General features: G+C 28.4%; 71 protein-coding genes and 2 tRNA genes (1 of these 73 running past the window's edge). 31 read left to right on the forward strand and 42 right to left on the reverse strand.

The window, feature by feature from the left end; all coding sequences use genetic code 11:
• Positions 1 to 49: 49 nt before the first annotated feature.
• The 11 genes from L8X38_RS05745 to L8X38_RS05795 all read right to left on the reverse strand — a co-directional run bounded on the left by L8X38_RS05745 (position 50) and on the right by L8X38_RS05795 (position 8351).
• A complete protein-coding gene (locus L8X38_RS05745; RefSeq protein ID WP_263661529.1) occupies positions 50 to 517 on the reverse strand; it encodes a DUF5675 family protein in 468 nt (155 codons plus the stop codon).
• Complete coding sequence (locus tag L8X38_RS05750; protein WP_263661530.1) at positions 518 to 1801, reverse strand: hypothetical protein; 1284 nt, start codon at positions 1799 to 1801, stop codon at positions 518 to 520.
• Positions 1798 to 2172: a DUF1353 domain-containing protein gene (locus L8X38_RS05755; protein WP_047208162.1), complete on the reverse strand. Its 375-nt coding sequence runs from the start codon at positions 2170 to 2172 to the stop codon at positions 1798 to 1800. Before L8X38_RS05755 ends, L8X38_RS05750 begins: the two co-directional genes overlap by 4 nt.
• Positions 2153 to 2650, reverse strand: coding sequence for a hypothetical protein (locus L8X38_RS05760; protein WP_047208161.1), 498 nt, complete (start codon positions 2648 to 2650; stop codon positions 2153 to 2155). Before L8X38_RS05760 ends, L8X38_RS05755 begins: the two co-directional genes overlap by 20 nt.
• 1 nt (position 2651) lies before the next feature.
• Positions 2652 to 3287, reverse strand: coding sequence for a DUF4376 domain-containing protein (locus tag L8X38_RS05765; RefSeq protein WP_263661531.1), 636 nt, complete (start codon positions 3285 to 3287; stop codon positions 2652 to 2654).
• A gap of 9 nt (positions 3288 to 3296) precedes the next feature.
• Positions 3297 to 3746 carry a hypothetical protein gene (locus L8X38_RS05770; protein ID WP_263661532.1) on the reverse strand — a complete coding sequence of 150 codons (450 nt, stop codon included), beginning with the start codon at positions 3744 to 3746 and terminating at the stop codon, positions 3297 to 3299.
• Between the two features lies 1 nt (position 3747).
• Positions 3748 to 5952, reverse strand: a complete 2205-nt coding sequence (locus tag L8X38_RS05775) for a hypothetical protein (protein ID WP_263661533.1) — start codon at positions 5950 to 5952, stop codon at positions 3748 to 3750.
• Position 5953: 1 nt separating this feature from the next.
• On the reverse strand, positions 5954 to 6139 hold the full coding sequence (locus tag L8X38_RS05780) for a hypothetical protein (protein WP_087685567.1): 186 nt from the start codon (positions 6137 to 6139) through the stop codon (positions 5954 to 5956).
• Complete coding sequence (locus L8X38_RS05785; RefSeq protein WP_039625773.1) at positions 6126 to 6524, reverse strand: hypothetical protein; 399 nt, start codon at positions 6522 to 6524, stop codon at positions 6126 to 6128. Before L8X38_RS05785 ends, L8X38_RS05780 begins: the two co-directional genes overlap by 14 nt.
• A complete protein-coding gene (locus L8X38_RS05790; protein WP_039625771.1) occupies positions 6521 to 7537 on the reverse strand; it encodes a DUF5309 family protein in 1017 nt (338 codons plus the stop codon). The genes L8X38_RS05785 and L8X38_RS05790 overlap by 4 nt, the downstream gene beginning before the upstream one ends.
• Before the next feature lie 88 nt (positions 7538 to 7625).
• Positions 7626 to 8351, reverse strand: coding sequence for a Rha family transcriptional regulator (locus L8X38_RS05795; RefSeq protein ID WP_263661534.1), 726 nt, complete (start codon positions 8349 to 8351; stop codon positions 7626 to 7628).
• 182 nt (positions 8352 to 8533) lie between these two features.
• Between L8X38_RS05795 and L8X38_RS05800 the strand changes: the two genes are divergently transcribed.
• From L8X38_RS05800 to L8X38_RS05810, 3 genes are all read left to right on the forward strand, one after another.
• Entirely contained in the window at positions 8534 to 8743 is a 210-nt protein-coding gene (locus tag L8X38_RS05800; RefSeq protein ID WP_066008437.1) for a hypothetical protein, read from the forward strand.
• Positions 8744 to 8889: 146 nt separating this feature from the next.
• On the forward strand, positions 8890 to 9099 hold the full coding sequence (locus L8X38_RS05805) for a hypothetical protein (RefSeq protein ID WP_257929680.1): 210 nt from the start codon (positions 8890 to 8892) through the stop codon (positions 9097 to 9099).
• A gap of 8 nt (positions 9100 to 9107) precedes the next feature.
• Positions 9108 to 9965, forward strand: a complete 858-nt coding sequence (locus tag L8X38_RS05810) for a hypothetical protein (RefSeq protein WP_257929679.1) — start codon at positions 9108 to 9110, stop codon at positions 9963 to 9965.
• Positions 9966 to 10239: 274 nt separating this feature from the next.
• Here the strand turns inward: L8X38_RS05810 and L8X38_RS05815 are convergent, their stop codons facing one another.
• The 12 genes from L8X38_RS05815 to L8X38_RS05870 all read right to left on the reverse strand — a co-directional run bounded on the left by L8X38_RS05815 (position 10240) and on the right by L8X38_RS05870 (position 21801).
• Positions 10240 to 13848: a hypothetical protein gene (locus tag L8X38_RS05815; protein WP_263661535.1), complete on the reverse strand. Its 3609-nt coding sequence runs from the start codon at positions 13846 to 13848 to the stop codon at positions 10240 to 10242.
• Positions 13845 to 14870, reverse strand: coding sequence for a hypothetical protein (locus L8X38_RS05820; RefSeq protein WP_263661536.1), 1026 nt, complete (start codon positions 14868 to 14870; stop codon positions 13845 to 13847). Before L8X38_RS05820 ends, L8X38_RS05815 begins: the two co-directional genes overlap by 4 nt.
• Before the next feature lie 273 nt (positions 14871 to 15143).
• Complete coding sequence (locus L8X38_RS05825) at positions 15144 to 15503, reverse strand: hypothetical protein (protein WP_263661537.1); 360 nt, start codon at positions 15501 to 15503, stop codon at positions 15144 to 15146.
• Positions 15504 to 15516: 13 nt separating this feature from the next.
• Positions 15517 to 16158: a hypothetical protein gene (locus tag L8X38_RS05830; RefSeq protein ID WP_257943600.1), complete on the reverse strand. Its 642-nt coding sequence runs from the start codon at positions 16156 to 16158 to the stop codon at positions 15517 to 15519.
• A complete protein-coding gene (locus tag L8X38_RS05835) occupies positions 16148 to 16354 on the reverse strand; it encodes a hypothetical protein (protein ID WP_039625755.1) in 207 nt (68 codons plus the stop codon). Before L8X38_RS05835 ends, L8X38_RS05830 begins: the two co-directional genes overlap by 11 nt.
• Positions 16351 to 17847, reverse strand: a complete 1497-nt coding sequence (locus L8X38_RS05840; RefSeq protein ID WP_039625753.1) for a hypothetical protein — start codon at positions 17845 to 17847, stop codon at positions 16351 to 16353. The genes L8X38_RS05835 and L8X38_RS05840 overlap by 4 nt, the downstream gene beginning before the upstream one ends.
• Positions 17837 to 18100 carry a hypothetical protein gene (locus tag L8X38_RS05845; RefSeq protein WP_039625751.1) on the reverse strand — a complete coding sequence of 88 codons (264 nt, stop codon included), beginning with the start codon at positions 18098 to 18100 and terminating at the stop codon, positions 17837 to 17839. The genes L8X38_RS05840 and L8X38_RS05845 overlap by 11 nt, the downstream gene beginning before the upstream one ends.
• Entirely contained in the window at positions 18090 to 19382 is a 1293-nt protein-coding gene (locus L8X38_RS05850) for a terminase large subunit domain-containing protein (RefSeq protein ID WP_263661538.1), read from the reverse strand. The genes L8X38_RS05845 and L8X38_RS05850 overlap by 11 nt, the downstream gene beginning before the upstream one ends.
• Positions 19373 to 19765, reverse strand: a complete 393-nt coding sequence (locus L8X38_RS05855; protein WP_263661539.1) for a DNA-packaging protein — start codon at positions 19763 to 19765, stop codon at positions 19373 to 19375. The genes L8X38_RS05850 and L8X38_RS05855 overlap by 10 nt, the downstream gene beginning before the upstream one ends.
• Positions 19765 to 20145 (reverse strand): hypothetical protein, encoded by a 381-nt coding sequence (locus L8X38_RS05860; protein WP_263661540.1) that lies wholly within the window; start codon positions 20143 to 20145, stop codon positions 19765 to 19767. The genes L8X38_RS05855 and L8X38_RS05860 overlap by 1 nt, the downstream gene beginning before the upstream one ends.
• Positions 20146 to 20162: 17 nt before the next feature.
• Complete coding sequence (locus L8X38_RS05865) at positions 20163 to 20813, reverse strand: hypothetical protein (RefSeq protein WP_263661541.1); 651 nt, start codon at positions 20811 to 20813, stop codon at positions 20163 to 20165.
• A gap of 10 nt (positions 20814 to 20823) precedes the next feature.
• On the reverse strand, positions 20824 to 21801 hold the full coding sequence (locus tag L8X38_RS05870) for a hypothetical protein (protein ID WP_263661542.1): 978 nt from the start codon (positions 21799 to 21801) through the stop codon (positions 20824 to 20826).
• A 209-nt stretch (positions 21802 to 22010) separates the two neighbouring features.
• On the opposite strand from L8X38_RS05870, the gene L8X38_RS05875 reads away from it, so the two are divergent.
• Positions 22011 to 22178 (forward strand): hypothetical protein, encoded by a 168-nt coding sequence (locus L8X38_RS05875; RefSeq protein WP_158005131.1) that lies wholly within the window; start codon positions 22011 to 22013, stop codon positions 22176 to 22178.
• Here the strand turns inward: L8X38_RS05875 and L8X38_RS05880 are convergent.
• Complete coding sequence (locus L8X38_RS05880) at positions 22175 to 22345, reverse strand: hypothetical protein (protein ID WP_158005132.1); 171 nt, start codon at positions 22343 to 22345, stop codon at positions 22175 to 22177. The two genes, L8X38_RS05875 and L8X38_RS05880, sit on opposite strands and share 4 nt — an antisense overlap.
• Complete coding sequence (locus tag L8X38_RS05885; protein WP_263661543.1) at positions 22320 to 22550, reverse strand: hypothetical protein; 231 nt, start codon at positions 22548 to 22550, stop codon at positions 22320 to 22322. Before L8X38_RS05885 ends, L8X38_RS05880 begins: the two co-directional genes overlap by 26 nt.
• Positions 22551 to 22683: 133 nt before the next feature.
• Between L8X38_RS05885 and L8X38_RS05890 the strand changes: the two genes are divergently transcribed.
• The 5 genes from L8X38_RS05890 to L8X38_RS05910 all read left to right on the forward strand — a co-directional run bounded on the left by L8X38_RS05890 (position 22684) and on the right by L8X38_RS05910 (position 25734).
• Positions 22684 to 23406, forward strand: coding sequence for a S24 family peptidase (locus L8X38_RS05890; protein ID WP_263661544.1), 723 nt, complete (start codon positions 22684 to 22686; stop codon positions 23404 to 23406).
• Entirely contained in the window at positions 23403 to 23906 is a 504-nt protein-coding gene (locus L8X38_RS05895) for a DUF6978 family protein (RefSeq protein ID WP_263661545.1), read from the forward strand. Before L8X38_RS05890 ends, L8X38_RS05895 begins: the two co-directional genes overlap by 4 nt.
• Positions 23900 to 24664: a DUF1828 domain-containing protein gene (locus tag L8X38_RS05900; protein ID WP_263661546.1), complete on the forward strand. Its 765-nt coding sequence runs from the start codon at positions 23900 to 23902 to the stop codon at positions 24662 to 24664. Before L8X38_RS05895 ends, L8X38_RS05900 begins: the two co-directional genes overlap by 7 nt.
• A gap of 276 nt (positions 24665 to 24940) precedes the next feature.
• On the forward strand, positions 24941 to 25456 hold the full coding sequence (locus L8X38_RS05905) for a Panacea domain-containing protein (RefSeq protein WP_047208140.1): 516 nt from the start codon (positions 24941 to 24943) through the stop codon (positions 25454 to 25456).
• The gene (locus L8X38_RS05910) at positions 25447 to 25734 is read left to right on the forward strand and encodes a hypothetical protein (protein WP_039625734.1); all 288 of its coding nucleotides are present in this window, start codon (positions 25447 to 25449) and stop codon (positions 25732 to 25734) included. The genes L8X38_RS05905 and L8X38_RS05910 overlap by 10 nt, the downstream gene beginning before the upstream one ends.
• A 120-nt stretch (positions 25735 to 25854) precedes the next feature.
• Here L8X38_RS05910 and L8X38_RS05915 read toward each other — a convergent pair whose 3' ends face one another.
• Entirely contained in the window at positions 25855 to 26778 is a 924-nt protein-coding gene (locus L8X38_RS05915; RefSeq protein ID WP_263661547.1) for a hypothetical protein, read from the reverse strand.
• Positions 26779 to 26990: 212 nt separating this feature from the next.
• Here L8X38_RS05915 and L8X38_RS05920 point away from each other — a divergent pair, with 212 nt between their 5' ends.
• The 13 genes from L8X38_RS05920 (at position 26991) to L8X38_RS05980 (ending at position 34369) form a co-directional block, all read left to right on the forward strand.
• Positions 26991 to 27266: a hypothetical protein gene (locus L8X38_RS05920; protein WP_263661548.1), complete on the forward strand. Its 276-nt coding sequence runs from the start codon at positions 26991 to 26993 to the stop codon at positions 27264 to 27266.
• 602 nt (positions 27267 to 27868) lie between these two features.
• A complete protein-coding gene (locus L8X38_RS05925) occupies positions 27869 to 28072 on the forward strand; it encodes a hypothetical protein (RefSeq protein ID WP_039625728.1) in 204 nt (67 codons plus the stop codon).
• Positions 28072 to 28323, forward strand: a complete 252-nt coding sequence (locus tag L8X38_RS05930; RefSeq protein ID WP_214115094.1) for a hypothetical protein — start codon at positions 28072 to 28074, stop codon at positions 28321 to 28323. The genes L8X38_RS05925 and L8X38_RS05930 overlap by 1 nt, the downstream gene beginning before the upstream one ends.
• Positions 28313 to 29173 carry a lambda-exonuclease family protein gene (locus L8X38_RS05935; protein ID WP_263661549.1) on the forward strand — a complete coding sequence of 287 codons (861 nt, stop codon included), beginning with the start codon at positions 28313 to 28315 and terminating at the stop codon, positions 29171 to 29173. Before L8X38_RS05930 ends, L8X38_RS05935 begins: the two co-directional genes overlap by 11 nt.
• Position 29174: 1 nt before the next feature.
• On the forward strand, positions 29175 to 29891 hold the full coding sequence (locus L8X38_RS05940) for a hypothetical protein (protein ID WP_039625725.1): 717 nt from the start codon (positions 29175 to 29177) through the stop codon (positions 29889 to 29891).
• Positions 29875 to 30570 carry a hypothetical protein gene (locus L8X38_RS05945; protein WP_074692787.1) on the forward strand — a complete coding sequence of 232 codons (696 nt, stop codon included), beginning with the start codon at positions 29875 to 29877 and terminating at the stop codon, positions 30568 to 30570. The genes L8X38_RS05940 and L8X38_RS05945 overlap by 17 nt, the downstream gene beginning before the upstream one ends.
• 11 nt (positions 30571 to 30581) lie before the next feature.
• On the forward strand, positions 30582 to 30764 hold the full coding sequence (locus tag L8X38_RS05950; protein ID WP_263661550.1) for a hypothetical protein: 183 nt from the start codon (positions 30582 to 30584) through the stop codon (positions 30762 to 30764).
• Positions 30761 to 31432 (forward strand): hypothetical protein, encoded by a 672-nt coding sequence (locus tag L8X38_RS05955; protein ID WP_263661551.1) that lies wholly within the window; start codon positions 30761 to 30763, stop codon positions 31430 to 31432. The genes L8X38_RS05950 and L8X38_RS05955 overlap by 4 nt, the downstream gene beginning before the upstream one ends.
• A 670-nt stretch (positions 31433 to 32102) precedes the next feature.
• Positions 32103 to 32543 carry a hypothetical protein gene (locus tag L8X38_RS05960; RefSeq protein ID WP_263661552.1) on the forward strand — a complete coding sequence of 147 codons (441 nt, stop codon included), beginning with the start codon at positions 32103 to 32105 and terminating at the stop codon, positions 32541 to 32543.
• Between the two features lie 54 nt (positions 32544 to 32597).
• Positions 32598 to 33077: a hypothetical protein gene (locus L8X38_RS05965; RefSeq protein WP_263661553.1), complete on the forward strand. Its 480-nt coding sequence runs from the start codon at positions 32598 to 32600 to the stop codon at positions 33075 to 33077.
• Positions 33074 to 33475, forward strand: coding sequence for a YopX family protein (locus L8X38_RS05970; RefSeq protein ID WP_263661554.1), 402 nt, complete (start codon positions 33074 to 33076; stop codon positions 33473 to 33475). Before L8X38_RS05965 ends, L8X38_RS05970 begins: the two co-directional genes overlap by 4 nt.
• Positions 33476 to 33519: 44 nt before the next feature.
• A complete protein-coding gene (locus tag L8X38_RS05975) occupies positions 33520 to 34179 on the forward strand; it encodes a pentapeptide repeat-containing protein (protein ID WP_263661555.1) in 660 nt (219 codons plus the stop codon).
• A 10-nt stretch (positions 34180 to 34189) separates the two neighbouring features.
• Positions 34190 to 34369 carry a DNA-binding protein gene (locus L8X38_RS05980; RefSeq protein WP_039625719.1) on the forward strand — a complete coding sequence of 60 codons (180 nt, stop codon included), beginning with the start codon at positions 34190 to 34192 and terminating at the stop codon, positions 34367 to 34369.
• Here the strand turns inward: L8X38_RS05980 and L8X38_RS05985 are convergent.
• The 4 genes from L8X38_RS05985 to L8X38_RS06000 form a co-directional block, all read right to left on the reverse strand.
• Positions 34362 to 35573, reverse strand: a complete 1212-nt coding sequence (locus L8X38_RS05985) for a tyrosine-type recombinase/integrase (RefSeq protein WP_263661556.1) — start codon at positions 35571 to 35573, stop codon at positions 34362 to 34364. The genes L8X38_RS05980 and L8X38_RS05985 overlap by 8 nt on opposite strands.
• A gap of 181 nt (positions 35574 to 35754) precedes the next feature.
• Positions 35755 to 35831, reverse strand: a tRNA-Arg gene (locus L8X38_RS05990).
• Between the two features lie 42 nt (positions 35832 to 35873).
• Positions 35874 to 36890, reverse strand: coding sequence for a sensor histidine kinase (locus tag L8X38_RS05995; protein ID WP_263659366.1), 1017 nt, complete (start codon positions 36888 to 36890; stop codon positions 35874 to 35876).
• A gap of 2 nt (positions 36891 to 36892) precedes the next feature.
• Positions 36893 to 37744: a DUF234 domain-containing protein gene (locus L8X38_RS06000; protein ID WP_133319274.1), complete on the reverse strand. Its 852-nt coding sequence runs from the start codon at positions 37742 to 37744 to the stop codon at positions 36893 to 36895.
• A gap of 58 nt (positions 37745 to 37802) precedes the next feature.
• Between L8X38_RS06000 and L8X38_RS06005 the strand changes: the two genes are divergently transcribed.
• Positions 37803 to 39068: an aminotransferase class V-fold PLP-dependent enzyme gene (locus L8X38_RS06005; protein WP_133319275.1), complete on the forward strand. Its 1266-nt coding sequence runs from the start codon at positions 37803 to 37805 to the stop codon at positions 39066 to 39068.
• On the opposite strand, the gene L8X38_RS06010 is transcribed toward L8X38_RS06005, so the two are convergent.
• From L8X38_RS06010 to L8X38_RS06035, 6 genes are all read right to left on the reverse strand, one after another.
• Entirely contained in the window at positions 39069 to 39827 is a 759-nt protein-coding gene (locus L8X38_RS06010) for a basic amino acid ABC transporter substrate-binding protein (RefSeq protein WP_263660600.1), read from the reverse strand. It abuts the gene before it with no gap.
• A 190-nt stretch (positions 39828 to 40017) separates the two neighbouring features.
• Entirely contained in the window at positions 40018 to 41181 is a 1164-nt protein-coding gene (gene ftsW, locus L8X38_RS06015) for a putative lipid II flippase FtsW (protein WP_220566762.1), read from the reverse strand.
• A 69-nt stretch (positions 41182 to 41250) separates the two neighbouring features.
• Entirely contained in the window at positions 41251 to 42057 is an 807-nt protein-coding gene (locus tag L8X38_RS06020) for an adenylosuccinate lyase (protein ID WP_133319278.1), read from the reverse strand.
• 18 nt (positions 42058 to 42075) lie between these two features.
• Positions 42076 to 42795: an arginyltransferase gene (locus L8X38_RS06025; protein ID WP_133319279.1), complete on the reverse strand. Its 720-nt coding sequence runs from the start codon at positions 42793 to 42795 to the stop codon at positions 42076 to 42078.
• The gene (locus tag L8X38_RS06030) at positions 42795 to 43055 is read right to left on the reverse strand and encodes a hypothetical protein (protein WP_263661557.1); all 261 of its coding nucleotides are present in this window, start codon (positions 43053 to 43055) and stop codon (positions 42795 to 42797) included. The genes L8X38_RS06025 and L8X38_RS06030 overlap by 1 nt, the downstream gene beginning before the upstream one ends.
• Positions 43052 to 44494, reverse strand: coding sequence for an acetyl-CoA carboxylase subunit A (locus L8X38_RS06035; protein WP_220566761.1), 1443 nt, complete (start codon positions 44492 to 44494; stop codon positions 43052 to 43054). Before L8X38_RS06035 ends, L8X38_RS06030 begins: the two co-directional genes overlap by 4 nt.
• Positions 44495 to 44612: 118 nt before the next feature.
• Between L8X38_RS06035 and L8X38_RS06040 the strand changes: the two genes are divergently transcribed.
• A tRNA-Arg gene (locus L8X38_RS06040) sits at positions 44613 to 44689 on the forward strand.
• 1 nt (position 44690) lies between these two features.
• On the opposite strand, the gene L8X38_RS06045 is transcribed toward L8X38_RS06040, so the two are convergent.
• The 5 genes from L8X38_RS06045 to folD form a co-directional block, all read right to left on the reverse strand.
• A complete protein-coding gene (locus L8X38_RS06045) occupies positions 44691 to 45449 on the reverse strand; it encodes a CorA family divalent cation transporter (protein ID WP_263661558.1) in 759 nt (252 codons plus the stop codon).
• Positions 45443 to 46564 carry a tRNA guanosine(34) transglycosylase Tgt gene (tgt, locus tag L8X38_RS06050; protein WP_263661559.1) on the reverse strand — a complete coding sequence of 374 codons (1122 nt, stop codon included), beginning with the start codon at positions 46562 to 46564 and terminating at the stop codon, positions 45443 to 45445. Before tgt ends, L8X38_RS06045 begins: the two co-directional genes overlap by 7 nt.
• Before the next feature lie 89 nt (positions 46565 to 46653).
• Positions 46654 to 47820: a pyridoxal phosphate-dependent aminotransferase gene (locus L8X38_RS06055; protein WP_263659362.1), complete on the reverse strand. Its 1167-nt coding sequence runs from the start codon at positions 47818 to 47820 to the stop codon at positions 46654 to 46656.
• Between the two features lie 162 nt (positions 47821 to 47982).
• The gene (lepB, locus tag L8X38_RS06060) at positions 47983 to 48831 is read right to left on the reverse strand and encodes a signal peptidase I (protein ID WP_220566758.1); all 849 of its coding nucleotides are present in this window, start codon (positions 48829 to 48831) and stop codon (positions 47983 to 47985) included.
• Positions 48828 to 49676, reverse strand: a complete 849-nt coding sequence (gene folD / locus L8X38_RS06065; RefSeq protein WP_133319286.1) for a bifunctional methylenetetrahydrofolate dehydrogenase/methenyltetrahydrofolate cyclohydrolase FolD — start codon at positions 49674 to 49676, stop codon at positions 48828 to 48830. Before folD ends, lepB begins: the two co-directional genes overlap by 4 nt.
• Before the next feature lie 81 nt (positions 49677 to 49757).
• Between folD and L8X38_RS06070 the strand changes: the two genes are divergently transcribed.
• Genes L8X38_RS06070 through L8X38_RS06100 form a run of 7 tightly spaced genes read left to right on the forward strand, consistent with a single transcriptional unit; the run spans position 49758 to position 55601 of the window.
• Positions 49758 to 50111, forward strand: a complete 354-nt coding sequence (locus L8X38_RS06070) for a c-type cytochrome (RefSeq protein WP_263659360.1) — start codon at positions 49758 to 49760, stop codon at positions 50109 to 50111.
• The gene (gene hemL, locus L8X38_RS06075; RefSeq protein ID WP_263661560.1) at positions 50098 to 51375 is read left to right on the forward strand and encodes a glutamate-1-semialdehyde 2,1-aminomutase; all 1278 of its coding nucleotides are present in this window, start codon (positions 50098 to 50100) and stop codon (positions 51373 to 51375) included. The genes L8X38_RS06070 and hemL overlap by 14 nt, the downstream gene beginning before the upstream one ends.
• Positions 51372 to 51650 (forward strand): AtpZ/AtpI family protein, encoded by a 279-nt coding sequence (locus tag L8X38_RS06080; protein WP_039641170.1) that lies wholly within the window; start codon positions 51372 to 51374, stop codon positions 51648 to 51650. Before hemL ends, L8X38_RS06080 begins: the two co-directional genes overlap by 4 nt.
• Entirely contained in the window at positions 51634 to 52119 is a 486-nt protein-coding gene (locus tag L8X38_RS06085; protein WP_012661294.1) for a hypothetical protein, read from the forward strand. Before L8X38_RS06080 ends, L8X38_RS06085 begins: the two co-directional genes overlap by 17 nt.
• On the forward strand, positions 52113 to 53309 hold the full coding sequence (locus tag L8X38_RS06090; protein WP_263661561.1) for an MFS transporter: 1197 nt from the start codon (positions 52113 to 52115) through the stop codon (positions 53307 to 53309). Before L8X38_RS06085 ends, L8X38_RS06090 begins: the two co-directional genes overlap by 7 nt.
• A complete protein-coding gene (locus L8X38_RS06095) occupies positions 53299 to 55308 on the forward strand; it encodes a flagellar hook-length control protein FliK (RefSeq protein ID WP_263661562.1) in 2010 nt (669 codons plus the stop codon). Before L8X38_RS06090 ends, L8X38_RS06095 begins: the two co-directional genes overlap by 11 nt.
• A 2-nt stretch (positions 55309 to 55310) precedes the next feature.
• Positions 55311 to 55601 (forward strand): FlhB-like flagellar biosynthesis protein, encoded by a 291-nt coding sequence (locus tag L8X38_RS06100; RefSeq protein WP_133319292.1) that lies wholly within the window; start codon positions 55311 to 55313, stop codon positions 55599 to 55601.
• On the opposite strand, the gene L8X38_RS06105 is transcribed toward L8X38_RS06100, so the two are convergent.
• A protein-coding gene (locus L8X38_RS06105) for a phosphatidylserine decarboxylase (protein ID WP_263660591.1) crosses the window boundary here: on the reverse strand, positions 55576 to 56192 show its 3' portion. The gene runs 193 nt beyond the window's last position; 617 of the gene's 810 nt are visible here — the last part of the coding sequence; its start codon lies beyond the right edge, outside the window — the gene reads right to left on this strand; the stop codon is at positions 55576 to 55578. The genes L8X38_RS06100 and L8X38_RS06105 overlap by 26 nt on opposite strands.

Raw genomic sequence — 56192 nt, forward strand, 5'->3', positions numbered from 1 at the left:
AGGGGAGCTAGAATACCACCTTTGGCCTACTTAAACTTTTATCTCCTTTCTAAAATTTATTTGTGATTTCTAATTTTATATTTGATAAATCTTGCTGATATAACAAGTCATATAATTCTTTACAAGCTTGTCTGCTTTGACTTATACTTTCATCACTCTTAGTTAAACCTAGTAAAATACAACCTTTTGTATCTTTGTCTGTATTTCCCCAATGTATTAAAATGTGTCTATCAAAAGGTACATCATCGTTGTAGATATTTACAACGCTATCATCATCGTTTAAAACCTTAACTCCTGCTACTACCCTTTTACCTTTATCATTAAAACTAGATAATGTATGTCTTTTTAGATTATAAACTCCCGCAGGAACTCTTAAGTCTTTTTCTCTTTCAATCCCTTCTTTATCTTCTTCTAAAGAAAAACATTCAAAAAGAATATTTTCTTTTTCATCTAAGACTTTAAACTCTCCTATGACACAAGTATTTCTTAAATACTTTCTAGTTAATTTTAATTTCATTTATTCTCCTTTTGGTGTAATTAAAAACAAATTTGCATATCTCCCATAATCTCTATAAAGATTATTTTCATTATTGTTTGTATTTGTTTGATTATTGAACTCAGCTTGAGTTGCATTTTCAAAAATATACCCAGCGTGATTTTCATTTTCTTTGGCAGTGCCAAAAGGTGGTAAAACTTGAACTTCATAAGGAATAATCTCTTTAATTACATCAGCTTTTGCGATAATCTTTTCAACACTTAAACTATGTATATAAACTTGTCCATAATACCCAGTGCCTCTTGCAAAAAATTTATTAGGAACTTCATCGTTAAAAAGTATGATTTCTACCTCATACTCTCCATTTGAATTCCATAAGCTACAAGTTGTCCAAGATTGACCACTTGCAGCAGTATTGTCAAAATTAAAATAACGCATTAAAGATTGATGGATATTATGAGTAGATCTATAAATACCAGTTGTTTTAATTTTTCCTAAAACTTCATCTTTAGTTAATACTTGAGAAAGACAATCTATTCTTTGTGGTTGTGCGGCATTAGAAGTTCCACCTAAACCACTTTTTTGTATAATAAAATTACCTTCATCATAATTTGTGCTTAAACTCTCATCAAGTTTTACAGTATGAGCAAAGCCGTTAGAAAAAGCAAATAACACATCACTCAAACAACCACCATATTGCCCTGATAAAGTTCGGACTTTAAATTTTATTTTTGTATATTCTTCATTAGCTAACTTTTTCTTAGAAAACAAATCAAGCCATACTGAACCTTTTCCTTGATTTCTTATGCATAAATAAATAGTAGAGCTTTCCTCATTAACATAATTTATTAGTGTTCCAACTTCAGCTTTTATATCAGGATTTGGCAACTCATAAGAAGTGATAAAACCTGCATCTTTTTGTGGTAGATTACTTACAATTTCTTCCACTATAGGTTGTAATTCTTCTTTGGAAACACCTTCGCCTTTTAAAGAAGCTAAAAACTCATCTTCACTTTTTCCTGCATTGCCTTCTTTGCCAAGCCAAATTTCATAAGCACTTTTTCCATCTTCTCCGGTATCGCCTTTTTCGCCTTTTAAACTAGCTTGATTTTCTGTAATATAAGATAAAATACCATCTTTTATACTATCATCTAGATTTATCTTATCTAGCTCTTCATTTATGATTTTTATCAATTCTTCTTTATCTATCTTACCATTTTCATAAAATTGCACCAATTTTTCCATTTTGTTTTTAAGCTCATTTAAGCTTTCATTTTGTGTTTGAATAACTTGTTCTAAACTCATTTTATTCCTTTCAAAAAACATTTAACCACATGGAATGTATTGCACGCATGATAAAAAATAAAAGTCTTTACTTTAGAGCAACCAAGCTCACTCATAGCTTCTTTTAAAACTTTATCTGCTAGCTTATAATCATCTTTTGAATATGCTTTTTGGCATAAATAATCATGCACGATGCTAGCACTAAAGTACTCACTTTTATATGGAGGATAAATACTCCAAAAAATGCGTGGTACTGAAGCACCATCGCTAATAAAGCCTTTTGGCACGATAAAATTTAAACCACACAAACTAACTTCAAATTCTTTTACAACTTCAAATCTATCTTTGCCAAAAGGTTTAACTATAACCCTTTTAAGTGTTTTTCTTATCATCTTGCCTACCCTTTTCTTCTTCTTTTATATAAGTATTTGTTTTTAAAAAACCGCTTGAAAAATTCTTTATTTTCTCAACTGCAATATTGTAAATATCTACTTCAGCTATTGCTTTTCTTGTTTTTATACATTGAATATTAATCATTACAGAAAGGATTTCTCCTAAAATCAAGAAGCTAAAACTATAATCTACAAAATAATATAAAGCATCTATTTGCTTTGCACCCAAAGCAAACATAAAAGGTATTCCTAGCATTAAAAACTTTGACAAAAGATCAGAAAAGGTATAAGCCTTAACACTTTCATTTAAAGCTAAAGTTCTGCAAAAACCTACTATTGCTGAAAATATAAAAATAATAAACAAAGTAAAAGCTTGAGCTTCTTTAATACCAGTATATGCTAAAAACTGAAAGAAAAAAGCTAAGATAAAAGAACCTCCAAATAAAGCTATATTGGCTGAATTTTCTAAATGTGACATATTAATCCTCCCAAACAATAGCTTCTAAATCTTGCTCAGATTCAGCTTGTTCTATTCTTTCTTTTAAAATATTTGCTTTAAATGTAATTTCTTGGGTATGAAAAGCTACACTTGAAGCAAATTTTAAAAAATCTTGTGGTGTAAAAGTTACTTTTTCGTCATTTACATCAATCCAAATGATTTCAGAGATTGAGTTAGTTCCACTTTGCATATCAAGCATTAAATTAGTTACAGCTCCATTGATGTTGAGTTTGTCTTTTTCTCTTGTTTGGAAAGCATGCTCATTATAAATAAGTCCACTTTCTAAAGCTTCATCTCTTTTAGCTCTTATTTCATCAAGCTTAATTGTTTTTAGTTCTTCTAAGCTTTTTTGGCGTACTTCGTATTTTATATGAAAGATATTACTTAGCTCATCAAATTCTTCTTTTCTAACAAGCTCTTGGCTTTTTTCATCAAAACTTGGCAATTCTTGTTCACTCACTCTAGCAAAACCAAGAGCTTTAAGCTCATCATCATTTAATTTACTTAAAAAATAAGTATCTTCCCCTTCTAATTCTTCATCATCTACTTTAATAATAACTTTTTTTAAATACACATCTTCATTAAAAAAAGCCTTATCATCTATCTTGTAAAACATCTTTCCTCCTTAGTTATAATAAAATGTCAAGTTTCCACGACATTGCAAATTACAATCGCTAGTATTCCACCCTCTTTGTGCGTTGTGACTACCTGTTTGATATGAAGAAAATCTAATTTTATTTGAGTTTATAGCTCCAAATTTTATTTTTGCTTTTACGGGTATTTTTTTATTAGCTGTGTATGATCTTGATGGACCATAAAAACGATGCGAATTAGCATAATTATTCCAAGTTATATCAATAGAATTTGCTGAAGTTTTATTATTCATGTTGTTTGCAGACCAAACTTCTCCTACAACTAAAACTTCTTTATTTGCTAAATTAGCAGGCACAACATATTCATTAGGTCTTACTAGATTATTTAAACTAAACATATAATTATAATTAGCCACGCCTCCGCCAAGTTCTGGAGGTAAATTAACTTGAAATATTGAATTTGCAAGCATTAGAGTATTCATATTAAGACCTTACTAATCTGATGTTATTTGCTGCTATGCAAAAATAAGCAAAGGTCTCAGTTCCACTAAAACCACTTTGTGCTATTCTAAATTTAAATGGTGCTTTAAAAGATTTTATGTTTTGACAATTATTTATGGTTATGGTTCCACTTTTACCTGCCCCGCCCCAATTAGCTATGCCCAACTCTGTATTTGCATTTGCTGTTAAAATAAAATGTTGAGCTTGTCTTAAGTCTATGTTTGTTGAACCTACTGTTCCTAAATTTTTAATACCACCACCATAATCTACATACCACTTTCTAGCTAAATGATTATCAGCTGTTGGATTAACTGCACAATTTGGAATAAGCTTAAAAGTAGTATTTCCATTTGCCGTTAAAGCACCACTTAAAGTTATATTTCCGTTTATTGTCTTGTTTCCTTCTATAGAAACTTTTGTTTTTAGTTGTTCGTTAATATTTGTTATTTCTTTTTGTAATTTTTGCTCTGTAGTTTCTACATTTTCTAAAAGCTCTTCTTTTGTTTGTTCTATTTTTTGAGTATTTGCATTAATAGCGTTTTCTAGTATATCAATCTTAGCATCTTTGTTTACCTTGTCAAACTCTAAAGCCTCAACCCTAGGTTTCAAATTTACAACGTCTTCTTTTATACTCACTATATCATAATCAATAGCCTTTGCATCTATCTCTTCCAAACACTCATCTTTTTTTGCATCAAGTTCGACTTTACATTCTTCTTTTTTTGCATCAAGTTCTTGTTTATATTCTTCTTTTTGAGTATGTAAATTTTGCAAATGATTATTTACAAAAACATCAAATTCATTTTTATACCCTTGATAAGTAGTGATAAAAATTTGAGTTAAATTATCAATCAAAGTTTTTGATGTTTCTATATATTCTCTAAAATTACTTTCTCTTTCTTCTATATTGGAAACTATACCTGTTGCATCATCGCACATTTTTTGATAAATATCATCCATAGCTTCGATAGTGCTATCACGCAAAGCTTTTAATTCTGTCTCATAGATTAACTTGTCATTGCCTAGCTCTTTTTTAGCAACTTCGGCTAGTCTCCCCAAATCTTCATTAGCCATTAAAGCTCTTTGATTAAACCTATCATAACTTTGCTCAAAATGTATTTTATATCCTTCACATTTTGCAACAAGTTCATCAAATTTAATAATAGCTTCATTTTTTGCTGTTTCTATGGATGAGATTACTTGTTCACCTTTTGCTTCTAAAGCTTCGTGTAAACCTTGTGCTTTATTTTCTAAATCACTTTCTAAATTCGCAATTTGTTCTTTGAAATTTTTTATAAGCTCTGAATATGATTTAATGTCGTTTTCAAATTCTTTGTATAAAGCAATAACTTCTTTTAACTCTTCTAAACTCTCTTTGGTTTCTAGTAAAAGATTATAAGCTTGTATTATTTCTTTATACTTTATGCCAACATCATATTTTATTTCCTCCAATTTTTTGACACTATCTATCATTTCTTGATTTAATCTTTGATTTTCAAAAAAGATAGTATTTATTTTATTTTTTATAATTTCGCTTGCATCTAAAACTACTTTACTAGCTTGCGATGAAAGCTCGTTTACTTCTTTTTTTATCTGCAAAAGCTCTGGCTTTAGTCCCCTAAGCTCATCAGCGCTATAGTTTAACTCTTGCACCAAATCTTTGCAATGTTCTAATTCTCTTAAAATATCATCTTTTATTTTTGAGCTTAATTCAAAATATTCTTTTGATAATTTTGTATTATTTGTAGCTTCTGTGATAATGGCTTCTAGATCTATCTTCATACTTTCATATTTAGATAAATCATCTTTTAAGCTTTCAAATACAGGTTTATTTTCTTCTATAAAGCCTTTTATAAGCTCAAGTTCTTCTTTAGAACTTGAAAAATCATTATAAGCTTGCTCTATAAAACTAAAACGCTCTTGCATAATGCTAAATTTTTCATTAACACTAGAAAATTTAGTATCAAAATCTTTTTTATTTTCGCTAAAACTAGTATACATTGTTAAAACTTCTTGTTTTAGTTCTAGTGTTTGTTCATGTAAAGAATTTACGCTCTCTTTTAAACCGACAATTTCATCAAGTCTTGTATTGTCTAAAGCTCTTGCTATAGTATCAATTCTTAATAAAATTTGATTAATTAATTCTAGCTTTTCTTTACCTGTTTTCAATTCAGCCAAACTTACCATTTTACTCCCCTGTATAAAAATCGCTATCTTTTATTCTTCTTTGGCAAAATAACAACAAATCATCCATTGCTTCAAGCCATTTTTTAGTATCCAAATAAGCTATAAAATCTAAGTTTGTAATACTTTTTTCATAATCATCATAACTCTTTGCTCTGATAAATTTTTTATATGTATCACAAGTGTGCATTTTCAAGCTCCTTTCCATCGTTACTAATATAATCATTGATAATTTCATTGCAAAGCTTTAAATACATCACATTTTCGCCTTTGCTCATCAAAAAACATACATAATTAATAACAGCGTAGCAAAGGCTTTCATCTATCATTAAATGTTCTTGTTCATCTTCAAAATTTGGCTCATCAGGGACTATCAAAAATGCATTGTTTCTAGTGTTTCTTAAGACCACTTGGTCATCTTCTCTTATGGTTTTAGTGAGTACACTAGGCTCACATTTGCCACAAATATAATAAAAAGCCTCCATAATATAGGCTTTTATAAATTTATCATCAACACTAGTTCTTTCTTTGGACATTTTCTTTAAGATAATATCCCTAACTAATACACTTTTCATTTTTTAAGCTTTAAAGCTCCACCTTCTACGCCACTAAGCCCAACACCTATAGCAAATGCATCAGCATTTCTTACTTCTAATGTGCTTTGAGTGTAAAATCTTTTTGCTTTTGCTGTTGCATCAGTAGGTACATCTTCAATAAAAGTAGGAATGTAAAGCCCGTGTTTCATAAACTCAAAATCACCTGCTATTAAAACATCACCTAATCCATATTTAGGGCTTAATAGTCTATGTAAGTGAAAATTGATTGTTCCAAAATCTGTCTCAAGGCTCATAACATTTCCAACTAGATTTTTCTCATTTCCAAAAATCCTAGTAGCGAGTTTATTAATAGCCGGTTTTAAACTAGCTCCTAAAAATACATCTTTAGGTGTAGCACCACTATCCCAAATGCTTTGTAAAATTTGACTTAATTTATCTTCAGTAAGCAAGCTAGGAGTTCCGCTCCAATCTTTTGCTTCATCAAATGCTAATACATTGCCTCTTTTTCCACCACTAAAGCTTGTTTCTCCTTTTGCTATATAGTGAAACAATCCTGCCATTTCTCCACTTACACCATTTTGCGCTTGAATATGCTCTTTAAACACTGATTTTTTAACATCACTATCACGACCCAATCCAAATAAAGCATATTCTATATCTCTTTTATGCTCTTTTGTCTTTTTACCAACTTGATATTCCATCTCATTACCACCATATTGTTTAGCTTTCATTAAAGCCGTGGTAACTGAAACTTCTGTAATAAAAATTTGTGTTGCATTAGATGTTTTTTGAGTTGTGTTTTTTGTTTCGCCATTAAATTTACTTAATTCCAAATTAGCATTCTTCTTTGGGTCTGCTAATGTGTCTGTAAGCCAAGAATGCAACAGTGGGCTTGTAACACTTGATGTGCCTATTTTGTTTAAAAGTGGTGTCTCGCTTGCACCTATTTGTATAATCTTTTCATATACGCTAGGTTTTAATTTAACATTTTGTGTTGCTGGTGGGGTAAAGTCCATAGATGACAAAGCCATTTTAAAATCTCCTTTGATATTTTTTGGAGATTTTGACAAAAATGGCTATTTCAAAACTAGTATATTTTGAAATAAATTAAAAAAACTTTTACCTTCTTAATAAGTTACCCCACTTTTCTTCATATTCATCATAATGTTTATAATAATCAAGCCTAGAATTAAACTTTTCTTCTATACTTTTATAAACACAAAAACCATTTGCTTTGTCTAGTTTATAGTTTTTTCTTGAAATGCTTTCAGCAAACAACATATACTCCCATTTTTTAAAACAAACTATTTCATAATCTTTTGCTAGAAATTTCCTAAGCTCTAATAATTCCTCATTGCTAAGTTTTCTTTTAAAGCTTAGCTCGTTTTTATGTTCTAAATCATACTTTAAAGCTTTAATCTCATTTTCATATTTTAGCTTTTGCTGTGCTAGTTGAGATTTGTAACCTAAGCTCTGTCTAAAAGCTAGTTTTTGCATTTGCTCTTGTTCGAGGTTTTTTAAGCGTTTTTCCATTTCATTGAAAGCATTAATAAAAGCTAACTTCCATTTATAAGCTTTCTCTCCTGTAAACCCCATAACAAGTAAAGAAAAGCCATCTCGAGTGATTTTATAACAAGGTAAAACTCTACCCGTGCTATCAGTATATTTACTCGCCTTAAAATTAAGGTCAGTGAAACTATCCTTTGGGAAAGTTTCAATTTTTGCTATAATATTATCGTGGCGTTTATTAAAAACAGCCGCGATATCTAAAGAGGTAGTCGTTACTTGGTCGTTGGCTACCTCCAACTCTACACCTACGCCATTAATTACAGCTAATTTTTCCATTTTTTTCCCTTTTTTGTTTTGATTTATAAAAGTTAATTATTTTATAACTTTTATGCAGTGATTATACACTTTTTTATAATATATGTCAAGCATAAAATACATTTTTTTATAATTATTTTTTATTAAAAGTTAAATTTTTATGTATTTTTTGCTATAATAACTAAAACCAACAAGGATATTAAATGGATATAGAAACATTTGAAAAAAAATTAAATGAATTAAACCTTACAAAAAAAGAATTTGCAAATATGGTCGGAGCTGTTTATAATGGTGTTGTTAATTGGAATACAAAAGGCGAAACACCTAAATGGGTTGATAGTTGGCTTATTAATTATGAAAAAGCAAAAGTTTTAGATGAAATTTCAAAATCTATAAAACCTTTTATAAAGTAGGTATAAAATGGTATAAAAATAAGTATAAAATGGTATAAAAATAAATATAAATTAAGTTAAAATAAGTACAATTTTTATACAGCTTATTGTATAACATAATCTCCTATTATGTTATACAATAAATATATGACTAAAGGAAGTGAAAAATGTCAGATTTCTTTTTGTGCCCTTATATCGATGACCAAGAATTGCGTGATTTTTATCAAAAACTAGAAAATAGCAATATTAACATAGTAGAAGGTTCAGGCAGTTATGGCAAGGGAGATATTAGCAATCCGTTTTACCTTAAAAATTTGAAATATAGAAAAGCTAGCAAGGAAAAAATAGAAGAACTTGCAAAAAGATATGGAATATAGGGATTTTTATGGATATAAAAGAATCTCAGTTGATAATAAGTAATTTTTTTAGAAATTATGATATTTTTATCCAAATAGATTCAAAAACTTCGCTTTTATATGGGAGAAATTATGAAATTATAAAAGAAGCATTTATATTTTTCGCAAACAATTTAATTCTTCACCCTAAAAATTCCAAAGAAGCATATGAAAAACTGCGGGAAAAATTTTTAAATTACTTCGCGCTGATTGAAGAAGATTTGGATATAACCGCACAAAGAAGCTCCGTTGTTTGCATAAATAATAATTTAACGTCTTCTTTTTTGCTTTTTAATAAAAGCCAAGATTTAAATTTTAACCAATTTCTTAGTGAATTTTTATATTCAATTAAAATGTTTGAAGAATTTCGGGATAAAATCCAAATGGAAGGTCGAAGAACAATAGCTAAAAATAATATCATAGAAAGATTAAGTTATTATTTTAATTTTCAAGATACCCATGCCGTAGAACAAATAGTCAAAAAGATAGAATTTCAAAATAATAGCAACATACCAAAACAAGTATTAACAGAATTCCATAATTTTATGTCTCATGTTTGTATGGCCTGCTCGTTATCTGATGAAGATAAAGACACTGATATTTTTTCAAAAAATATTGAACGAGCAATAAATCATATTAAACGAGGGACGCTTGATTGTTATAAAATTATAATTAAAGATTTCTTTATATTTACGAGAGGTAAAAAGGAATATTTAATAATAAAAAAAGATAAAAATAAGCTATTCAATCTAAGAATCAATGAATATCAAAATCTTGGGAAGAATATAAACAAAACAACTGCGGATTATAAACAATACGCTAGCTTTCTTTTAAATAAACTAACTTAAATAATAAAAATACAATTAACAGAACTATATATTTTTAAATAATTAATTAAATAGTTAAAAGGGAGACAATCATCCCTTTTGTAAAATCACTAGTGTATGCTGTCTTAGTGATTTTCTATTGTAAATGAAGCAACAATTCCAACATCTTTTAATTTTAAAAAATATTATATGGATTTATGATATAATTAATAATCGCCATTGGCACTACTCACGCTTAAAGTGTCAGTATTAAGCCTAGCTTCAGTGCGTATCGGCTGAGCTAGGGGCGATAATATTAATAAAAATTATATGCAGTTATAATCCACTTTTTATCTTTACCTTTATAATCAAGTGCTACCATAACTCTACTATTCTTAGTATCAATAAAAGCTCTATTATTACCCTTTTTTACATTTCCATTATTTATAATATTTTCTATTTCTTTTATAAAATTTAAAGCTTTATTTTTTGCTTCTATTTTATTTAGCCCTTGCTTAATAAAATCTTCTTCTCTTCGATTAACAATATGACTTAATCCAAAGTTACCATCTCCCCAAACCAAATCAATATCTCCCAAGTCTTTTCTATGAAAGGCACCTGCTACTTGTCCTTGTTTTTCAATGAGTAATTTTTGCAAAGCACCCTTTCCATCATGGTAATACTCTGCATAATTTTTTCCAAATTCTTTTAAAGGCTTGATGTTTAATTCATTTTCTATTTTAGAACGCATTAGATCAGGTATATCAGCTTTTTTACCCTTATGTGTCTTTTTTTTAGCATTGAGTATAAATTCTCTAGTGACAACATCTAAATTACCCATAACATCAAGATTATAGTCTTTATTCTCTTTTAAAAAATTATCAAATCTTTTCCATTTATCCTCATCATTCTCTTTTTGATTTTTGATTTTTTCATCAAGTTTTTCTTTAACACTTTTCTTGTTTTTCCTATCCTCCTTTAATTTCTCAATTAAGTTTTCTTTAGGTTTATCTTGGGTAGAATGTTTGAAAGAATGCTGTAATAAACCGCCTTCCACATTGGTAGTACTGCCTTTAGTGGTTGCAGGAGTTGGCGTACCTGTCAGCATTTCTTTATTTCTACGATTTAATCTCTCCAAATCTTTATCTTTTGTTTTATTAATGTGTATAATTTTGCCACTATCTTTTTTTATGGCTATATTACCAACCTTATTATCTTTTAAAGGTTTAGCTATTAATGCCACCTCATCATCATAGTTTTTAAAAAAATGCGTAGGATTGTCCTTTATCTCTTTAATCACCCTAAATACATCTGCTTCATTTTTAAACATTTCAGGGTGTTTTTTAGCCATAGCTTTTAAATTCACTACCCATTCATCTTTTAAAATTCCTGTAACATTATTAATCCATTTTTCTACATTAAATTTAGCAGTATAATCACTTTTAGCATATTTAGGATCAGGCTTGTCCATATAAAAGTTATCGCCTTTGATAAGCCCTTCTTTTATTAGCGTATCTTTTAAAATTTTGTTTTGCTCTTTATCTACTTTAATATAATTATCCAAAGCATCTTTAAAGATTTTACTTTGTTCTGGATTTGATATTTTTATGTTTTTGAGATTTTTTATAATCTGCTTGTTGGTTTTAGCAAGTTTTAATGCATCTAATATTTGATTTCTTAACGCTTGCTCTTTAGCACTTTTCATAAAAGGAACTAAAGCATGTATTCTAGCAAAAGAACCGCTTATTAATATTCTATCAAAAACCCCACTAAATGTTGTGGCTATTGAAGAATTTGTTTTTTTGCCACTACTAGCTAAAGCCGTCATTATTAAGTCTTTATTGTTTTGATAAATTTTTGCATAAACATTTACTACTTCTTTTGCATATTTTAAGTCTTTACTTACAAATTCTACATTATCCATATCTTTTGCTAGGCTCTTAAAATCATATCCTATATCTTCAATTCTATGTTTTGCTAGTAATGCATTAAAAACATGTTTTTCATTTGCTTTTCGCTCTGCTTCATTCATACCTTCAAAAGCTCTTTTTAAATCCTTATCTTCATTGATATTTCTAGCACCATTAGCTATTCTTTGTGCGAGCGCTTCGGGCGTTTCTTGGTCTTTTATTTTTCCTAGATAACTATTATTAAAATTTTCTTTTAACGCATAGTTTTTATTAGCATCTTCTAAAATCTTCCTTGCTAGTTCTTTATCACTTGCATTTTTTATCATAGTTTCATCTAAAGTATCTTTTACTAGTCTATAAGCTTCTTTAGTATTATATGTCTTGTTTCCTGTGGCTAATTGCTTATTTATAGCACTTCTTAAGTTAAATATTTGCTCAGCACTTAAGTCTTTATCAATAGCATCTTCTAGAAAGCTACTAATATTTGTTTTTATATCTTGCTCTAAAAAATTGTTGTTTTTAAACTCTTCAATCTTTGCTAAATCTTCTTTGCTTAACCTTATTGAGCCGTTGTTAAGCTCATCTATACTTTTTATAGCTTGAGCATATTCATTATTAATTCTTTTTTTATAAGAGCTATTATCTTTTTGCCAAGCCTTAACATCAAACTCCCCACTTAAACCAGTTTTATTCTTAAACATCTCATCTTGTTCTTTAACTATGTTTAAAAAAGAAATGCTAGCATCTTTATCAGCTTTTAAAACATCATCTAAAAAACTACCTATTTCAGGATACGCTTGTGCTGCTTTTAGTAGTATTTCTCTTCTTTGTGTAGTGGGGTAACCCGACAAAGCATTAGAAATATTTTTTAAAATAGCACTTGTTCTTTTAGCACTATCTTGTATAAATTGCGGATTGTTTTTGTTAAGTCCTTGCTCAACAAGGTTTTTTAATATTTCTATTGTAGGTTTTCCATTTTCTAAGTATATTGGGTTTTCTTTTAATATTAATTCATCAATTTGGGCTTTATTTTCCACATTTTTTGTAAGATTGTTAAAAATTGTTTCAGCATTTTGCAAGCCACCATCACTAAACTTGCCAACTATGGGAATATCTTTTTGACTGATTTTATCAATAACTCTATTTCCCTTAACAGCTATCCCATCTATCATATCTTTGCCAACAGCTGACCCTGTTTTTATACCATCTTTAACTCCTAAAAATGAGTTTTTAACACCACTTAAAGCCTTAGCACCACCTAAAACGGCCAAATCTCCACCAACATTTAAAAGTCCTGCAGTTGCACTATTTGCCAATCTATCATTAAAACTTGGCTCTTTGTTAAATAAAGCAGCATTTCTAGTATAGTCAATATCACTCCCTAACATAGCTCCAATAGTTCCAGCTGTAATCTCATCGGCATACTTTTTAGCACCAGGAAAAGCTTTTAAAATAGGCTTAAATTTACTACCAACTAAACCACCAGCAAGAGCGCCACCTACTTCAAAAGCATTAGTTTTAACTCCACGCCAAAGGTCCATAAATACATTATCATCAAGCTCTTGGGTTTCTCCAGTATTTGATACAAAATATCTTCTATTATATTCATCTTTACCTATAAAACCCACACCCATTTTCTTTAGCTCTTGGTTCATTGATTTCAATACTTCTTCTTCAACTTTAGCTCTTGCTCTCTGCGCTTCTTCATCACCCAATAAAGATTTAGCAAAATTATAATTTCCCAAAGAACCGCTAGCATTTGATAGTGTTTGCATAATATTTGATTTTATGTTTTTACTTCCATCTTTGTAAATGTTTTCCATAAAAAAAGGCGTGTTTTTATAGACTTCTTCCTTATGTTTATCAATATCCATTCGTTCTATATCATCAGTGCTTTCTTCTTTTAGTCTATTTAGATAATTAATTACTTTTTTATTATCTTCTAAATCAGCTAAGGCGTTTATTGCATATTGATTTTTTAATTCTTGTGCTTGTTCTAGTGTTATCTCTCTCATTCAAAAACTCCCATTTGTTTTAATTCAGCATAACTTGCTTCGTAAAATTTTCCATCTTTTTCTACTAAATAAGTTCCATCAACTAATGGAGTGATTATAGGTTGATTGCTATGTTCTTGTGATATATCTACTATTTTTCCAGGATTATTTGGAGTAATACCAAGCCATTTTTTAGTCTCTAGTAATTCTTCATCTATTTTTTTTACATAATTTTCATATTCAGTTATTACTTCTCTTCTTAGCACTGGGTGATTATAAATGCTTGGTTTTAATAGTTTTTCATGTGCTTTATCATAAGCTGCTTTTTTAAGTATATCTGCTTGAGCTGATTTAAGTTTATAATATTTATCTAATGGAATTTGATCTCTTATAAATGAAAAACTAGGCAATCCATGAATTCTTTCTATATCTTCTTGTTGCTTGTTTGTAACTTGTGAACCATATTTTGCCCTTGCAAAATCTAACATAGCTTCATTATGCGCGTTATAAAACATTTTGCTATATGTATCTCTATTTTCCTTACCCGCATAAAAGCCATCTACAAATGTATCTAAAAAACCAATTTCTTTTTTTGGGTTTTTCATTTTTTGCATTAAGTTTTTTTCATTACTAGAAAGCAAATAGGGTTTTTCTATACCGGTATTGTCTTTTAACATACCTTCTATTACATCTTCGCTAGGCTCTAAAAAACCATATTTTGATTTAAAATTTAATTCATTAGAAAGCTTTAGCTGATTTAATTTTTGCAGTTCTAAATTATTCTTTATTCTATCTTGCTCCATAGCATACTCAAAAGCTCTTTCCTTTTGTAATAAATTATTATTTAAAAAAGCATTATTAATCTCATTTTGTTCTTGTCGAGCTTTTAATTCTTCATCTCTTTGCGCCAAAAGTCTTCTTTTGTTTTCTTCTTCTCTATATTGTTTCATACTATCGTATAAAACTCCACCTACTTTTCCTGCATTTTGGATTACACCAAGACTTGGGTTAAATACTACTTGCTGTGGGTTATAATGTGCCATTTTTCTACCTTTATTTAATATCTAAAATAAAGGATTTAAGAAAGGTTTGTGTATAATTATAAAGGGTGTGGTGCCAAGGGTCGCCACCCTTAGCACTAATTTACCACCTAGAAAGGCGGTGAAAATAAGATGCTACAAATCTTAATAGTTATTATACTACTTTGCACTATTGTTGTCAACGCAAACTAACAATGATAGGCAAAGCCCTTCCTTGTAAAAAAGGAGGGGTTAAGATTTACCCTTTAAAAACACAAACTCTTAAATCCATAAACTTTAACTAGCCCAAACTTCTTTTAAGTTATTTTCTCTATTTTGTCTTCTTCTAAGCTCCTCTTGTGCTAAGTATTTGTTAAAATTGTAAGCATCTTTTTGAAGCTCAAAATTCTTTTTTGCCATTTTTTGCTCTTCATATCCACCCCAAAGTCCTCCGGCAAGTCCACCAATGTCTATAAGCCTATCAAAATTAGTTCTTGCTCCATTTTTTGCTATTTCTTTATTCCCCCATTTACTAAAATTATCAAAACCTTTACTTAGAAAATCAGTAAATGAAAAACTATCAACCTTTGGAGCCTGAGCTTTAACTGAGTTTTTTGAAAAATCAAAACCATTATTCATTAATGCTGCGTAATTCATTAAATACCCCTCTTTAAACTAAAGATAATAATTCTTTTCCTAAATCAATATTAGAAATATCATCACCTTTTTTTATTTTTGAGTTAAAATCACTCTCGCCACCTGCGTAATTTGATCTAGGTAGGCTCTCATCTGCCTTTTTACCAATATCTTTTTTATAAACCATAGCCAAAAGTGTTCTCCAGCTTTGTAAATCTCCACTTGCTAATCCACCAAGTTTGTTTGCTAATTCTCCCATAGTTTTTAAGTCAGCATTTGGATACTCTTTTCTAATTGTTCTTTCAACCTCCATGTATTTAGCACGCAAGCTTTCTTCCTCATCTTTTTGCTTAGCTTTTGCTTCTAATTCATCTAGTTTTTTAAGCCTTTCATCAATTCCATCAAGCCCTAATTGCTTTAAATACTCTTTCCTTTCTTCTTCTTCTTTACTTGGCTTATTTTTATTATTAAGTAGTGCTAAGCTTTCTTTTAAGGTTTTAATTTCATTTGCTTGCTCTTTTAAAAGTTTAGATAAATCTTGATTATTTTGTTTATCTTGTTCTACTTGCTCTACTTCTTGTCCTTCCTCTTTGTTTTGAATGGTTTCTTCATTGTCATTAAGTGAGTTTAAAAGTTCATTTAAAGCATCATTTTCATTCATTTGTTCATTCATCATCTTCTTCCTTTAGTAAATTTATTATCGTGTCTAAAAAAGCCATTTGCTCTAAAGCTTTTAGCCTATACTCTGCTGTTTGTTGTTGGTTTTTTGCCATTGCAAAACATTCTTGGTATTTTTTATCTATAAAATCAACTAGCCTCTTACCTCCTTTTGTTTGTTGTATATCAGAATTTAAATCCAATAAAATCTTCATTGCATATCCTTGTTGAAAGCAAATAAAGAATTGACATTTTTTATCCCCAAAATAGGTAAAAGTTCTTTAACTAACTCTTCATTAGCTTTAACAATTCCATATGCACTTTGCATATCCCCTATACTCATATACATTTGATAAAGTTGTGAAAATACTTGCATACTTGCTTGAAGTCCTGCTCTTCTAACTTCTTTATTCATAGCTCCAGTACCTGTTTGTATATTAAATCTAAAACTAGGTATATCCTCTCTTGTAAACCCATTAAAAAATTCATCATTTCCATACTTAAATACTAGTTTTGCAAATCTATCAAACAAAGGCTCTACAAAAGTCTCATTATATGATCTAATATAATCTGCACTTCTTCGACCACCTTCTTGTGCTTTTATGCTAATTTCAGTAGCAGTTTCATTTTGTGCAGTTTGCGCGCCGTTATTTTGTGGGCTAACACCAGTAACCTCTGTGATTTCACTCTCTAAGAGTTCTAAATTAACTCCCGAGCTACTTATATTCGGTGTTGGCAAAAAACCAACACTTGAAGGCTCTGTAAGATATATTGGCTTGCCAACAGTCTCTAAGTCTTCTCTTGAAACTCCGGCAGATTTTTGAAGTATTATTTTTGGGTTTAATGCACTTCTCATTGCATCTATTAAAAGATTTCTTGTGATATTTATTTCTTTTTGCAAAGACAATGCACTTGACATAACAGGCTCGCCATAAGCACACACATATTCTTCATTGTCTATTGTTTTTAATTGTGGAAGCATTGACCCCCAAACAAAAGGCTGTCCATCTTCTAAAACCACATCATCGCGTAGCAATTCCTCTTCTAAAAGTGTTGAAACAACCCATTTATCATCATCTTTTTTCACATAAATATCATATAACTTAACCTTTTTAAACTCTTCATTTTTGTCAAAATGCGCATCTATATTTGTCTTTTGATAAAATCCTAATTTTTGCCTTTGCTTAATTTGTGCGTGTGAAAGATAAATCTCATTTACGATAAAACTAATATCATCATTGTTTAAAGCATTTGGATCAAAATAAACCTCATCTATACCAACTCTTTCAATACGAGGCATACCCTTGTGCCAAGTTACTTTTGCTATTGATGTTCCTGTTGTCAAAACATCTAAAAATAAAGGCTGAAAGAGCTTAAACAAATTAATTTCTCCTGTATAAAAATCTAAAGCTCTTTGCCACATAGCTATAATTTGCTCATCTGAATTAATATAACTTTCAATATCTGCCATTCTCTCACTGTTAAAATACACATCATTTAAAGCAGTTATTAAATATTTAATTTTTGCATTAATCTTTGGTATAAAGATGCAAGATTTGTTTCTTTTTTCATAAATTTCTTTTTTTTCATTTTTTAATAAATATGCATCTTGCAAGGCAGAAAAATAAGGCTTGTATTTTTCATAAGCATTTTTACTTTCACTTATAAGTTTTACTAAATATGTAATTTTTTCTTCTTTATTTCTCATTGTTAATTCTCCATATGGTAACTTTACTAAGCTTTGTTAGCTTAGCAATATCATCATCACTCACACCTTTTTCTTTTAAAATTTTCACCATTTCTCTCTTGTATTGCTTTTTAGAAATATTTCTAAAACCCCCAAAAAGATCTAATATCCACTTAGCCAAAATTATTTTTATAACATCATCTTCTTTCTTAGCTAACTCTTTAATTTTAAGCGGATCTATATTCTCATATACCATTAAAAACTCACCAGCCATCATAACTCCAATCTTCACTAGTATTGTTTTTTGGGTGCAATTTTTCAAAGAAAGTTAAAGCTAAAGCATCACTAGTATCAGGGCTTTTTCCGTAATCTTTTTTTATCTGTTCTTTTGCCTTTATCTTTAAAAGCCCCTTATCAGAATACTCATATTCAATCATGCGTAAATCTTTTTTTAGCTCATCATCTTTGATAATTTGCATATGTTTTATGTTTTTAGCCAAAGTAAAATACATTTGCGCTCTTTTGTTTAAGTATTCATTGCTAGTTGCAGAATTTGCAGAATTTGCCTCAAATACAGGCAAGCCATAATCACTCAATATATCATATACACCAACTCCAAGCCCACAAGTATCTATAAAAATACCTCGTGGCTTTTCCTTGTCTTTATTAAATTCTGCTAAAACAACATTTGCTAAAGCACTAATGCTAAACCCACTATATTTTTTAATCTCATCTACAACAAAACCTTTTCTCTTAACCAAAACGCTCTTATCATCTCCATATCTTGCTACATCAAGTCCCCATATATTATCTCCTTGCATTTTTTGCATATCAAAACTAATAACATTCATACTTTTTTCAATATCACTTAAAGCAAAAAGTTCTGCACTAGAGTTATCTATAAAGTCTCCATAAATTTCTTGTTTAACTACTTCGCTATCTTCTCCGCCTACTTCTTCGATTAGCTCTTTGATTTGATCTTTACTCAAAAAAGGATTATCGTAACTTGAGAACTGAAAATGTTTCCAATTTTCATCACTTAATTCTTTTTTACAAAGCTCATAAAAAAGATTTTTTCCTTTAGGAACTCCACCTATAATCGCTCTTGATTTAGGATTATCAAGCAACATAGGGCGTATGGCGTTGTACCAAAGATACTCCCCTTTAGAGCCTTTTAAGATAATTCCTGCTTCGTTTAAAATTACCAAATCATAGCCAAAGCCTTCTATATTTTCAGGTCTTTCAGCACTTCTCATATGAAGCACAGCATTATTTAAAATAAGTTTTTTATCTTGAATGCTCCAAGAATAAAATTCTTTTGGGAGTTTTTTTAGCTCAGGCATAAAGTAAAGCTCGAAATAATTTTGTAAGTTGCTTTGAACCGTGTCAACCCAAAGAACATTTAACCCCATTAAAAGATTTTCTATTACATATTTTGCACTTCCTCTTGTAAAACCCAATCTTCTACCCTTTGCTACTGTTATAAAGCGTGGATTTTTATCATCAAAAACTTTAAGTTGTGCCGGAGTGTAAGAAAAATCAAGTTTTAATTGCATTTAACTTCACTTCTTATGATTTCTATTTTTTGAACACTATCACTAACCACTTCTTGTTTATCTACATAACCATGCTGATTTTTTAGCAAGAACATACTAACGCTAGGAGTATAAGTACCAATTAAAGAATGGTTTAAAATATCCATTTCACATCTTTGCTTAGCTTTAGATACAATTTCTCCAAAATCTTTATCTTTCTCCCAATCGCTTAAAGTTTGCATTGAAATTCCTAAATGAACTGCCAAACCAACTTTAGTTTTTGGTGCAAAAATAACATATTCTTTAGTTTCTTTTAAAACAACTCTTTCATTAAAATAACTCTCTATTTTTGAAATAAGCTCTTCTTTTGTAATACTTTTGCCATTTGTCATCATTTTTCCCATTACACCACCTTTTCTTTAAAATCAAACTCTTTTATTTCTAAATCCAAAAAAGCCTTTTTAAAAGCAACAATTTCATATTTCCCTTTTAGCACGTTCTTATCATTTTCAAACAGCGCATCCAATACGGCCTTTACGATATTATCTGCATCACCATGCTTTTTATTGTTAAAACCTATTTTTAAAGAAAACTCGTATTGCTTTTTAGAGTCAAAAGCTTGATTAGGGCTTATTCCATTTTGCTTTCTAAACTCAATTTGCAAGAGTTTTTTAAAATCTAAATACTTAAGATAATCCTTGCAAACAAACTTAGCTCTTTGAGTTGTTCTTTTATAAGGTACTGCATTGCTTTTTAAGTCAATTTTTAAAATATATTTTTTCATTTCAAACTTTCTTAAAACTAGCTTATATTCTTAAAAGCCATTTTGACTTTTGTTTTATTTTTAAATTCTTCTTGATTCTCCTCAAATTTTTTTTTCTGCTTATTCTTAAAATTGTCATATTCTTCTTCATAACTTAAAAATTTATATTCTTTTATCCCATAAGAAGTATTTATATATGTATTTTTTCCGATACGTTCTTGATTTTTAAATATAAAATCTATTAAAGCGTGTTTAAATTCGTTATTTTCTAGCGCTTCTCCATCTTCGTAGGTTAATTCTCCAAAATTATTTAGACAAACCAACATATTAATTGATTTTGCTAATTTTTTATAAAGCTTACCTTGTCCATCACGACAAAGATATGAGTATTTAAAATCATTTTCAAGCAATCTAAAAAATGGGCTGTTTTTATATTTACTCTTTAACCATCCTAAAAATATTTCTTTATCTTCAAAACGTTTTTTAAACTCAATTTCAGCCTTTTTACAAACCAATCTTAATTTCTCATAGGTAGTACCGATAATTTTTTCTTTTTCAAGCGTTTCAAAGTAGTAATCTAAAAATGAATGTATATCTTTTACATCTTGTAAATACCTACCTACAATATCTGTAGATTGTGCCTTGTTGATTTCTAATAAGTCCATTAAAATTTTAATTTTTTCTTGCATTCTTCACTCCTTAAAAGCACTCTAAGATCTTGTCTTTGTTTTCATCTTTCATTCCGTAATACTCCATTAAGCTGTCAACCACACAATCTTCAGCCTCTTTTTTTCTAACTTTAAAAGCATTTTTTCTTAATGCATTTTCCTTTGCATATTTGAGCCAAGTATGTAAGCTACCAGCAACAGAAGCCATTTTTTTGTTGCCTCTCTTCCACTGTCTAACATCCCAATACTCTATAAAATCTTCAGCCAAACTCTCATCAAAGCAAGTATTGTGTTTTTGATTAAAGGTATTAATCTGCTCCATTAGATCATCTACACTAGGTTTTTTAAATTTACCCATGCTAAACTCCTGTGTTTTTAAAGCTCCAAAATCAACAACAAAAAAAGTTCGCGTAGCGTTATTATTTTTATTTGTATTCTCTTTATTTTCTAAATTTTCTAAATTTATAAATTTATTATTATTTATATTTATATTATTTTCTTTATACGCGTGCGTGCGTGTTTCTATATATAGGGAATTTTCATTTTTTTCTTTTTCCGTATTCAAATTTCCGACTACGGAATAAGTATTATTTTTAAATATTTTGCTTGGTTTTTTATCAGCACTTTTAAGCTTATATTCAGTTTTGTTAAAATGCTTAATTATTTCATTGTTTTCATCTTTTAAAATCCACTCATAATTAAATCTATGATAATTTGTTTTTTTAATTTGAAGTAGATTAAAATTGATTAATTCATCTTTAGCAAGTCTTAATCTTTGCAAGCTTATTCTTGTATCTTTTTTGATTAAAATAAGTTCTCTTAAGTAAATTTCACTTACTAAAGTTTTTTCACTCATTCTCTTAAGCTGTAAGTAAAGAGCCAAAGCATCCATACTTAAGCCACCATAAAAAATCGTATTAGCTACTTTTGTAAAACCTCTTCTAGCTCTAAGTGACTTTTTAGCTCCTAAAGCCACTTCTAAACTAGCTTTAAAATGCGGTATACTCATCATTTTTCCTTAATTTATTTCCTCTTGGCTGATTTATATTTATCTTTGAACTTTTGATGTAAAAAATGAGACAAAGAATAAATAAAAACTCCGATTAAAAATCCTATACTAAGACCCGAAAGCAAGTAGTTAATCACACTCATAAAACATCCTTAATTTTGTTAAAATTCTTTTGCCAAGCTAAGAAATACTTTATAAAGGATCTAATCATGACAAAAAATGAGATTGTTTTAGAATTAACTAAAAAACTATTAGAGTATCTCCCTCTTGATGTTACACAAGATGATGGGTGTACCAATAAACAACCACAAGATTTGGCAAAAGAATTATCAAACATATACAACACCATTTTTGAAACCATAAAATGTGATAATTAAATGCCACCAGCAACCACAATCGGTTTAACTTCAATGCTATTTTCATAAAAAGCATTCAACATTTTTAAAATCTTAGCTTGGTCACCTAAGTTATGCTTTCTCATGATTAAAAGTATTTCTTTTAAATCCATAGAAATATCTTCAATTCTTTTGTTTTGCTCTTTCACTCACACTCCTTTTTTGGTTTTCCTCTATAAAATCAAGCAGCTTATCTCTATTTACTCTACCCCAAATATTTGGTGGGATATGATATTTCTCCCAAAGTTCTCCCGCAACTTGCACTTTTATCCCAATGCGAGAACTCAAAATACTATCAACTCCAGCCTTACTATAATAAGTTAATAGAATTTTTTTCAACTCTTTTCTGTTCAATTTTGCTTCCTAACTTTTTAAATAAAAATGTAGTATAACTACCATAAAAATAAGCTTAAAATTTATGTTGTTATACTACATAAATTTTATAAAAAAACGATGTATAATTACTACAATAAAAATAAGGAATGCGATGTTTTATAAATTAAACAAAGAATATTTAACAGAAGTGCTGAAAGAGAAAAAAATCAGTAGAAGTAAACTCGCTCAAATGCTAACAGACAACGGCTATGAAATATCATTAGATGGCATAGCCTATTGGTATAGATCTGAAAACAACCAACCTGAAAATTATGAAAATGTTATAAAAATTGCTCAAGTGTTAAATGTTCCGATAGAAAAATTAGCACCAATAAACGATAATATAAAAACAAATATAATTCCCTTGTTAAAAAAAGACAATCAAATCGAATTTAAATACTATCCTGATATTTCTGCTTCAGCTGGATATGGAGTTTTAGCACAAGATATAAATTATACTAGTATTTGTGTTGATGGAAGTTTTCTAAAAGAGATTTTAGACATTCCTATAAAAAAAAGCTACGATATTATAAAAATAAATGGCGATAGCATGGAGCCACTTTTAACACATGGAGATTTTGTTGTTATTGATAGAAGCAAAAATACTCTTGGTACTATATCGAGTGCTGATATAGTTATTTTTAGACAAGGCGAAGATCTATATTGTAAAAAAATTAAAAAAGAAGCTTTTTGCGATTTTATTTATTTAGTATCTGAAAACAAAGACTACAAAGAAGTTAAAATTAGCGATTTTGCACAGTGTGAAATTATAGGGGTGGTTGTATCAAAAATGACAGTTGAAACCTTTAAAAATTTTATAGAGTTTGTAAGATGATAAATGTTAAAGAACTATTATGCATTAAAAAATATCCAAAAATACAACAAACTTATATATTGCCAAGTCTTGAAAATTCTAAATCTTTAAAAATAGAATTACAATGCAATGATGATAAATATCATAAAGAGAATTTTATACTTGATATTTCAAGATCTAGCGTACAATTCCAAAGAAAAACAAACCAATACCGCTACAATGCAATTAATGTAATAGCAAGAATTGATTTTTATTCTTCTCATACAAATCCAGAATTTAATCCAAATAAAATTCCAAGCGATAAAAGATTATCAGAACTTATGGAAAAATATAGCGAATTTAGATTTAGAAACGAAAATCATATCCATATTTTTATGGAAAATTATGCAGATAAATGGGCTTTCCCTTTAAATGAATTTAATATCAAATCAAATGAAGATTTTTTAAATCAAAGTTATGATTTTTGTCAATTTTGTAATATAATAAATATAAAATTTGCAAAAGGTGATTTATTTTGTTAAATATAGAAAATCTTATGAATTCTTATTTTTCTTATGTTAAAAACAGCTTTGATGTATCCAAAATAGAAAATAGCATATATGAAGTTACAACACCATTTTTAGATAAAAGCAATGATAATATTTTATTTTATATAGAAAAAAAAGATGATTTGATAGAGTTAAGCGATGGTGGAGAAACCTTAAGAAATTTATCATTAAGCGGTTTTGATTTTAATTCTCAAAAAAGATTAAAAGAATTAGAAATAATTCTTAATGGCTTCAATATTCAAAAAAACAATGATATTTTATTTACTCGTGCAAATGAAAGTGATTTTGCAAAAAAACAACATAATCTCATACAAGCACTTATAAGTGTTAATGATATGTTTGTGTTAGCTCAAGGCAAAATACAAAGCTTCTTTTTTGATGATGTAAAAAATTTTTTTGAAGAAAATTTTATTAGATATACAGAAAATATTAGTTTGGACGGAAAAAGTCATTTAAATCATAAATTTGATTTTTTAATTACAAAATCTTCACAGCAAAAAGAAAGACTTATAAAAATAATTAATAATCCAAAGAATGATAATTTAAAGGCAACATTATTCTCTTTTATGGATTTACCTCAAGAAAGAAAAACTAATGCTGATAATATTATTATTTTTAACAATAAGGAAGGTAGAAATATGGACGCTTTAGTCAACGCTTCAAAAGAGCATAATGTAAAAGCATTTCTTTGGAGCAAAAGAAAAGAATATATAGATTATTTAGTGGCTTAAATATTAATATTAAGAATAGTATTTATAAAAAAGGTAATAATTTTAAAGAATGTTATAAAGTTCCAAATTATGAAGTCGATAATTTAAGTATAAAAAGATATAAGTTTAATTGTGATGTTTTAACTAGCAATAATCATCAGTCTTAAACGATTTTTTAGTTTAAACTATAATATAAGATAATATAAGATAATATAAGATAATATAAGATAATATAAGATAATATAAGATAATATATGATATGATATTATATTTATATCCTAAAATAAGGTAAAAACTATGAAAGCATTAGATGTTGCAAAATACTTTTTATTCTTAGCAAGAAGTAAAGAAGCTGGCGATACGCTATCAAATTTAAAAATACAAAAAATGCTTTATTATGCACAAGGGTATATGCTTGCTATATTTGAAAAACCGCTCTTTGATGATAGAATTGAAGCGTGGAAACATGGCCCTGTAATTAGAACAGTGTATGAACAATTTAAAAAATATGGATCAAATTCTATCTCTTTTGATGAACTTGAAGATTTTGATACAGATTGTATTGCTGACAATAAAGATGCCCATGAACTTTTAGTTCTTATTTTTGACAAATACGGTTCTATGGGGGCTTGGGAGCTTAGAGAAAAAACCCACGAAGAATATCCTTGGAAAAGTTCTTATGTTGCAAGTCTTGGAAATGAAATTACACAAGATACAATAGCTACTTTTTTTAAGGAAGAAAATAAAAAAGAAGCATTAAGACTAAAAGAATTACAAAAAAATGATATGGAAATTAATGAATTATGGCCTTAATTAATTTTAGATATTTCTTAATTCTTCTTTCTAATATGACTGATATAGATATAGAAATTTTACTTGAACACAAAAACGAATTACTTAAATACTTATCTCATCTAGGAGATAGTAGTGTTTTTGAAAAAGATAAGTGTTTTAAAGCTTTAAATAATATAGAGCAAGACTACTTTATTTGTATTGGTTTAACAGACAATGAAAAACAAAAAGATTTCTGTAAAAGTGTTTTTATTATCTTAAGAGATCATTGGAAAAAATTTAATTCTACTTTCTATTAACACCAAACTATTCTCTCAATACCCCATTAACCTTTTATATCCATCACAGCCAAGTTGATAGCCACCATCACAAGCTAAGCCATAGTATTTTTTTGCTTGTTTAATGATTATCCACGAATATTATTCTATCTTTCCAAACCTTTTCTCATATTCTGCTAATTTTTCTTTTAATTTGTCATTTTCTTTATACATTGTTTCTATTACATTTTTTTTATTATCATCATCAGTTTTATGCTCTTCTTCATTTTCTTCCATACTTAACAATTCTAACAATTCTTCTACCGATGTATAACTATTTGCATCATTTTCTTCTTCATATTCACCTTGGCTAATGTTTATTCCAAGTTGAATGATAAGTGAATTTATAAAACATTGGAAATCTTTTCTTTGATATTTATAAATACATATATGACTAAAAATAGTTAAAATAACTGTAAACAATCCTTCTTTTAATTCTTTATTTAATTTATCATAATTTTCAAGCAAATTGCTTAAGTTTAAAGCATCAATATAAAAATTTACTTTTTCTAAAACTACATTAGAATTTTTACATTTACACAACTCATCTTTATTTTCTTCTATAAAATTTAATACATAAGCACTTATAGCTATAAAGTCCATAAAACCTATGATTTCATCTGTTGAAATATTAAATTTGTTGTGATCTGCTATAATTTTTGGTTCGTTATATATTCTATTACATATTGCAAAATAATATTTAGATACATCATCTACAACTTCATTGATAATAATATCTATGTCGTAAATAGGTTTCTCATCTTTAAAGGTAATTTTTATGCTGTCTTCTAGTAATGGATATAATTTTTCCGAAATAGCTTTATAAAATTCGATATCCAACTCTTCTTTTGGTTTTTTATCATTTATATCTTTTTTAAAAACAAAAAATGGATTTTTTTCACCATAAACAATATATTGAATTCCCCATAAAATCAAAAATAAAGGCACACCTACAAACAAACCCACAATAGTCAAATCCGCAATAAAAGACAATATAAAAAGAACTCTTAATAATCTAATAGACAAAATCAATCCTTTTTGTAAATTCATAAAATATATTATACAAAACTATCTTTTTCATCTTTCTTTCTTTTATTTTTATACACAAAATTATATCATAAATGCATTTTTTAAAATATGTAGATATACTACATATATTTAAGTTTATTTTAAATGTAGTTATACTACAATTTCTTCATCGAAACAAATGAAACCTAAGAAACAAAAAAGGATTTAAAATGTTAGATAGTTGCTGCCTTGATTTAGAAAAAAGAGAAAGAGAAGCTGATACTCTAGCTAAAGAGCTTATGTATGATGAGAGTATGAGTGGTAAAAATCTTTTTTATCTTAAAGATTTGATAGAAGATTTTATAACAGATCTTGAGTTCAAAATGGAAGATTGGGAGTTTTCAACTTCTTTAGAAACTTACAAAGAAAATGTTGAGTTTGAGATTTGGGATTTAATATCCAAAGTAAAGGAAACACAAAAAACTTTAAATGCTATTAAAGCTTAACAAAGTCTTTTACTAAAAAGACTTGATTAAGCTTTTGACTGCTTGGAAATTAAGCTTTACTATCGCGTTGATAGTTCTTATAGCAGAAGGGTTAGCAAGTTATCCAAAAACTTGGCTTAGTATAAATGTTTATAGTGCTATTTTATGTTTTCTTGCACTTTAAAAATGACAGAAAACTAAGGGTTTAAGAAAAATTTTGTATAATAACAATTGTATTAAGTATGGCTACTCTTTCGGTTTTTTAGAAAGGGGGTTATTGGTGAGCAAGATAATTGATTTTATAATTCTTATTTTAGAATTAATAAAAGAGATAATTAAGCTCGTTAATTATCTCATCTAAAATCCTTAGAGCATATTATATATATCCACGCTTAGTCCAAGCTTAATACATTTAGAACACAATAACCGAAAGAGAGCGTGGCTTTCGGCTTTCTTAAACCCCTTTTTATACTCAAATGAGCGCAAAGATTTTTGTTTTGATTTTACATCACATTCATTAAGTTTTTTTCATTGCGATTACTCCTTAATTATAAACAATAAGACATATTTTTTCCTTTTTGCTTTGCGCTCATTTGAGTATAAAGATTTTGAAAGGAATATCAATGAGAGCAGAAGTAATAAACAAAAAGGCATACGTTCGTTTTGATGATTATGCAAATGAAGTCAGCGAATATAAAAAGAAAATAGTTTTATTAGAAGAAAAACTAAAAGAAGCTAAAGACTTATTTAAAAGTGAAAATAACTTAAGAATGGCTATAGAAGTTGAAAACATTAAACTATTAAGCTTATTAACAAAGGAGCTTTGATGTTGTTGTTTTTCAAAAAAGATGATGATTTAAAAATAAAGCTTTTCAAAGCCCAGTATCATATCAGACTTAAAAACAAGGCAATCAATCAAAGCTTATTAGCTTTAGAAGAAAAAGAAAAAGAGCTTAGAGAACTTCACTCTTTTAAAATAAAAATACTTGATGAGTTAGGACTTATAGCTATGGATAACGCTGAAGAATTAGCAATTAAAAAAATAAAAACACTAAAGGAGAAAACAAATGAAATATAAAATCATAAAATTAGAACAAGGCTCTAAAGAATGGCTTGAGTTTAGAAAAGGAAAAATCACAGCTAGTATAGTCGCTTCTTGCATTGGTGAAAAAGGTGCTTTTTTAAGCAAAGAAAAGGCAAAAGAACTTATACAAGGACTTTTTGAACCATATACCAATAAAGCCATGCAAAAAGGTAGAGAGTATGAGGAATTAATCAGAGCAAAAATGGAATTTATGATAGGAAAAGATATAACTCCTATTGTTATTCAAAGCTTAGAAAATGAGCTTTTTATGGCTTCTTTAGATGGTATAGATGATGAAAAAACAATATACGAGTTTAAATACTCAACTAACAACGAAGAATACGAGCAAGTGTTAAAATTTAAAAAACCTAGCCCAAAATACTACGCTCAAGTCCAATTTCAACTTTTTGTAGGTGGTTTTGAAAAATGTGTTTTTGCAGTCTTAAATGAGAATGATGATTTGACTTATTGTGTGGTTAAAAGCGATAAGGAATATCAAGATTTTATGCTTAGAAAAATAGATGAGTTTATAAAAGATTATCTCGTTAATCAAAAAAGCGACTACAAAGAACTTGATGATGCTCATGCAAAAGAATTAGCCTTAGAAATAATTAGACTTGAAAGCACAATGAAGCCTATAAAAGAAAAACTAGAAGCTCTTAAAAAAGAATTTATAGAGCTAGCAAATGGTGAGAAAGTTAAATGCTTGGATATTAGTGTTTATCCGCAAAATAGAACAACGATTGATTATAAAGGCTTTTTAGATTTTACTAAATTAGAAATCCCAAAAGAATATATAAAACAAAGTACCTCAATGTGTTTAAAAATCAAAAAAGGAGCATAAAATGAGTGAATTAGTAGTAGCTGAAAAAACACAAAAAAATAATTTTAACTTTAATCCATATGAATTAGCATTAGTTAAAGGAGATTTATCAGAATTAAATGATGAAGAAAGAACTTCTTATGTAAAAAGTATTTGCGATAGTTTAGGCATCAATATGCTAACTAAGCCTTTTGAGTACATTATACTTAATGGCAAATTAACTCTTTATGCAACAAAAACAGCAACAGATCAGTTAAGACAAATCCATAAAGTATCTATCACTAAAACAGAAGCTAATCAAATTGGAGATATTTATATGGTTACGGTTTATGCTAGCACTCCAGATGGTAGAACAGATTGCGACACAGGAGCTTTAAATATTAAAAATTTGGGCGGAGATAACCTAGCAAATGCTTTAATGAAAGCCATAACTAAAGCTAAAAGGCGCGTTACTTTAAGTATTTGCGGTCTTGGAATGTTAGATGAGAGTGAATTAGATACTATCAAAGACTATAACAATACTAAAGCAACGCTAATAAAAGATGAAGCAAATGAGCTAAAAAAACTTGGGCTTGAACTAAGAAAAACCTTAGAGGATATGGGTTTAAATAAAGAAGAACAAAATGCATTTATCAAAAACAACAATATCTTTACAAGAGAGAAAATAAAAGAATTGTTAGATGATAAAAATAAAATATTCGAACTTAAACAAGGACTAAAAAATGATACCAACATTTAAAGCAAATTATGAAGTGGCAAATTATCAGCCACTACTTGAATATTTAAACGAAGGTGGTTTATATAGTGGCTATTTTAGAAAAATATTCTTATATGATACTATCGGCAACACAGGCCATACAAATACTTTTGTAAAATGTGAATTTGTATGCCAAAAACACAATAAATTAGCTGATTTTAATTTATTTATTGCAAAGAATGGAGATTTTACATACACAACTTCAAAAGGCGAAAAGGAAAGCTACTTAGGCTTTAGACAACTTAACGCAATAATGCTATTTTTAGGTATAGAAGAACTTGATCTTAGCAAAAAAACAAAAGCAAATATCTACGGAAAAGAAACAGAAGCTACAAGTCTTGATGAGCTAACAAATAAAACTTTGCTTTTGGGTTTTGACACAGAAGAGTTTTTAAATAAAAACAATCAAGTTGAAAATAAAATAGTACTTAGTAGAATTTTTAACTCAAAACTACAAAGTCTTGATGAATTTAAAAACCAAAAAGAGCCAGTTGCATATAAAAACTTTAAAGCCAGACACAAAAAATTACCACAAGAGCAAAATGAGTTTCAAGCTCAAAGCATTTCATTTAATCCATATGCACAAAATTTTAATCAAAAACCTCAACAAATTCATACTTTAGATGCCACTTTAGAAGATGATGGTGAGCTTCCATTTTAAAGTAAGTAAAAATGTTAAAAGAAAAAATTAACACAGCCATAGAACACGCAAGAGCTTTGACTTTAATTAACAAAGAATGCTTAGAGTTGATTGACTACATGGAAGAGTGCGATGAGGATGAATTAAGATCTAATTTAGATGACTTAAAAAAACTCTTGATAAAAGCAAAAGAATTATTGAAAGGCGAAAAATGACAAGAGAACAATTTAACGAAATCAAAGAAAGATTAGCTAAATATAGAGAAATAAGGCATTTAACCTATGAAAATCAACAAGCAGAGTTTTTAGGTAATGCTTTTGAAAAAGTTAGTGAATATTTTAAAGCAAAAGATGATCTACAAAGAGTAAAAGCACTTTGTGGTATTGCAATACTTTACTTAAATTCATTCAATATTAGATATAAAAAATATAAAGAATTAAAAAAGTATTACTTTGCTGAAAGTGTAGTGTTTAAAATTTATAGCTTTATCTCAGAAACCGATGATTTGCTTGATGATAGTTCTAATAAATATTTATATCATTTAATTTATATATTAGAATGTATATCTTTTAGACTAAATTTTGATTTCTATAAATGCATGATTGAAACAATTAAAGAAATTGAAAGTAAAAATATAGGCAATTACTGTGAATATGAAAATAAGTTTTATCAAATGCCCGGTGCTTATACCTTAGATGAGGCATACAAATTAGCGTTTTATCGCGAATCAAATGAACCAAGTTTAAATGGAAAAACTAAACCTAAATTACACAAAGAAAATAACATAATGTGGACTTTTAAATACAAAAGCGCATTAGGTGGTGATATGAAATTAAATTTTATCAAATGGTACAAAGCTGATTATGAGGGTTGCAAGCTATGATTACAAAAACAATAAGATCTGCTTTAAATGCCCTCTCAAAAGCTTTTAATATTATTATCTCAATATTAGCTTTAACTTTTGCATTTCTTGGGATTTGTGCAATTATCATAGGATTATTTATTCTTGAAATTTTCTCAAAAGATAATCTTAAAAAATGTAAAAGGATTTTTAAATTTAAAAAATAAAACAAGGACTAATATGATTACTTTGCTTTATATACATTCAACAATATTTTTATTATCAATAATAGCCTTAATAGCTTGAGTTGTTTATTTGGTTACTAAGGATTAATATGAATACAGAAAAAATACTTAACTTTTTAAAAATTCAAACTCATTATTTTTGCGCTTACGAGGCAACGATAAACGATGGAGAAAGAATTAAAGGAAGTTGCATAGTTATAAATATAAGATATTTTTGGAAAAAAATGATCCAATTATTCCGTATGTGCGTGCAATTGAATTTGTGAGAGAAAAATTCGAAACAGAAAATATCAATTTTACACAATTTCATAAATTATAGAAAAGGTTAAAAAAAAATGATACAAATTAAAATTAGTTATGCAGTAGCTTATGCTTTGTATGGGAAAGAATTAGAAAATTTTAACACTAATCAAAGTATTGATGTAAATGGCATGATTAGGGTTTAAATAATTAAAAAAGGTTTGCAAATGAAGATACGAGATTTAATAAAAGATGGAGAGCATAGTATTTATTATGTAGATGGTAAAGTAAGTTCCACAAGAAAGATTTTAAAGAAAAATTTAGCCATTAAGGAAATTAAATCATATATTAATACAAATAAAGATGTGATTATAGATTTAATGAGGGGTAGATTTAATAATATTTCTAGCAGTTATAATGTTTATATGAATAATAGTGAAGTTATATTCTCTATAACACTTAATAAAGATATGTCTGATAGCACAAAAGCTTTAGAAAATAAAGCTAAGAATGCTATTATATTTGATATGTCTAGATATTTCTTACCTATGAAAATGTATGTAAATATACCTAATTGTGTCTCATATGAATTTTTAGAAAACATTGTAAGGAGAAGAATTTTTATATTTACTGGAGAGTTTTTAAACTTAAGTTTGCAAAACCAATAAAGAACTAATAAAAAAGTTAACTTTAAAAAACAATACAGCTTAAAGGATTAACAATTGAAAAAAGAAAATATTGATTTACATACATCAGAATATATTTATGATTTTAGTTCTTATTTGGAAACTGTAATAGATAAGTCAAATTATGATTTTAGCAATAAAGTTGAAAAATTTAGATTTTATCTTGATTGCAAAATAGAACTATATAAACTTAGAAAAAGTGATTATGAAAAATATAATCACATACCTATATTTGCTAGTGAAGTATTTAATGATTTTATGGAATTAGAGTTATTAAAATACAACGGCGATAACTTAGATAAAAAGTTAAAAATTATGAGTTTATATAGATGTGGTTGGCAGACTATTAATGCAATATCATCACACCCACATTATGATATTAAAATGACAGAAGATATTAAAAATTTATTTGATTACTTGATTGATTTAAACTATTTTGACTTTCTTTATCAATTATTTGATAAAGAAAATATAGAAAAATATCTAAAACTATACAAGCAAAGGATTGAAGAATGAAATTAAAAGATTTTGATTTTAGGATTTGGGATAATAATTTAAAAGCATATATTATTAAAAACAGAACAATATCTAAATACTCTGATAGTATTGATAGAGAAGACTCTTTAGCTGGATTTATACGAAGAGAAACACATTATGGTGATTTGGTTTTTGATAATTGGAGTTGTGATTGTGAAATCGAACTTTGGACAGGCTTATATGATAAAAATGGTAAAAAGATTTTTGAAGGTGATATTTTAGAGTTTTTTGCCACTGGAGAAATTATAGCAGGTCGTGTTGTTTATGATAAAGAAGAAGCTAGGTTTGAACTAATAACTAGCAATAAAGATGTATTAGATTTTACTTTTTATAGTGATGTTGAAATAATCGGCAATATCCACGAGAACCACATCTAAACCCACAAAAAAACAATATTAATTCTAAAACAAGAGGAAATAAAATGGCTACAATTTATGACAAAAATGGAAATATTATTATAGAAAAAACTGAAATTAGTTTAAGCGAATTACTTGATTTTTGTAGAAAGCAAAAAATATCTTTAAAAAATGCTAATTTTAAAGAGCAAAATTTAGCAGGCATAGATTTTAATAGTTTAGATCTAATCGGGGCTGATTTCACTAATGCCATTTTACAATATTGCAATTTTCAATCAAGCATTATATCAAATGCTGTTTTTACAAATGCTGTTTTAAAAAACGCTTATATGCAAGATGTAATTGCAAATGAAGCTAATTTTAAAAATTGCTCGCTACAAAACATTTTTTCAAATTCTGCTAGATTTATAGATTGTGATTTTAGCGGGGCTGATTTAAGAGAAAACAATTTCTTAAAAACAAGAATTACAAATCCATTTTTTAAAAATACTTTAATTTCAAATACCATAGGAGATATGGAAAACATATGCTCATTACAAGTAGAAAATTTTTCTATATCCTTTAATTCTCAAGATATAGCCATAGGTTGCAAACAAGAAAGCATATCATGGTGGAAAAATGTAAAAAATGAAGAGTTAAACGATGGTCGTGAAGATTATACGCAAGTATGGAATGCATACAAAGACATTTTGTTTAAAATCATCAATATAAAATACAATATTTAAAGGAAACCCCATGTCAAATATAGAATTTTTAACACCAAAGCAAGTAGAGCAAATGTATGGATTAAACCCTTTACAACAATTTAGAGCAAGAAGCAATGGCATGCCACACTACAAGATTGATGTTAAAACAATCAGGTACAAAAAAACAGAACTAGATCATTGGTTTAAATCTAAAAAAGTTATCATTTAAAATCAAATGGACACAAAGAATTTAAGTATTCGCCATACCAATTCATAAGCTGTTTTCTTAAATCAATGGCCTTACTTCTATTATAAGCTCTTTCAACTTCACTTCCATTTACATGGTGTAATATCATCTCAGCGATATCTTTGCCTATGCCAAGTTTTATAAGCTCGTTGCTTTTTTCTGTACATATACTCCTAAAAGTACTTCTAAATCCATGTATTGTATGTTTCAAATCATACATTTTGAAAAACTTGCTTGCAAAGTTATCGCTAATGCATTTATCAAAATTAAAAAACACATATTCTTTGTTTACATTAAACATCTTTTGTATTTGTAATATTTTTAATGCATATTCATTCAATGGGATAATATTTTCACCATTGCTTTTTACCTTCATATCTTCAGCTTGTATAACCCAAAGATTATTATCAAAATCTATCTCACTCCATTTAGCAAATCGTATGTTTTTACTTCTTTGCGCTGTCAAAAGCGTAAAATAAATTGCATTTATAATATTCACATTAACCCTAGCTCTTTGTCTGTATTCTTTCATACATTCGAGCATAAACTTAACCTCTTTTTCTTCTACTAAAGCTTTAAAATGCTTCACATTGCAATCATCATTGATTAATCTATAATACTTTTGCAAATCTTTCAAATCTGCAATAATGCTAGTTTTTAATTCTCCTCTTTGTCTTGCAAGTTCTAAAATTCTGCAAATAAAAGCAATACTTTTATTTAAAGTTGAATAAATATTTTTTGAATTCATATGATCATAAACAGGAAGAAAGTCTTTCTTTTCTAGCAAATTAATAGGCTTTTCTCCTAGCATAGGCTGTATGTATTTTATAAAAGTCCCCTGCTCCTTTTTGATAGTAAAATATGAAAGTTTTTTTCCTATAGTTTCCATATAATGATCATTTGCCATATTTAATGTAAATTTTTTATTCTTGTTATCGATAAAATCCCCGCTTCTTAATTGTTGTAAAATCTTAATCGCTTCCTTTCTAGCTTCTGCAAGACTTAACAATCCTTTTCTAAACTCTCCTATGGTTATATATTTTTTTAATTTTTGTTCTCTAAGTTGAAAAACTTTTCTACCTGTAGGATGAATTTTTAAATAAAGCTCTTTTGGCTCACCGAGCGGAACTAAGTATTGTTTTTCCTTTATTTCTAATGCTTCTATATCACTTTGAGAGAGTGCCATTTTCGCCCCTTTATACCCAAAAAATACCAAAAATATACCCAATACCTATAAAAAATAACGCTGGGTATAAAATGGGTATTGAAATTATATCAAATAAATGAAATAAAAGAAATAAATAAAATACTACAAATGCCTAAAAATAGATGTTTAAAGAAATGTAAGAAATGTATTTAAATAATAATGGTGTCCCCAGCAAGGTTTGAACTTGCGACCTCAGAATTAGGAATTCTGCGCTCTATCCAGCTGAGCTATGAGGACAAATATTTTTATTATTTTAAGAAAAAATTTATTTTATAGAGCTTAAATTTTAAGCTCTATAAAAAAACATTTTGGATTTTCATCAAAACCTAAAACTCCATTATGCGCATCAATAATTTGTTTTGATAAAGAAAGACCTAAACCATTACCTTTTAATTTAGTTGTTTTAAAAGCCTCAAAAACCATTTTTTTATCTTTGATACTTACACCATTATCATAAACTTTAATAAAAACCCTATCTTCTTTTTGTTCGCACTTAACCTTTATATAACCATCATCATTTTCGCTTTCTTCAATAGCATCTATGGCATTATAAAGTAAATTTTGCAAAACTAAAGCAAGTAAAGATTTATCTGCATTGATTTTTAAATCTAAAAATTCAAATTTAAAATCGATATTAGCTAGATAATTATAAGCTCCAATAGCTTGCTCACACTCATCTTGTAACTCCTGTAAATTAAACTCATTTAAATTAACATGTACTCCTTTTGTAAAAAGTAAAGTAGAATTTACAATACGCTCTACTCTTGAAATTGCTTTTTGGATTTCTAAAACTATATGCTTATTTTTTAACTCACTTCTTTCAAACAAAGTAGAGCTTAATAAAGAAATAGAACCTATGGGATTGCGTATTTCATGCGCTAGGTGTGCTGCAACTGTTCCCATACTAGCTAACCTTTCGTTTCTTTTTTCATCACTAATATCTGTTGCATTTACTATAAGTTTATCAGTATGAGAAGTGATTTTGATTAAATAAAATTTATGATCAAACTCAAGCTCATAATGTGTTTTATCAAGATCAATGCATTCTAAAAGCTTTGGCTTTTGTGTAGCTAGGTTGTTTTGCAAAATAATATTTTTATTTGCGTCTAAAATCCACAAAGCCATAGGCAAAACCTCTATAATCTCACTTACCATTTGTCTTAATGCAGTGTAGTTTTCATTAAGTTGCTTATATTCATTTTCTATAACATAGGTTTGCTCTATTAAGGCTTTTAATCCTTGTTGTAAGTTTTCTTTTTCACTAGAATCTAAACTTTTTAAAATATTCTCATCCACACTTAATCCTTAATTAAAAATTGAAAATCTTCTAAAGTATATAAAAGCAAATTACGCTCCTTATTTAAAATAAGCTCTTTACTAAAGCCACTCTTTGAAAAAAGCACATATAAATTAGGTTGAATTTGCAACTGTTTTGCTTTACTTTTTAAAATATTTAAAACATTTTTACATATTTTTCTTTCTTTAAATTTAACTTCACCTAAAACACAAAAATTGTTTTCATGATAATACAAGTCTATTTCATGATAATAATTCCAAAAACTATACACTTGATCCACTTTAAGTTTTTTTGCTAAAAATTCTTTACATAAAAGTTCAAAAGTAAAACTTTGGTATTTTTCCAAATTTTCTTGGATAAGTTCTATTAATTCATTGTATTTTTTCATCGCGATTAAATTAAGTTTAGGATATATAAAATAAAAGAAAAATCTTAATCCTTGATTTTTAAAAACAACCTTATCTTGTATATTATAAGAGCGTAATTCTTTTTTAACTTTCTGTCTTTTGTTTTTTATGATTGGCTTTTCTTGACTTTTTTCTAAGATCAAAATATTTTTCTCTAAAAGTTTATTAATAAGTCCTAGAGCCTGAAAATGCGGAATAGATTTATTAATAGAATAGCGTTTTCTATCGTTTTTACTTAAAACACTCAAAGCTTTTAAAGCATTCTCATCTAAATTTAAAGAAGCTAAAATATCAAAGGCTTTCAAAATAAAAACATTTAAGATATTTTCATATAAACTTAATTTCAAATCAAATTCAAACTCATCAAAAATACTATAAAAATCAAAAATACTTTCAAGCTCCAAAGTTTCACAGCGTTTTGAAAAATCACCAAATTTTATAATCACATCCTTAAAATAAATATTTTGTATGTTATAATTTTAACAAAAAATTAGAGGATTTTTTTTGGATATTGAAAAACTAAAACAAGATATTATTTTAAAAAAAGGAATATATTATTTTGATTTTACAGCTAGCGCTTTAGCACTAAAAAGCATAGAAAAAGAAATTAAAAAAATTCTTACTACCTATGCAAATACACATTCAGATAGCTCTTTAAATTCTTTTATCACACAACAGCATTATGAAAACGCAAGAATAAATTTAAAAAAATACCTTGAATTAGATGATAGTTTTGCTCTTATAGCTTGTGGGAATGGATCTTCAGCAGCTATAAAAAAATTTCAAGAACTTTTAGGTCTATATATACCACCACTTATTAAAGAAAAATATTTTAAAAATACAGACAAAAATACCTTACCTTTGGTTATAGTTGGACCCTATGAACACCATTCTAATGAACTTTCATTTAGAGAAGCTTTGTGTGAATGCGTTCGAGTGCCCTTAGATAAAAATGGAGAATTAGATTTTAATTTTTTAGAAAAATTATTACAAAAATCCAAAAACAGACAAATCATAGCAAGCTTTAATGCAGCTTCTAATGTTACAGGAATTTTAAGTGATTATAAAAAAATTTACACTTTAATCAAACAACACAACGGTATAGTTGCTTTTGATATTTCCACTTTAGCTCCTTATGCTAATTTAGATCCTAAATTTTACGATGCAGTGTTTATTAGCTCTCATAAACTACTTGGAGGTGTAGGATCTTGTGGCTTACTTGTTATCAAAAAAAATCTATGTGGCAATACCCCTAGCTTTGCAGCAGGTGGAACTGTGGGCTATGTTTCAAGAACATCTCAACAATATTTATGCGAAGTTGAAAATTTAGAAGAAGGTGGCACACCTGGAATTATTCAGCTTATTAGAGCAAGTTTGGCTTTTAAAATACGCAATGAAATAGGTTTAAAAAATATAGAAAAAAAAGAAAAAGAACTTTGTGAATATTTTTTCAAACAATGTACAAATTTTCCAAAAATGATCTTATATGCAAAAAATATCACTAATAGATTACCTATTTTTGCTTTTAATATAGAAGGAATTTCTCCTTTTGATTTAGCTTATAAACTAAGTAAAACTTATAAGATAGAAACAAGAGCAGGTTGTGCTTGTGCAGGACCTTATGGGCATGATTTACTCAATCTAAAAGACAATCAAGAATTAAAATCTAAACCAGGTTGGCTAAGAGTGGGTTTTCATTATACGCATACAAAAGAAGATATGGAATATTTTTTTAAAGCCTTGAATATAAGTATCAAGGCTTTAAGTTAATTATTGTAAATCGTATTTTTCTACGATTTTTTGGTAAGTACCATCAGCTTTAACTTTTTCTAAACCTGCATTAATTTTTTGAATAAGCTCACTTTGTTTTCCTTTATCAAAAGCTATACAAAACCCTGAACTTCCATCATTTTCTTCTAAAAATGCTTCTAGCTCTTCATTAGTTTTTAAATAACCTTTACCAATATCTTTATCCGTTAAAACTGCATCTACTTTGCCAGCTTTTAAAGCTAAAATTGCTGCTAACATTTCTTCGCTTGCAACTACTTGAGCATTTGGAATAGTCTTAGCAGCGCTTTCTTGAATAGTTCCAAGTTGAACACCTATTTTTTTACCTTCCAAACTTTGTTTATCGCTAATACTAGAATCTGTTTTTAATTTTAAATATAAATTTTTAGTATTGAAATAAGTATCACTAAAATCCATACTTGCTAATCTTTGAGGAGTTGAACTCATAGCAGAAGCTATCATATCAATCTTTCCAGCTTTTAAGGCAGGAATTAAACCATCAAAACTCATATTTACCCATTCAAGTTTTAAATTTTCTCTTTTAGCAATTTCTTCCAATAAATCAACATCAAAGCCGGTAATTTTTGCATCTTTAATAAAATCAAAAGGAGGATAATTTGCAGCTATACCTACTTTATAAACTTTTTCACCAGAAGCACTAGCTTGATTTTTATCGCTTGAACAAGCACCTAAAGCTAATATACCAAATAACGCTAAAACAACATATAATATTTTTTTCATTTTTTTCCTTTGTTAAAATTAAAATAAAATTGATAAATGATTATAATGTGTTTAAACGCCTGTATTTCTTCATATCCGCCTCCTTTATAATAAATGTGAGCATAATTATAGCAGAAAAAAGTTTTTTGTAAAGAGTTGTTATAGAATATTTTTTATTTAAGTTAATTTTTATATATTTTAATTAATGAGTTTAAATTTTTACCTTCTTGCTAATCATTAAAACATAACCTATTCCAAGACAAATAGACCACATAGAACTGCCACCATAACTTAAAAGTGGCACAGCAACTCCTTTTAATGGAGTTAAAGAAATAATTCCAAAAGCATTCATAAAAAATGAAAACAATAAAAGTAAAGCTACACCTGAACAAAATAAAAAATGGACCTTATTTTCACAGCGTCCAGCAATTCTAAAAATTCTAAGTATGACCATCAAATAAATCAAACATATAATGCTCAATCCTAACAATCCTATTTCCTCAGTAATCCCTGATAAAACAAAATCCGTATGCACCTCACTTAAAAATCCCAATTTGAAAGTTCCAAGACCCAACCCTTCTCCAAAAAATCCACCATGAGCTATAGCATTTAAACTATGTGAAATTTGATAAGGTTCTGAGTTATGGCTTACTCTTAAAGCACTTGCTAGCCAATCAGGAAAAAAAGGTAAAAACGCATCTTGGATATTTCCCCACCAAGCAGAAATACGCTGAATTCTTCTTTGATTACTTAAAATCACCAAAACCCCAATCATTCCAACAATAACCACGCCAAAAGCAAAAAGTCTTTTACTAGCTCCTGCAAAAAATGCTAAAGCAAAAACCAAGAAAAAAGAGATAACACTTTGGCCTAAATCATTTTGTGTCATATAAATATAGCCAATAACAAAAGCAGCTAAAATAAAATAAGGAATTAAAATTAAAACTTCGTGTTTGATTGCTTTTTTGCTATCATCAATTCTTCTTGTATAAGACCAAGCAAGGAAATAAATCAAACCTATCTTAAAAAATTCAACAGGAGAAATAGATAAAGGACCAAGCCTGATCCACCTTTTAGCACCACCTGCTGCAGTAGCAAGAAAGGTCGGTAAAAAAGGCAAAATAAGTATAAATAAAAAAGAGATTAACAAAACACTTATCATTAAATAATGTGCCATTTTACTATCAGGATTTAATCTTGAAACAAAATAAATAATAGCTATACCACTAAGTCCAAAAAAAAGCTGTCTGATGAAAAAATGAAATTCATTATATTCTAAATAAAGCACAGTAAAAGCACTTAAAGAATATGAAAAAAGTATCCCTATAGTTATTAGAATGCAACTTAAAAAAAATAATTTTCTATCAGCAACCAAAATTTCTTCCTAGAATTTTATAAAAATTAATTTTAATAAATTGCAACTTAAAATGATGTTATTTGGAGATTATGTGTTGTTTTTATATAAAGATTTTAAACTCTCATAAGCAAGCTGAATTTTTTCAAATTCCTCACGACAATAAGCTTGTTCGATTTTGCTTTTACCTTGATGGCGATCAGGATGATAAATTTTAACTAAATTAAGATAATTTTGTCTAATAGTAGCAAAATCATCACTAGAATTACATCCTAAAGTTTGGAAATAATTCTCAAAAAGTTTAGCTAAAGCATTAAATTTCCAATTAGTATTGGCTTTATTTTTCATTTTATTTCTAAATTCTAAAAGCTGAGTTTCATTGATTGTAAAATCCACACAATATTTTAAATGCTCATTTACGCTTGCTAAAATTTCTAAAAGATTTAAAGTATTATCATCTTTGTATTCTACTGAAAAAATACAATTTTTCTCATCATACATGCTTTTATGATCTTTAAAATATTGCTCTAAATATACAGCAAACATTTTTTCATTAGAACTTAAAGTTATTAAGATATTTTTTTGTGCAAAACCTATTTTAGCAAAGATTACAGGCTTTAAAGTATTTGCTTGAGCAAGATTTAATTTAAAGGTCTTATAATGCGCAAAAGCAAGATTATCGATTTGGTTTCCAGTATTTTTTTTATACTTGTGATTAACAAGTTTTAAAAAATATCTTCTTTGAGGAATTTCATTTTCCACAAAAAAAGATAGGGTTTTATTTTTATTACCTATAACTTTAGAAAAATTTTTACGGATAAGATCTTGAAAATATTTAAACATTAAAAAATCATCAGTATTAACACTAACAGATTCTAAAGTTTGCACTACTTGCATAAAATCCTCTCTATAAACCTAACTCCACAAAAATGCCTGTTCATCTAAAGCACTAGTGTGTTTTAAAATTTCATTTGGACTATAATCGGCTTTATACGATAAAGATTGACACCCTTTTACAAAATATCCTAAATAAATATATTTTAATTTTTTTAATTGTGCAAGCTTGATTTCTGTTAAAAGCGAGTATTTTCCAAGACTTAGATGTGAAAAATCAGGATCATAAAAACAATATATACTAGAAATTCCATCTTCTAAAATATCAATCAAATCAACACAAACTAACTTATTATCTATATAAAAATCAAGCTCATATCCAAAAGTACCTGCATTATCTACATAAAGATTGTAATATTTTCTAAAATTTAAATCATAAATTTTCCAATTTCTTTTATCTTTTTGATAATGGTGGTATTTTTCATAAAGCAGTAAATGCTCATCACTTAAAGAAGGTTTTTGTAAGATTATTTTAGTAGCTATATTTTTTTTTAAAACCCTACGATAGCTTTTACTAAAATGGAAATTTTCTACCAAAATACGCAAATTTTGACATTCATTACAATCATTACATATTGGTCTTGAAAAATATGAACCAAAGCGACGCCAACCTCTTGAAACTAATTCTTGATTTTGCGCTTTGTTAATAAAAGATATATAATTATACTCATTTCTACAATATCTATTTTCAAGATAAGGACATTCTTCTTCTAAAGTACAAAAACCAATAATATTATTCATTAGATCTTTTTAATATCACTATTTTTTACAAATTCCATAAATTCATTAGCTAAACGCTCTTCTTTTAAAAACATATCTTCAAATTCTTGTTCTTGCTTTTTATCTTCATTTTGCTTAGCTAAGTCTTTTTGTATAGCATCTAAGTCAGTATTTTTCATACTAACTCCGCTTTTACTCGCTTTAACCTTTTCTTTTTTTATTTGACCTTGTTCTTTTTGGAGTGCTTTTTTTATATCTTTTAATTCATCTAAAAAACTCATGATTGCCTACTTTCTTTTATCTTTTGTAAGGCTGCAGCTATAGCAGCAATTACTTCTTCTTTATTTTCTTGGTGTCTATCTTCTGTCTTTTCCAAAAGCTCTTCCATATGTGTTTCTATGAAAGAAGTATCAAAATACCCTCTTCTAAATTCTCTTATTTTGGTAATTGCAATCAAAAATGGAACAGTTGTTCTAATATCATCAATCACAAATTCTTTCAAAGCTCTCTCAAGTCTATTAACTGCACTATCATAACTTGAGCCCTTAACAATTAATTTTGCAAGTAAAGAATCATAATAAGGTGGCACAGTATAGTCTTTATATAAATGACTATCCACTCTCACAGATGGCCCTAAAGCTGGAAAATACTCTGTAATTTTGCCTGGACTTGGAATGAAATTTTTCCATACATTTTCTGCTGTAATCCTAGCTTCTATCGCAAAACCTCTTGGTTTTATATCGCTTTGCTCAAGATCTAAAATTTCCCCATTTGCTATACGAATTTGTCTTGTGATAAGGTCAATCCCGGTAATTTCTTCAGTAATTGGGTGTTCTACTTGAATTCTTGTATTCATTTCCATAAAATAAAATCTATTATAATCATCAAGTAAAAACTCAACCGTCCCAACATTCGTATAACCTACAGCTTTTGCAGCAGCTACTGCAGTAACTCCTATGGTTTTTCTTAGTTTTTCTGAAATACTTGGGCAAGGTGCTATTTCAATGATTTTTTGATGTCTTCTTTGTATTGAGCAATCTCTTTCACAAAGATGAATGATATTACCATAATTATCTGCTAAAATTTGAAATTCAATATGCCTTGGATTAATAACATATTTTTCCATAAAAACTTCATCATTTTTAAAAAAACTTAGTGCTTCTCTTTTGCATGCTTCAAAAGATTTTTCCAAATCCTCTTCTTTGTGTACTACGCGTATGCCTCTACCGCCACCACCACCACTAGCTTTTAAAATTACAGGATAGCCTATTTTTAAAGCTTGAAGTTTGATTTCTTCTAATGTGCAATGATTTAATTTTTCAGTACCTGGAACTACAGGGATTCCATTTTTTTTCATTAAATATCTTGCTATGTTTTTATTACCCATTTTACGGATAACATCTGATTTTGGACCTATAAAGATAATCCCTGCTTCTTCGCATTCTTTTGCAAATTCATAATTTTCACTTAAAAAACCATATCCAGGATGTATAGCATCAGCTCCACAAGCTTTAGCAATCTCAACTATTCTTTTACCATCTAAATACCCTCTTATGGCATCAGTTCCTATTCTATATGCTTCATCAGCAACTTTTACATGCAAACACTCATAATCAGGTTCAGTATAAACAGCAACACTTTGTATATGCAAATCTCTACAAGCACGGATCACCCTTACTGCAATCTCACCTCTATTGGCTATTAAAATCTTATGTATCATGACTTTGCCTTAAGCTAAAATATTAAAAAGAAGATTAGCATAAAAATATAAAAATTCTATAAAAATATTTATTTTTGCTAATTTTAAGAATTTTTTGATAAAATTACTCTTTATTTTTGCGCCCATAGCTCAGCTGGATAGAGCATTTGATTGCGGTTCAAAAGGTCAGAGGTTCGAATCCTCTTGGGCGTACCACTTACTTCTTTTTTACAGAAAATTCATCCAAATCTAATTCTTTTTTATCTTTAAATTGATACCATAAAAATAAAATAAAAAATATCGTTAAAATCACAGCCAAAACATAGTAAGTTCCATATTCATTTTCAGATAAAAATAAATTTTTGGTATTCATACCAAAAAATCCAACGATTAAATTTAAAGGTAAAAAAATTGCAGACATAATACTTAAAAAGTAAATATTTTTATTTATTTTTTCATTTCTTGCGGTATTAATATAAGTGTAAATCCCTTCTAATCTTGATATATTTTCTTTAATATTTTTTTCCAAAACAGCTAAATTTAAAATAATTGTTTTTAAACTTTTCTTTATAAAATGATGCTTACTATGACAAATTTTACAAGCCTCTAAAACAGAAGAAACCATGTTATAACTTTTACTAAGCTTGACTTTTAATATAAAATATTTTGTCAAGAAATTCTTTACTTTTTTATTTTCTAAAATCAACTCCTCTCTTTTTTCTATAGAAAGGTTAATGGTATTATTTTTTTCTTTTTCATTTTGCAAAATTTCTTTTAATATAGCTATAAATTCCGTATTAGAAAATAAAATCAAATTTTCATCTTTATACTCAAAAATTTGATTTTCTTTAAAAACAAATACACTTTTAGAATTTTTAGTTATATCTAGAGTGAAAATATCAAAATCATCAAATTCATAATAAGCATTTGATATATTAATATTACTAACAATTTGTTTTAAAACATCATTTAACACATTCTTTGCCTATAAAATTCTTTTCTAAAATTTTCAAATTCATCTTTAACAATAGCTTCACGCATTTGCTTGACCAAATTTAAATAATAGTGTAAATTATGAATACTTGCAAGTCTAAAAAAGGTTAATTCTTTGGCTTTAAATAAATGATTTAAATAGGCCCTTGAAAAATTCTTACATGTATAGCAAGAACATTTGCTGTCTATAGGGGCATGATCAGTGATAAATTCTGCTTTTTTGATATTAAATTTTCCAAAGCTAGTAAATAAAGTACCATTTCTTGCATTTCTTGTTGGCATCACACAATCAAACATATCCACACCTCTTGCTACATTTTCTACTAAATCTTCAGGCGTGCCAACTCCCATTAAATATCTAGGGCGATTGTTATCCACATAAGGCATCATAGCTTCAACCGTATCATACATAGCCTCATTTTCTTCTCCCACGCTTAATCCACCTATAGCAAGCCCATCAAAATCCATCTCACAAAGTGCTTGAGAGCAAATTTTTCTAGCTTCAAAATCAGTCCCACCTTGGATAATACCAAAGATATTTTGCCCTATTCCCACACCTTGACTTTGTTTTAACTTATGATAATCAATAGCTTCTTTTGCCCATTTTATAGTGCGTTTTAGAGAAAGTTCTATCCTTTCTTTACTTGCAGGTAAGGCCACTAAATCATCTAAAATCATCATGATATCTGAATTAAAATCATATTGCGCATCTAAAACACTTTGCGGGGTAAAATAGTGCAAACTTCCATCGATATGACTTTTAAATTGAATACCTTTTTCATCAGGTTTTGAATTTTTACTTAAAGAAAAAGCTTGAAAACCTCCACTATCTGTTAAAAAAGAGCCTTCAAATTTACTAAAACCGTGCAGGCCATCCATTTGCTTAATCACTTTAGAACCAGGCCTTAAATACAAATGATAAGTATTTGCTAAAATAATTTTTGCATTTAAAATCTCACTCATATCAACAGCATCTAAACTTTTAATCGCAGCCAAAGTTCCAACGGGCATAAAAATAGGAGTTAAAATTTCACTATGTGTAGTTTTTATACGACAAGCTCTAGCATTTGCACTTTTATATTGAACTTCAAATTCCATTATTTTTCCTGTATTTTTTGCATAATCATACCAAAGACTTGCTTATAAGTTTTTTTGAAAGAAAGCCTGTTTTTAACAGGCTTAAGAAATTAGTAGTTTTTTACAAATTCAACGATTTTTTCACAACCTTCAATAATATCTTTTTCATTAGTTGCATAAGAGAGCCTAAAATACCCTTCCATGCCAAAACCAATACCTGGCACCAAAGCTACTTTTTGCTCTTCTAGCAGTCTTTTACAAAATCTCATAGAATCATTATCAACTTCTTTGCAAGATATAAATAAATAAAAAGCTCCTTGTGGAATTTGTTCTAATTTTAACTTATCACTTTTGGCTAAAATTTCACAAGCTAATTCTCTACGCTTTAAAAAGGCTTGTCTCATCATTTCAATATCATTATCTGCTTTTCCAAGTAAGGCTGGTAAAGCTGCGTATTGGATGATTGAACAAATATTTGATGTACTTTGCCCTTGTAGTTTTTTAACAGCATTATTAAACTCGCTCATTTTACTTGCCATGTATCCAAAACGCCACCCTGGCATAGCACCACATTTGCTAAGACCATTAATACTTACAGTTCTATTTAAAGCATCTTCACTAACTTGTGCAAAGGCACAAAATTCTCCATCATAAACTAATTTTTCGTAAATTTCATCACTTAAAACTACTATTTTAGTTCCTTCTAAAACCTTAGCTAAAGCACTTATTTCTTCTTTAGAATATATAGCTCCTGTAGGATTTGATGGAGAATTAAACATCAAAACCTTAGTTTTTGAAGTAATAGCTTGTTTTAATTGTTCTGGGGTGATTTTAAATCCATTTTTTGCTTCACCTTCTATAAACACAGGAGTTGCGCCTGCAAATTTTACCATTTCAGGATAACTCACCCAATAAGGACTTGGAATGACAACCTCATCACCTTCTTCAACTAAACACTCAATCGCCATAAACAAAGAATGTTTAGCACCAACATTGGTAATGATTTCACTTGTTTTATAATCTAAACTATTATCATTTTTAAATTTATATTGTATAGCCTCTATAACTTCTTTTATACCCACAACTGGCGTATAAGCTCCACAACCTTTTTCAATAGCTTCAATTGCTGCTTTTTTAATGATTTCTGGAGTATCAAAATCAGGCTCACCTGCCGAAAAACTAATAACTTTCTCACCATTTGCTTTTAAAGTTTTGGCTATATCAGTCATTACTAAAGTTAAGGATTCTCCTAAATTTTGAGATCTTTGGCTTAGCATTTTCTATCCTTTTATCTTATACTAATTTTAATTTTTGTAATTGTTACAACTTGGAGCTTAAAAAATTCTACGAGTAAAATCAAGATTGTATATTTTTAAAAAATTTTGTGTAGAAACTATACATTTTCTACACAAACTATTTTTATTTGTTTCTTTGGGTAATTATTCTAAAGCTTCTATGTCGCTTTCATTATGATGAATAAAGCGTTCATCTTTTTCTATAGTTTCAACTAAACGCCCTACTCTTTCCCATCTAACTTTTTTATTTTCATCCCATGAAAAATAAATAAACCAAGGTTGCCCAACTATATATTTATAATCTACACTTCCCCAAAATCGACTATCGCTAGAATGATCACGGTTATCGCCCATCATAAAATATTCATTTTCAGGTACTTTATAATAATAAGCATTAAAACCATAAATATTATTAGCACCTAATTCATCAAAAGAAGCAGGCTTCATAGCAAATTGCCCCAAATTTAAATAGCGAAAAAATACACTGTCTATATCCACTCTAGAATCATAATGTATCCCTTTTTCCACAAAAGGCTCTTTTACAAAAAGTCTTCCGCCTATGATTTTTGTTTTATTAGGATAATAATCTTTCATATATTCATCACCCTCAACCATACGCACATATAAGGTTTTATTTGCAAAAACTACTTCATCTCCGCCTTTGGCCACACATCTTTTTACATAGTGGATTTTTGGCTCATGCGGATATCTAAATACCACAATATCCCCTCTTTTAGGACCTTCACCACTTACTAAATGTCCATTTTTATTAAAATCAGGTAAAACAGGAATTTCCACCCAAGGAATATGCGGGGTTGGAATACCATAAGAAAATTTTTTTACAAATAAAAAATCCCCTACTAATAAAGTATTTTTCATAGAACCGCTTGGTATAGTAAAAGCTTGTATAAAGAAAAATATAATCAATAAAACAACTACTAAAGTTCCCGTCCAAGATTGTGTAAATTTATAAATTTTCTTCAAAAATTTCATTTTTTTATCCTATTTTTAGCTGATTTTATAGTATTTTCTAAAAGCATAGCAATAGTCATAGGCCCTACTCCACCTGGTACAGGAGTGATATAACTAGCTTTTTTACTAACATTTTCAAAATCGACATCGCCTACTATTTTTCCATCAACTCTATTAATCCCAACATCAATTACCACCACACCTTCTTTAACCATATCTTCTTTTAAAAGATTTGGACAACCTGCTGCTACGATAACAATATCAGCATTTTTTGTATAAGCTTTTAAATCTTTTGTATAAATGTGACAAATACTCACACTAGCGTTAGCATTTAACAAAAGAGTAGCCATAGGACGGCCTACTATATTTGAAGCTCCTATTACAACTACACTAGCTCCTTGTAATTTTATATCATAATGTTCTAAAATTTTCATAACGCCTAAAGGTGTACATGGTAAAAAACCACCTTTTAAATTAAGATTTAAATTTCCGACATTAAAGGGGTGAAAGCCGTCTACATCTTTATTAAAGTTAATACTTTCTAAGATTATATCTTTATTAATATGCGATGGCAATGGAAGTTGAACTAAAATTCCATCTATACTATCATCATGATTTAAAGTATTAATCAAAGCCAAAAGCTCATTTTGAGTTGTATTTACATCAAGTTTATAAACTAAAGACTTAATTTCACATTGCTCGCAAGCTTTTGCTTTAGAACCCACATAAGTAGCACTAGCAGGATCCTCGCCTACTAAAATTACAGCCAAACAAGGCTCTATACTTTGAGCTTTAAGTTCTAATACTTCTTGTTTTAAATTTTCTTTTAACTTATCACTTAGCTTTTTACCATCTAAAAGTGTCATTTCTTTCCTTAAATTTTATAGCTTTCTTTAACTTAAAAAATTGTATCATAACAAAACTTCTTTTTTTGTTAAAGGCAATGAATGAAAATTGTATTATTTTTATTTTTTATAATTTATGGTGCTTGGGCTGAAGATTTTATCTCTCCTAAAGAATACCAAGAGTCCCTTTACAAAAATCCAAGAGGTATAAGTTGTGCTAAATGTCATGGCGATGGAGGTCAACAAATACTAGGTTATTACACTAAAAATGGAGAAAAAATTCCTTTTATTGTGCCAAGTATTAAAAACACTCCTTATACGCGTTTTAGAAAAATTCTAAATCAACCTCAAGAGGCAAAAAGCATTATGCCAACTTACTCGCTAACAGAAGATGAAATAAAATCACTTTATGATTATATTACTAGCAATAAAAGGAGTAAAAATGAAAAACAATAAAAAAGCCTTTGAGGAAGCTTGTGAGTATATAGCAGGTGGGGTAGATTCCCCAGTGCGTGCTTTTGCAAGTGTAGGTAGCAATCCTTTATTTATCAAACAAGGCAAAGGTGCTTATATTAGCGATATAGAAGAAAATACTTATATAGATTATGTGCAAAGTTGGGGACCTTTACTTTTTGGACATTGTGATGAGGATATTGAAAAAGCTTGTAAAAAAGCATTAGAGCATGGCTCGAGCTTTGGTGCGCCAACTTTAGCTGAAACTAAATTGGCCAAATTTATCTTAAAAGATTGGCCACATTTGGATAAAATCCGTTTTGTAAGTAGCGGCACTGAAGCTACTATGAGTGCTATTCGTCTTGCAAGAGGATTTAGTAAAAAAGATAAAATCATCAAATTTGAAGGATGTTATCATGGGCATTCTGATTCTTTATTAGTAAGCGCTGGAAGCGGTGCAACTACTTTTAACACCCCAAGTTCACTAGGAGTTTTAACCGATGTAGCTAAAAATACTCTAGTAGCCGTTTATAATGATATTGATAGTGTTAAAAACTTAATCAATAATGATGATAATATAGCTTGTATCATCATAGAGCCAATTGCAGGAAATATGGGTTTAGTGCCTGCTAAAATAGAATTTTTACAAGAGTTAAGAAAACTATGTGATGAGTATCAAATTCTTTTAATTTTTGATGAAGTTATGAGTGGCTTTAGAGCTTCATATCTTGGCTCTTTTGGGATTAATAATATAAAAGCTGATATAGTAACTTTTGGTAAGGTTATAGGCGGAGGTATTCCTGCAGCTGCTTTTGCTGCAAGAGCTGAAATCATGGATTTATTAAGTCCTTTGGGCGGGGTATATCAAGCAGGAACACTAAGTGGCAATCCTCTTGCTATGGCTGCAGGTTATGCGAGCTTAAAAAAAGCAAGAAACTATGAAGGCTTGTATGAAAAATTAGAAAAACTAGGCAAAAGACTTACTCAAGGCTTTAAAGAAGCTGCAAATGATTGCAAAATTCCTTTGCAAGTTAATTGCGTTGGTTCTATGTTTGGATTTTTCTTTTGTGAAAACCCTGTTAATAATTATCAAGACGCTTTAAAATCAGATACTAAATTATTTGCCAAATTTCATACACAGATGCTAAGCAAAGGTGTGTATTTAGCACCATCTCAATTTGAAACAGGTTTTATATGTGAATGTATGGATAAAAAAATCATTGATAAAACTATACAAGCAGCACAAGAAAGTTTTAAAGCATTATGAATAAAAGACAAAAAATCATTCGCAAAGGTATAGAAGCTGCAGATGGATTAAGCCTTGGTATATCCATGGTTGTGGCTGTTTTAATCGGAGTTGGTATAGGCTATTTTTTAAAAAACTTAACCGGTATTGTTTGGCTTTTTTGGGTAGGAGTGTTTATAGGAGTAGCTGCGGCGATTTTAAATGTTTATAAAGCCTACAAAGCACAAGTAAAAAGTTACGAAGAATTTAAAGAAGAAAATCGCTATAAAGATTTAAAAAATGATCCTAAAGCCTAAAATTTTATTAAAACTCTTGCTAGGATTAAATTTACTTTTCTTAGCAGGAGTTTTTTTTTACAAAGAATTAAGCTTTAAAACCTTTATAAGCTTTGAATTTGGCTTTTTAGCTCAAAATTTAATCATTCTAATATCTTTTTTAAATTATAAAAATTTTATTTTTAAAGCAGCTAAAAATTATGATTTTACGCAAAGACCTTTACAAATTTTTGCTAAAAAACAATATTCTTTGCCAAAAATTATAAAATTTATCCATATAGATGACGATTTAAAACCAAAATTTAAAAGTATTTTTAAAAACGCATTAGCTTTTTTTTCTTTATTTAAAATTTTTGCCTATGTGTTTTTAATAGCAGGATTTTTATTTTTAGAGTTTCAAGGTTTAATGAGTATTTTTGCCTTGTTTTGTGCAATGTTTGTCACACCCATAGCGGTATTAATATATAATTTTTTAATAAGAAAATGTTAAGCTCAAAAAGAACGATTAGATCACTAACAGCATTATTTCTTGGTATGATTTTTGTTTTCATAGGAAGTGCTTTAACAGTAAATTCCATAGCTATTATTTTAAAGCATAATAATGTTAGTAATTTTTATATAGGCGTAATAGGAAGTTGTTATTTTCTTGGTGCTATGGTAAGTACAATTAGTGCCCATAGAATAGTTTCTAAAGTAGGACATATAAGATCATTTGGAATTTTTGCTATTATTTTTGGTATAGCCACCATGCTTCATAGTTTAAATTCTAATCTTTATTTTTGGATGTTTTTAAGATTTTTGCTAGGTTTTTGCTATTATGCGCTTTTAATGGTAATAGAATCATGGCTTAATGAAAAAGCAAAAAACACTATTCGCTCAAGAGTAATAGCCTTTTATGAGGTTGTATTTTACTCATCATCAGGTTTTGGAATTTTACTTATGTCTTTTGACTTTCCAAGTAATACAGTATTTATTTTAAGTGCTAGTTTTATTATGTTTGCTTCCATTCCTTTATTTTTAATCCGCATTAAAGAGCCTATTTTGCCACAAAAAACAAAAATTTCCATTCCTAAGGTTTTTGATATAGTGCCTTTAGCCTTAGTAACAAGTTTTATAGCGGGCATGCTTTTAAATGGCTTTTTTTCCATGGCTTCTTTATTTGTACTTATACAAGGATTTGGCGCAAAAGAAGCTTCTATTTTTATTTTCTCTACTATGGTAGGTGGCTTTATTTCGCAACTTTATATCGGAACTCTTTCTGATAAAATTAGCAGAAAATTTGCCATTATATTGTGTGCTTTTATTGCTTTAAGCGCTATGCTTTGCATACTACTTTTAGAATATAATATTTATCTAAAATACTTTTTTGGGTTTTTGCTAGGCATGGGTATGTGTTGTTTATACGCTCTTTCTTTAGCAAGAGCAAATGATATGCTTGATAATCCTAACAAAAGAGTTGAACTTGGCAGAGCAGTTCTTTTTACCTATTCTTTTGGTGCTTTATTCGCGCCTGCAGTTTTGGGAACTTTGATGTATTATTTTCAAGCTTATGGCTTTATGTATTTTTATATAGTTTTATTAAGTATTTTGATACTATTTGCCATCGATAAACCAAAATTTAAAAAACTTACCAAATTTAAAAGAAAACCTGGTAATATGGTAATGCTAGATGATAACTAATATCTCTAATAATCAAAATCAGTTTGCAAAAAATGAAACAAATAAAGAAAATAAAAGTGAAAAATCAGACAAAAAAACCTCTCTCAATGAAGCGTTAAAAAATCCTTTATTTTCCAAAAGCGATTCTGAAGTTAAATTACCCAGAGATTATGTTAGCAAAATTGATCAAAAACTACAAGAATTACTTAATAAACTTTTAGATCAAATCAAAACCAATAAAGATCCTGATTTGGCAGTATTAAAAAATCATAAAGATTTAAATTTCGCACCTAATTTTGCCAATGAAGTAAAAAAACTCCAAGCAGAGCTTTCAAAAAATCCTGAATTTGAAAAACTGCTTAAAATTTTAGAAGATTTAGTCAAGCCTGCTAAAGATATTAATAATAAAAATCTTTCATCTTTAGTGAAAAATTCAGGCATATTTTTAGAAGCAAAGCTCAATCATTCTTTAAAAGAACAAAATTTACCACAGAGTTTTTTTAATCTTTTAAGTACTATAAAAGGCGCTACAAGTGAAAATTTAAAACACGATATAAGTAATTTAGATCTTAAAAATCTTGATACTACAAGCACCTTAAAAGAACTTATTCACATCTTACAAAATCACAAAAAAGATAATAAAATTTCTTTAGAAAATACAAACTACAAAACACTTTTTAAGCTATTTGATAAAATAGAAAATTTTAAAAATTATATCAATAAAAACCCAAGTTCTATTAGTCAAGAAAAACTCCAAAATATTGCGGATAATTTTATCAAAAATCTTAATAAAAATTTAGCACTTATCAACAAAGAACTAGCTAAACCAGAAAACATAAAAATTCAAAACACTCATATACTAAAAGAGCTTAGCCAAAATATAAAAGATTTTATAATACTTTTAAAAGATATAAAAAATCACAAAAACAAAACCGAAACAACACAAGAAAATTTAAACAAAACTCCACACACTAAAGACATCAAAGAAGAGTTAAAAGAAGAAATAAAAACTCCACAAAAAAACACAGAGGATAAAAAAGAAACTCAACAAAAACAAGAAAGCATAGTAAAAGATAAAGAAATTCAAAACATAAAAGAAGAAAAAATACCACAAAGTAAAGATATCAAAGAAAATCCCAAAGAAGAGCCAAAAACACAGCAAAAAAATACTGAAGATTTAAGCAAAAATGATAGCAAAAGTCAAAATTTACAAACAAATAATACTAAGTTAGAAGATATATTTAAAAGCACTTCAGGCAAAATTTTACTAGAAGATATTTTCAAACAAAATGTAAGCAAAAATCTTAATTTTAGCCAAAATTTACAAGAAGAGCTTTTAAACAATCTAAACAAAGAACTAGGCTTAATAGGAAGAAAACTCAATGAAGTTTTAAAAGCTTTAGATCCTAAAAATTATGAGGCAAAAAATTCTTTAGATGATATAAAAAATATAGAAAAAAAATTAGAACTTTCTATAAAAGATCTTGGAAAAATCACCCAAAAAGATAGCACAGAAATTTCTTCAGAATTACAAAAAGATATTAAATCCACTCTTTTGCAAGTTTCTAATCTAGCCAAAAATTTAGACAATGAAAGCATACTAAATCAAGCAAATCGTCTTATAGCTCAGCTTGAATTTAACCAACTTTTATCTTTAGCCAATAATAGCATTCATACTTTTTTACCTTTCTTTTGGGATGATTTAGAAAAATCTAATGTAGTTTTTAAACGCGGTAAAAAAGATAAATTTTATGCACAAATTAATCTTGAATTTGAAAAATTAGGAAAAATCAATGTATTTTTATCTCTAAGTAATGATAAATACATCGATATAAATATGATGATAGAAAATGCTAATTTTAGAAAAAAACTTTATGAAAGAGCACATGAACTAAAAAAAGCCTTAGTTAAAGTAGGACTTCTAAGCTCTAATTTTTTCATCAGCGATATAATTAAAAGTAAATTTCACAATCAAGAAGAATATAATGACTTTAATATGGGTTTTGACACAAGGGCTTAAAAATGGCTAAAAAAACAAAAAAAGCCGTTGCACTAGGCTATAACAAAGAAGAACAAAATGCACCAAAAATCCTAGCTAATGCCAAAGGTGAAAACGCTGCTAAAATCATCTCTTTAGCCAAAGAAAATGGCATACCCATAAAAGAAGACAAAGACTTAGTAGAAGTGCTTAGCAAACTTGATCTAGGCGATGAAATCCCACCTAATATGTATAAAGCAGTGGCTGAAATTTTTGCCTTTTTATATAAAGTTGCTAATGAAGATGAGACTAAGCAAAGTCCGCAATCTTCTTAGAAAATTCAACTTGCTCATAAGCATTTTTACTAAATTTTAAAAACCCTTTTTGAGCGATTAAAACTATAGTTGAACCTAGCTCAAAATTTCCAAGTCTTTGGCCTTTTTTTACAAAAAGATCTTCATAGGTATGAGTAAAATCAAAATTTGCTGCATTAGTTTGTATGCTAGTATCAAAGCTAAAGTGCATTTTACCGACATTTAGCGCACCCACAAATACCATCCAAAGTATAAATTTTCCTTCCACTAAGCACTTTAAAACTACTCTTTCATTTTTAGTATAAAGGTTTATAATTTTAGCTAACTTTGCCTCACTCACACTAAATAAGGCCCCGCTCATATAAGTAGCACTTAAAATTTGCATATTACAAGGTGCATGATAATGATGATAATCTTTTGGAGATAAATAAATATTTGCATAATCTATGCCATTTTCCAATTCTTCTTTACTAGCTGAGTTTTTTAAAAGCTCTTCTATACTATAACTTGAACCTTTAATGCTAAAGGCTAAATTTTCTTTTAAATCATTTTGAAAGCTACTTCCAAGTTCTAAAATTTTACCATCACTTGGACTTATAAAGCCATCTTCTA

Origin of the sequence: Campylobacter sp. CNRCH_2014_2452 (assembly GCF_025772865.1) — a bacterium.
GTDB lineage: Bacteria > Campylobacterota > Campylobacteria > Campylobacterales > Campylobacteraceae > Campylobacter_D > Campylobacter_D lari_D.

Bases quoted from the DNA above. Each gene is read 5' to 3' on its own strand.
- L8X38_RS05745 (WP_263661529.1), bottom strand. From the start codon at position 517: ATGAAATTAAAATTAACTAGAAAGTATTTAAGAAATACTTGTGTCATA.
- L8X38_RS06025 (WP_133319279.1), bottom strand. From the start codon at position 42,795: ATGAATAATATTATTGGTTTTTGTACTTTAGAAGAAGAATGTCCTTAT.
- L8X38_RS05855 (WP_263661539.1), bottom strand. From the start codon at position 19,765: ATGGGAAAAATGATGACAAATGGCAAAAGTATTACAAAAGAAGAGCTT.
- L8X38_RS06030 (WP_263661557.1), bottom strand. From the start codon at position 43,055: ATGAGTTTTTTAGATGAATTAAAAGATATAAAAAAAGCACTCCAAAAA.
- L8X38_RS06095 (WP_263661562.1), top strand. From the start codon at position 53,299: ATGATAACTAATATCTCTAATAATCAAAATCAGTTTGCAAAAAATGAA.
- L8X38_RS06020 (WP_133319278.1), bottom strand. From the start codon at position 42,057: ATGCAAGTAGTGCAAACTTTAGAATCTGTTAGTGTTAATACTGATGAT.
- L8X38_RS05780 (WP_087685567.1), bottom strand. From the start codon at position 6,139: ATGCACACTTGTGATACATATAAAAAATTTATCAGAGCAAAGAGTTAT.
- L8X38_RS05825 (WP_263661537.1), bottom strand. From the start codon at position 15,503: ATGAATTACGCAGCATTAATGAATAATGGTTTTGATTTTTCAAAAAAC.
- tgt (WP_263661559.1), bottom strand. From the start codon at position 46,564: ATGGAATTTGAAGTTCAATATAAAAGTGCAAATGCTAGAGCTTGTCGT.
- L8X38_RS05810 (WP_257929679.1), top strand. From the start codon at position 9,108: ATGGATATAAAAGAATCTCAGTTGATAATAAGTAATTTTTTTAGAAAT.
- L8X38_RS05795 (WP_263661534.1), bottom strand. From the start codon at position 8,351: ATGGAAAAATTAGCTGTAATTAATGGCGTAGGTGTAGAGTTGGAGGTA.
- L8X38_RS05790 (WP_039625771.1), bottom strand. From the start codon at position 7,537: ATGGCTTTGTCATCTATGGACTTTACCCCACCAGCAACACAAAATGTT.
- L8X38_RS05840 (WP_039625753.1), bottom strand. From the start codon at position 17,847: ATGAGAAATAAAGAAGAAAAAATTACATATTTAGTAAAACTTATAAGT.
- hemL (WP_263661560.1), top strand. From the start codon at position 50,098: ATGAAAAACAATAAAAAAGCCTTTGAGGAAGCTTGTGAGTATATAGCA.
- L8X38_RS05925 (WP_039625728.1), top strand. From the start codon at position 27,869: ATGAGAGCAGAAGTAATAAACAAAAAGGCATACGTTCGTTTTGATGAT.
- L8X38_RS06085 (WP_012661294.1), top strand. From the start codon at position 51,634: ATGATCCTAAAGCCTAAAATTTTATTAAAACTCTTGCTAGGATTAAAT.
- L8X38_RS05895 (WP_263661545.1), top strand. From the start codon at position 23,403: ATGATAAATGTTAAAGAACTATTATGCATTAAAAAATATCCAAAAATA.
- L8X38_RS06035 (WP_220566761.1), bottom strand. From the start codon at position 44,494: ATGATACATAAGATTTTAATAGCCAATAGAGGTGAGATTGCAGTAAGG.
- L8X38_RS05785 (WP_039625773.1), bottom strand. From the start codon at position 6,524: ATGAAAAGTGTATTAGTTAGGGATATTATCTTAAAGAAAATGTCCAAA.
- L8X38_RS05950 (WP_263661550.1), top strand. From the start codon at position 30,582: ATGTTAAAAGAAAAAATTAACACAGCCATAGAACACGCAAGAGCTTTG.
- L8X38_RS06080 (WP_039641170.1), top strand. From the start codon at position 51,372: ATGAATAAAAGACAAAAAATCATTCGCAAAGGTATAGAAGCTGCAGAT.
- L8X38_RS05955 (WP_263661551.1), top strand. From the start codon at position 30,761: ATGACAAGAGAACAATTTAACGAAATCAAAGAAAGATTAGCTAAATAT.
- L8X38_RS05865 (WP_263661541.1), bottom strand. From the start codon at position 20,813: ATGCAAGAAAAAATTAAAATTTTAATGGACTTATTAGAAATCAACAAG.
- L8X38_RS05875 (WP_158005131.1), top strand. From the start codon at position 22,011: ATGACAAAAAATGAGATTGTTTTAGAATTAACTAAAAAACTATTAGAG.
- L8X38_RS05970 (WP_263661554.1), top strand. From the start codon at position 33,074: ATGAAATTAAAAGATTTTGATTTTAGGATTTGGGATAATAATTTAAAA.
- L8X38_RS05755 (WP_047208162.1), bottom strand. From the start codon at position 2,172: ATGATAAGAAAAACACTTAAAAGGGTTATAGTTAAACCTTTTGGCAAA.
- L8X38_RS05905 (WP_047208140.1), top strand. From the start codon at position 24,941: ATGAAAGCATTAGATGTTGCAAAATACTTTTTATTCTTAGCAAGAAGT.
- L8X38_RS05935 (WP_263661549.1), top strand. From the start codon at position 28,313: ATGAAATATAAAATCATAAAATTAGAACAAGGCTCTAAAGAATGGCTT.
- L8X38_RS05770 (WP_263661532.1), bottom strand. From the start codon at position 3,746: ATGAATACTCTAATGCTTGCAAATTCAATATTTCAAGTTAATTTACCT.
- L8X38_RS05750 (WP_263661530.1), bottom strand. From the start codon at position 1,801: ATGAGTTTAGAACAAGTTATTCAAACACAAAATGAAAGCTTAAATGAG.
- L8X38_RS05760 (WP_047208161.1), bottom strand. From the start codon at position 2,650: ATGTCACATTTAGAAAATTCAGCCAATATAGCTTTATTTGGAGGTTCT.
- L8X38_RS05960 (WP_263661552.1), top strand. From the start codon at position 32,103: ATGAAGATACGAGATTTAATAAAAGATGGAGAGCATAGTATTTATTAT.
- L8X38_RS05910 (WP_039625734.1), top strand. From the start codon at position 25,447: ATGGCCTTAATTAATTTTAGATATTTCTTAATTCTTCTTTCTAATATG.
- L8X38_RS06055 (WP_263659362.1), bottom strand. From the start codon at position 47,820: ATGCTAAGCCAAAGATCTCAAAATTTAGGAGAATCCTTAACTTTAGTA.
- L8X38_RS05820 (WP_263661536.1), bottom strand. From the start codon at position 14,870: ATGGCACATTATAACCCACAGCAAGTAGTATTTAACCCAAGTCTTGGT.
- L8X38_RS05800 (WP_066008437.1), top strand. From the start codon at position 8,534: ATGGATATAGAAACATTTGAAAAAAAATTAAATGAATTAAACCTTACA.
- L8X38_RS05940 (WP_039625725.1), top strand. From the start codon at position 29,175: ATGAGTGAATTAGTAGTAGCTGAAAAAACACAAAAAAATAATTTTAAC.
- L8X38_RS06090 (WP_263661561.1), top strand. From the start codon at position 52,113: ATGTTAAGCTCAAAAAGAACGATTAGATCACTAACAGCATTATTTCTT.
- folD (WP_133319286.1), bottom strand. From the start codon at position 49,676: ATGACACTTTTAGATGGTAAAAAGCTAAGTGATAAGTTAAAAGAAAAT.
- L8X38_RS05845 (WP_039625751.1), bottom strand. From the start codon at position 18,100: ATGGCTGGTGAGTTTTTAATGGTATATGAGAATATAGATCCGCTTAAA.
- L8X38_RS05835 (WP_039625755.1), bottom strand. From the start codon at position 16,354: ATGAAGATTTTATTGGATTTAAATTCTGATATACAACAAACAAAAGGA.
- L8X38_RS05815 (WP_263661535.1), bottom strand. From the start codon at position 13,848: ATGAGAGAGATAACACTAGAACAAGCACAAGAATTAAAAAATCAATAT.
- L8X38_RS05945 (WP_074692787.1), top strand. From the start codon at position 29,875: ATGATACCAACATTTAAAGCAAATTATGAAGTGGCAAATTATCAGCCA.
- L8X38_RS05870 (WP_263661542.1), bottom strand. From the start codon at position 21,801: ATGAGTATACCGCATTTTAAAGCTAGTTTAGAAGTGGCTTTAGGAGCT.
- L8X38_RS05980 (WP_039625719.1), top strand. From the start codon at position 34,190: ATGTCAAATATAGAATTTTTAACACCAAAGCAAGTAGAGCAAATGTAT.
- L8X38_RS05890 (WP_263661544.1), top strand. From the start codon at position 22,684: ATGTTTTATAAATTAAACAAAGAATATTTAACAGAAGTGCTGAAAGAG.
- L8X38_RS06100 (WP_133319292.1), top strand. From the start codon at position 55,311: ATGGCTAAAAAAACAAAAAAAGCCGTTGCACTAGGCTATAACAAAGAA.
- L8X38_RS06010 (WP_263660600.1), bottom strand. From the start codon at position 39,827: ATGAAAAAAATATTATATGTTGTTTTAGCGTTATTTGGTATATTAGCT.
- L8X38_RS05765 (WP_263661531.1), bottom strand. From the start codon at position 3,287: ATGTTTTACAAGATAGATGATAAGGCTTTTTTTAATGAAGATGTGTAT.
- L8X38_RS05775 (WP_263661533.1), bottom strand. From the start codon at position 5,952: ATGGTAAGTTTGGCTGAATTGAAAACAGGTAAAGAAAAGCTAGAATTA.
- L8X38_RS05920 (WP_263661548.1), top strand. From the start codon at position 26,991: ATGTTAGATAGTTGCTGCCTTGATTTAGAAAAAAGAGAAAGAGAAGCT.
- L8X38_RS05975 (WP_263661555.1), top strand. From the start codon at position 33,520: ATGGCTACAATTTATGACAAAAATGGAAATATTATTATAGAAAAAACT.
- L8X38_RS05930 (WP_214115094.1), top strand. From the start codon at position 28,072: ATGTTGTTGTTTTTCAAAAAAGATGATGATTTAAAAATAAAGCTTTTC.
- L8X38_RS06070 (WP_263659360.1), top strand. From the start codon at position 49,758: ATGAAAATTGTATTATTTTTATTTTTTATAATTTATGGTGCTTGGGCT.
- lepB (WP_220566758.1), bottom strand. From the start codon at position 48,831: ATGAAATTTTTGAAGAAAATTTATAAATTTACACAATCTTGGACGGGA.
- L8X38_RS05985 (WP_263661556.1), bottom strand. From the start codon at position 35,573: ATGGCACTCTCTCAAAGTGATATAGAAGCATTAGAAATAAAGGAAAAA.
- L8X38_RS05805 (WP_257929680.1), top strand. From the start codon at position 8,890: ATGTCAGATTTCTTTTTGTGCCCTTATATCGATGACCAAGAATTGCGT.
- L8X38_RS05830 (WP_257943600.1), bottom strand. From the start codon at position 16,158: ATGATGAATGAACAAATGAATGAAAATGATGCTTTAAATGAACTTTTA.
- L8X38_RS05850 (WP_263661538.1), bottom strand. From the start codon at position 19,382: ATGCAATTAAAACTTGATTTTTCTTACACTCCGGCACAACTTAAAGTT.
- L8X38_RS05860 (WP_263661540.1), bottom strand. From the start codon at position 20,145: ATGAAAAAATATATTTTAAAAATTGACTTAAAAAGCAATGCAGTACCT.